We start from the raw sequence: 49856 nt of genomic DNA on the forward strand, positions 1-49856 counted from the left end.
CGGTGCGCGCCGCCGTGTCGGACATGGCGGGAACGGCGGCCCTGATCGGCGCGGGGCACCATGGGACGAGCCGGCTGGCCGCCGCGGGCGAGGCGGGGACCCAAACGGTGGAGACGGTGACGATCGACGCGTTCTGCGCCGCGCATGGCATCACCCCCACGCTGATCAAGATCGACGTGGAGGGCTTCGAGCTGGAGGCGCTGCGCGGCGCGCGCCAGACCATCGCCCGGGCAGGCGCGGGGCTGGCGCTGTTCGTGGAGATGCACCCCACCGTCTGGCGCGAGCGCGGCCTGTCCGCCGACGAGGTGAGGGCCGAACTCCGCCTGCAGGGGCTGCGGGCGGAGCCGCTGCGCGACGTGGACGATCCCTGGGCGCTGGAGGGCGAGTGCCTGCGCCTGGTGCGGGCGTGAGCGCCCGCCGGGCCGCGTAAGCGTGCGCATCCTTTTCGCGAACGACGGCATCGGCGACGCGGGCGGCGTTCAGGCCTACCTCGCGGCCGTGATGCCGGGGCTGGAGGCCCGCGGGCACGACGTCGCGTTCCTTCACCAGGATCGCCCCCGCCCCGACGCGCCATCGCCCGCACCGGCCGGGGCACCTCACTTCGGCATCGAGGAGCGGGGGATGGACGCCGCCCTGGCCGACGCGCTGGCGTGGGCGCCGGACGTGGCGTTCGTCCACAACATGCGCCCGCTGGAGGTGGACTGGCGGCTGGCGGATTCGGTGCCCGTCGTCAAGTTCATGCACGGCTACTTCGGCACCTGCGTCAGCGGGCAGAAGGCGCACCTGTGGCCGCGTCCGCAGACCTGCGGAAAGCCGCTGGGGCCCGGCTGCCTGGCCATCTACGGCCCCCGCCGCTGCGGCCGGCTGCGCCTGGGCTACGTGGCGCGCCAGTACCGCTGGGCCAACGAGCAGAACGAGCTCTTCAGCGAGTACGCCGCGGTGGTGACCGCCAGCCGCCACATGCGCGACGAATACGTGCGGAACGGCGCTCCCGCCGAGCGCGTGCACGCCCTTCCGCTCTTTCCCACGCTGGGGGGCTACTCGGTGGACCCGCCGGAGGGGTTTCGCGTTGCGTTCCTCGGGCGAATGACGCCGGTGAAGGGCGGCGACCTGCTCATCCGCGCCGCGGCGCAGGCGAAGGAGCAGACGGGAGCCGCCATCGCCCTGACGATGGCGGGCGACGGCCCGCGGCGCGCGGAGTGGGCGCGACTGGCCGCCTCGCTGGGCGTGGACGCCGACTTTCCGGGCTGGGTGGGAGAGGCGGACAAGGCGGAGCTGCTGCGGTCCGCGTCGCTGCTGGCCGTCCCCAGCGTCTGGCCGGAGCCGTTCGGGCTGGTGGGGCTGGAGGCCGGGGTGTTCGGCGTGCCCTCGATCGCCTTCGACGTGGGCGGGATCGGCGAGTGGCTATCCGATGGCGTGAACGGAATCCTGGTCTCCGGCGATCCACCCACGGCCGATTCCTTGGCTGCGGGGCTGGTGAGCGCGGTTCGCCACCCGGGCGCGTTACGAGGCATGCGTGCCGGCGCGCGCCTGGCCGCGGAACGCATGTCGCTCATCCGCCACCTGGACTCCGTGGAGCGCGTGCTGGCCGAGGCCGCCGGCCAGGGCGTGTTCGCCAGCCTGCCTCCCGGCACCTGACGCCTCCGTTTCGGCGCTGACCCCAATCCACCTTCGCGCGTGACTGAAAAGCCAGCCTGGCACCTGCTCACGGGCGAGTATCCGCCGGACCGAGGCGGCATCGGCGACTACACGCGCCTGCTTGCGCGGGCGCTGGCGGACCACGGGCGCCAGGTGCACGTGTGGACGCCATCCGCCGCATCCGCCGCATCCGCCGCATCCGCCGCGTCCGACAGCGAGGCCGACGGTGTCGCGGTGCACGCGATGGGCGGGGTGGGGGGGGACGCACTTCGGCGGCTGGGCGAGGCGCTGGACCGGCATCCCGCTCCCCGGCGGCTGTTGGTGCAGTACGCCCCGCAGGCGTGGGGGATGCGCGGAATGAACCTGCCGTTCACACGGTGGCTGCTCGCGCGCCGCCGCGCGGGCGACGACGTGCGGGTGATGTTTCACGAGCCGTACTTCCCCTTCGGCTGGCAGCGGCCGCAGCGCAACCTGCTGGCGGCTATCAATCGGCTGATGGCGAGGACGCTGCTCCGCGCCAGCACTCGCGCGTACGTCTCCACGCGCGTGTGGGAACCGCTGCTCGCGGCCCTGGCGCCCCCGGGGCTCACCTTCACGGTTCTCCCCATCCCATCCACGATTCCCGTCGTCGACGATCCCGAACGGGTTGCGCGCATCCGGCAGGAAGTGGGCGCTGGACGGCCGATTGTCGCGCACTTCGGCACCTATGGCGACCAGATCGGGCCTGCCCTGACGCGAGCGCTCCAGGCGCTGATCGGGTATCGTCCGGACGCCCGCATCCTGCTGCTGGGCAACCGCGGCCCCGACTTCGCCGCTCGGCTGCGTGCAATCGATGAACGGTTCCGCGACAACGTGGTCGCGCCCGGCTATCAATCCCCCGACGACGTTTCTGTTCATCTCCAGGCGGCTGGCGTCGCCATTCAGCCGTACCCGGACGGGGCCGACACGCGTCGGACGACGCTGATGGCGTGCCTGGCGAACGGGGTGCCGACGGTTACGACGCGCGGACCTGGCTGTGGCAGCATCATCTTTAGCCTGGCCGTGTCCCACGCGGCGCCCGGTGACGCGGAGGCACAGGGCGAGCGCGCCGCCAGCCTGCTGACATCCGCACACCTGCTCCTCGAAAGCGGCGACCTCGACGAATTGCGGGCCAACGTGCGCGCCTTCTACCAGCGGGAGTTTGGAATCGGGCGCACGGTGGAGCGCCTGCTGGCGGATGAAGACGGCGGGGCAGCGTGAAAATCCTTCTCGTCGGTGACTATCCGGCGGACCCGCTGCTGGGATCGGCCAAGGTCTACTACAAGCTGGGGGAGTCGTTTCGCGAGCTGGGGCACGAGTGCGACGTGCTCCTGCGCCCGGACATCGGCGACACGCCCGAGAATTGGCGGGTGCGGCAGGTCGTGTCCGCGCGGATGACGGAGCGGGCCATCCGCCGCGCGATCCGCGAGCGGGGGCCGTACGACGTGGTGGATGTGGCCAGCGGAGAAGGCTGGCTGTTCGCGCTGCGGCGGGAGAAGGGTGGCGGACCGGCCGTCATCAGCCGATCGCATGGGCTGGAGCACCTGAACTACCGGCGCACGCTGGACGACGCGGCAGACGGGCTGACCTCCAAGGGATGGACGCGGCGGATCTACTATCCCACGGTCCGCCTGCCGCAGGTAGCCGCCGCGGCCCGGCTGGCGGACGCGCTCATCGTGCTGAACGAGGGAGATCGGAACTTCGCCCTGGATCGCGGGTGGCAGCCCCGGGACCGCGTGCACGTGGTGGCGCATGGCGTGTCCGAGCGGTTCCTGGCCGACGCGCCGCCGCTGGACGCACCGCGAGGGCAGGGGGTGCTGTTCTGCGGATCGTGGGACGCGGTGAAGGGCGCCCCCTACCTGGCCCACGCAATGGCGATCCTCGCGGAAACGGGCGACGCGCCGCGGCTGACCATCCTGGGCCCCGGGCTTCCAGAATCCGCCGTGCTGGAGTCGTTTCCTGCCGCCGCGCGCCCATTCGTTCGCGTGATCCCGCGCGCCCCCGAGGACGAGGTGATGCGGCACTACCGCGAGCACGACCTGCTGGTGATGTGCTCCACGTACGAGGGCTTCGGGATGGTGGTGGTAGAGGCGATGAGCCAGGGACTCCCGGTGATTGCCACCCCGGTCGGCTGCGCGCCGATGGTGGTGCGCGATGGCGAGAACGGGATGATGGTCCCCGCGCGCGATCCTGCCGCCCTCGCCGCCGCCATCCGCCGGCTGATGGTGGATGCGTCCAGCCGCCGCCGCATGGCGGGCCACGCGGGCGCATCCGCGCGGCAATTCACCTGGCGCGCCACCGCCGAGCGCACGCTTGGAGTCTACCGGGAAAGCGTCGCTCTCCGCTCCCGCCGCTGACGGAAATGCCTCAGGCCTCGTTCAACTTGGACCACTCGCCCTTGAGCGTCTGGAACAGGTGGTTGGCCGGCGTGCCGGGGACGGCGTGAGCGGGTTTGTCTTCGATCAGGTGCTTGAGCAGCACGAAGCAGACGCTCGCCTCGCCCACATCCACCAGCGGCCGGAACTGGACGTTCTGATCGAACCAGAGGGTCGTCCCCATCTTTGCGGCCCGGTTCACGTTGTCCAGCAGCGCCGGGCGCGGCTTCAGCCACGGGTGAGCCCTGTACAGCTCGGACTGGTCGCAAGCGAGGACGTCAATGGCGTTCGCCATCCGCCTGCCCGTGTACTTTTCGTCGCTGTAGACGTGGTCGTACACCAGCTGCCGCACGCGCTGCATGAAGATGGACGAGGTGAGCTTCAGCAGTGAGCCCGCGCGCAGGCCGGCCATGGAGATGATCTCGGGAACCGTGAGCCGACGCAGGGCGGGCCATGCCTCCACGCCCACGCTGTCGTGGATCTTCTTTTCCGCCAGCCCCGCCATCTTCCGTCCCCACGCCAGCCCACCGGCAAGCACCAGCATCAGTACAGACACGAAGCCGTAGACCACCACGTCCAGCCCGGTCAGCTCGCCGGCCCTGTGCTCGGCCGCGGCGTGCATCCCCAACACCACCAGGGAGACGAGGGTCAGCAGGAACACCGCCCATCCCGCCAGCAGTAGCCTGTTCAGCGTCAGGAACCCGCGGCGCCGGGGCGCCGCGGGCACGTTGTAGATGTTGTCCTGGTCTACGCTGACGTCGGAGATCAGCAGGGTGGCCGCGGGGGTCTTGTCGTACACCTCCACGAGCGAATCGACGCCCTGGTTGTCGTAGATGCCGCCGTCCATCAGCGGCAGCCCGGGGGCGCCGAACTTCGGCCCGAGCGCCTGCAGCGCGTTCGGCAGAGGGAAGTCGGCGGGCCAGTGGAACTGCTGGGGGAAGACGAACGGCTCGAACCCGCCCGGAAAGCACGACGAGGCCGCGACGATGTCGGCGAGGCGGATGTGCCGTGCCACCTCGCTGCCCACGCGGTACTCGCCATTGCCAATGGGGGCGAGCGGGTCGGGACTGCGCCGGAACCGGAAATCCACCCCCGTGTGGAACTCGGTGGAGTTGAAGATGGCTTCCTGCAGCTGCAGCCTCTCCGGCGCCGCGTCGAGCACCTCGCCGAAGCGCCGCTCGCCGAACAGCGCCGGGTCGGCGTACACGTCCGCGGCCGAGCGGATCAGGCTGGGCATTTCGCCCTGGTGCTCCGCGCGCCGCGAGGTGAGGTCGTCCAGCGCCAGGCCGATCACGTTGGTGCGCTGCACGAAGTCCGAAAAGGACGCGTCGAACTTGTCGAACGGCACCCCGTCCAGCAGGCTGACCGTCCAGGCCATCCCCACGATGGACCCACCGGAGACGGTGGACAGACCCACGACATCCTTCAGCAGCCCCGCGCGGTTCAGCAGGCGCAGCGTTCCTAGGTGAAACGCCGCCGCACGGTATCCGCCACCAGAGAAGGAAATGGCGAGTGGCCCCAGCGGGCGCGCTTCGGGGTGCTGAACGGCCGACGGAGCGGGTTTCGCGGCGCTTGGGCGCGTGGTGGAGAGTTCGGTCATGGCGGGTTGGGAGCAGGGAGCGGTGTGGCGGAGGGCGGGGGAATGATCGGTCGCAAACGGCCACCGGTCAAGACGCGACGCCGTCCACGAGCACCAGCCGCCACCGGGAGTGCTGGTGCAAACCGCGCGCAAGTCCCAGATTTGCAGAAGACGCACCCATCGCGCTTCGCCTGGGATCGGCGGAGGCTGTGCATCCTTTTCGCGGAGATTGGTTCGAGTGCAGAAGACGACCGGGTCGCGGCGCGACCAGATGCTGCTGTTCGCCCGCAACTTCCTGAAGCATCCCCGGATGCTGGGAAGCGTGATCCCCAGCTCGCGGTTCCTCATCGACGGGCTGCTGAAGCACCTGGACTTCAACCGTGCCCGGGTGATCGTGGAATATGGGCCGGGCGTGGGCACCATCACTACGCACGTGCTGAAGCGCATGCATCCCGACGCGAAGCTGATCGTCATCGAGATGAACGACGACTTCGTGCGTTTCCTGCGCGAGAACGTGCCCGATCCCCGTCTTCACGTGGTGCACGGCTCCGCCGCCGACGTCGGTCCGGAGCTCAAGAAGCTGGGCCATGACCGGGCCGACTACGCCATCTCGGGGATTCCGTTCAGCACCATGCCGCCCGAAGTGCGCGCCGACATCCTGCAGAAGACCAACGCGGTACTGAACCCGCAGGGCGCCTTCTTGGTGTACCAGTTCTCGCCATCGATCGGAATGCACCTGGAGCGCGCGTTCGGCCAGGTGACGCGCACCTTCGAGCCGCTGAACATTCCCCCGGCGCAGCTGTACGTGGCGCGCCCGCGCGCGGTGGCGTAAGCGGGATCGAGTTGGCTGGGGCGATCGCTCCAGCCAGGAGATGGAAGCGTTGATGAATCCGCAGCGGCAACCGCTAAAAGCCTCACCCCCGAACGGCCAGCAACGCCGTTCAGGGTGAGGCTTCGGCTATGTGCCGGTTCGCTCGAGCGCCGCGAACCCCGTTGCGCGTCCCGTCCGGGTTCACCCACACGCGCACCGCACCTGCCGAAGCGCGATCGAATTCTCCCCTCTCCCGCTTGCGGGAGAGGGGCCGGGGGAGAGGGCAGCCGGGGCATGCGCCGGCTCACGTCGAAACGCCCGGACCCGTCAACCCAGCCCACTCACCAGAACCAACCTCACGCACGGCACTAGCTCCCTTCCCCCGTGCAGTTTGCGGGGAAGGGTTGGGGATGGGGGGCGCCCGCCCGCGCGCCGCACCTGCCGAAGCGGGATCGAGTTCTCTCGCTTTCCGCTGCACGGTACCGGCGAGGCCTTGCATTCCGCGCCGCTGCCGCGCCCAGGTTTGTTCGTGTTCCAAGCGAGATCCTTCGGCCCGCGGAGTGGGTGCTGCGGGCAAGCGGGGCGCGCTTGGGCCTCTGGATGACAGATTCCAGCTTTGAAGTGCTCCCCTCTCCCGGCGCAGTTTTCCAAGGGTCGGGGTCGGCGGAGGCGGCCCCTCGCATCCGCCCCGTGTCGGCTGGTGTTCCGCGTTGACACCCGCCCGCACCACGGGGTAACTTTCGCGGAATCCACACTCCGTCCCGGACCCCCTTCCCGGAACCCCGAAACGTATCGATGGCAGAGTCCCAGCGCCGCACGCTCATGGACGCCGCCGAGGTGGAGCGGGTCCTGGCGGGCATGGCCCAGGAGATCGTGCGCATCACCGGCGGGGGCGACCTGCTGCTGGTGGGCATCGAGCGCCGCGGCGTGCAGCTGGCCGACCGGATCGCCCACGCCATCTCCGCGGCCGGTGGCGAGGCCCCGGCCACCGGGTCGCTCGACATCACCCTGTACCGCGACGACCTGATGACCGTGGGCCCGCGCCCGGTCGTCGGGCAGACGCGGCTGCCCACCGGCGGCATCGACGGGCGGCACCTGGTGATCGTCGACGACGTGCTGTACACCGGCCGCACCGTACGCGCGGGGCTCGACGAGCTGGCCGACTTCGGCCGGCCGGCGCGCATTCTCCTGGCCGTCCTCATCGACCGCGGCGAGCGCGAGCTGCCCATCCAGGCCGACGTGGTGGGCCGGCGGGTGGAGGTGCCCCGGGGCGGACGGGTGGAGGTGCTGGTTCCCGAGGTGGACGGCAGCCTGGGCGTGGAACTGGTTTCGCCGGAGGCGGCCGGCTGATGGCGCATCCGACGGTGCCGTACCTGGGCAAGGACCTGCTGGGGCTGGAAGGGCTTTCCCGCGAGCAGATCACGGCCATCCTGGACACGGCCGACAACTTCAAGGAAATCTCGGAGCGGCCCATCAAGAAGGTGCCGGTGCTGCGCGGCAAGACCATCGTCAACGCCTTCTTCGAGAACAGCACCCGCACCCGCATCAGCTTCGAGTTCGCCGAAAAGCGCCTGGCCGCCGACACGGTGAACATCTCCAGCACCGGCTCGTCCGTCGCCAAGGGCGAAACGCTGGTCGACACGGCGCGCAACCTGGAGGCCATGCGCATCGACATGGTGGTCATCCGCCACGGCGCCTCGGGAAGCGCGCAGTTCCTGGGCGAGCGCATCGCCAGCAACGTCATCAACGCGGGCGACGGCAAGCACGAGCACCCCACGCAGGGGCTGCTGGACCTGCTGACCATCCGCGACCACCGCGGCCCGCTGGACCAGCTGAAGGTGTGCATCTGCGGCGACGTGCTTCACTCGCGCGTGGCGCGCTCCAACATCCACGGGCTGCGGAAGCTGGGCGCGCAGGTGGCCGTCTGCGGCCCCGCGACGCTGCTCCCGGCCTGTGTCGACGAGCTGGGCGTCACCGTGTTCCGGCGCATCGAAGAGGCGATCGAGTGGGCCGACGTGCTCAACGTCCTTCGCCTGCAGCTGGAGCGGATGAAGGGCGGCTTCATCCCCTCGCTGCGCGAGTACAACCGCGTCTTCGGCGTCACGCGCGAGCGGGTGGAGGCTGCCCCGCGCGACCTCCTGATCCTTCATCCCGGCCCCATGAACCGCGGCGTGGAAATCGACAGCGACGTGGCGGATGGCCCCCACAGCGTGATCCTTCAGCAGGTGACCAACGGCGTGGCGGTGCGGATGGCGGTGCTGTACCTCCTGGCCGGCAACGCGCCGGAGCAGTCCACCGCGGTGCGTTCCACGGGGAGCGCCGAATGAGGCCCCTGCTGATCCGGGGCGGCCGCGTGGTGGACCCCTCGCAGAAGCTGGACGCCGTCGGCGACGTGCTGCTGGCGGACGGGCGCGTCGCTGCAATCGGCGAACGGCTCGACGCGCCGGAGGGCGCCGAGACGCTGGACGCGTCCGGCCTCGTCGTCGCCCCCGGCCTGATCGACGTGCACGTGCACCTGCGCGAGCCGGGGCAGGAGCACAAGGAGACCATCCGCTCCGGCGCGCGCGCGGCCGCGGCGGGCGGGTTCACCGCCGTCGTGGCGATGCCCAACACCGATCCCCCCGTGGACGATCCCGCCGCGGTCGGCTTCGTCCGGGCGCAGGGGATGGCCGCCGGCGCCGCGCGCGTCTTCCCCACCGGGTGCATCACCGTGGGGCAGCTGGGCGAGCAGCTCACCGAGTTCGGCGAGATGATGGCGGCGGGCGCCGTGGCGGTGACGGACGACGGCAAGCCCGTGGTCAGCGGCGGGATGCTGCGGATGGCGCTGGAATACGCGCTCACGTTCGACCTGCCCGTGGCCGTCCACGAGGAAGATCCCACGCTGTCGCGGCACGGGTCGATGAACGAGGGGATCATCGCCAGCCGCCTGGGACTGACGGGCATTCCCAACGCGGCCGAGGACGTGATGATCGCCCGCGACCTGATGCTCGCCGAGCTCACCGGCGGGCGGCTCCACGTGCAGCACGTTTCCACCCGCCGCGGCGTGGAGCTGATCCGCGAGGCCAAGGCGCGCGGGGTCCGGGTGACGGCGGAAGGTACGCCCCACCACTTCACCCTGACGGACGCGGCGGTGGAGGCGTACCGCACCGACGCCAAGATGAACCCGCCCCTCCGCTCGGCCGCCGACCGCGACGCGGTGCGGCAGGGCGTGGCGGACGGAACGCTGTGCGTGATCGCCACGGACCACGCGCCCCACCACTACGACGAAAAGGAGCAGGCCTTCGAGGACGCTCCCAACGGCATCGTGGGGCTGGAGACGGCGCTGGGGCTGAGCTACACGGAGCTGGTGGAGACGGGGCTGATGGAACTGGCCACGCTGATCGAGCGGATGAGCTGCGCGCCCGCACGGTCGATGTCGCTGGCGGGGCTGGGATCGCTGGCCGTGGACAGCCTGGCGGACGTGACGATCCTGGACCCCCGCATCGAGTGGACGGTAGATCCGCGGACCTTTTTGTCCATGAGCCGCAACACGCCGTTCGGAGGGCGCCAGCTGCGCTGCCGGGCGGTGATGACCATCGTGGGTGGCAAAACCGCCTGGCAGCTGGAAGGGAAGCAGGGATGAGGGAAGTGGTGCCCAGGCCGTTCCTGCCGCCGCGCGTGGACCCGCGCGCGTTCTGCGGGCCGGCGTACCCGTGGCCGCGCGTGTGCGACCTTCGCGACGACGGCCGCGAGGTGATCGCGTGCTACGTGGTGCACGAGAAGAACCGGCGCGAGACCAAGGCCGGCAAGCCGTTCCTGGAGTTCGTCCTGGGCGACGCCTCCGGCAGCGTGGCCGCCATGATGTGGGACGACGCCGAGCGCTGCGACCGCCTCGTCGCGGCCGACGACGTGGTGGGCGTGCGCGCCCGCGTGGGCAGCTACCGCGAAAAGCTTCAGCTGACCATCAGCTTCATCGAGCCGCTGGAGGTATCGGACGACGACCTGGCGATGTTCCTCCCCGCGTCCCCGCGCGACCGCGGGCAGATGTGCCGGGAGCTGGACGCGCTGATCGCCACCGTCTCCGATCCTCCGCTGCGGACGCTGCTGGCGCGGTGCGTGGGGGGCAAGACGCCGCTGGGGCGCACCTTCCGCATCCACCCCGCCGCCAAGCGCAACCACCACGCGTACCTGGGCGGGCTGCTGGAGCACTCGCTGTCCGTCGCCAGGGCGGCGGACCGGATGTGCGCGCACTACCGCGAGCAGGGCGCCGTGTTGGACCGCGACCTGCTGGTGGCGGCCGCGCTGCTGCACGACGTCGGCAAGGTGAAGGAGCTGGCGGCGCGCCGCACCTTTTCGTATACGGACGAGGGGCAGCTGCTGGGGCACATTCTGCTGGGGCTGCAGATGGTGACGCGCGAGGCCGAGAGCATTCCCGGCTTCCGGCCCGACCAGCTGCTTCACCTGCAGCACCTGATCGCGAGCCACCAGGGCAAGCTGGAGTGGGCCAGCCCCAAGATTCCCATGACGCTCGAAGCCATCCTCCTTCACGCGGCCGACGAGCTGGACGCCAAGATGAACTCGGGGATGGCGATGGTGTCGGCGCTGGAGCCTGGCGCCTGGACGGGCTTCGACCGGCACCTGGAGCGCGCCCTGTACCGCCCGCCCGAGCCCCTGGGCGACGCGCCGCCCCCGGCGGTGCTGGAGCCCGTTTCGCCCCAGGCGTTCGTGAAGGACGTGATGCTCGACATGTTCCGCGGCTGACGCAACGGACGGAAACCACGAGATGAGCCAACAGAACCCCATCGCCGGTTCGCCGGTGCTGCAGCTGATCCAGCAGCGCGAGCAGCTGAACCAGTGGATTGCCCGCCTGGACGAGGTGGCGCCGCAGGCATCCAGCCGCGCCACCGAGCGCGTGCGCGCCGACTACGCCGACCGGCTGCGCCGCGTCAACGAAGACCTGGCCACGCACCGCGACGAGATCGAGGCCGACCTCCAGGCCCAGCGGGGCGCGCTGGACGCGGCCGAGCAGCAGCGCGCCCACGCGGCCGACATCATGGACGAGGTGCAGCTGCGGCACCTGATCGGCGAGCTCGACGAGGCCGCGTGGAACCGGCAGCGCCCGGAGCTGGAGCAGGCCGTGGCCCGCGCCGACCAGGCACTGGTGCACGCGCGGGGCGAGGTGGAGCGCCTGCAGGCCCTCGCCGCCGACATCGCAGGCGCCGCCACCCGCGCCTCCGCTCCGGCTCCAACCACGGCGGCCACCCCGGCCCTGCCCATTGCCGCCGCGCCCGCACCGGCGCCGGCCGCTCCCGCGCCGCCGGCGGCACCGCCCGCCGCCGCCGAGGTGGAGGACGACTGGGAGCCGTCGTTCCCCGACGCGGAGCCCGCGCCGGTTTCGCCGGAGTCGCTGGCCCCCGCGGACGAGCCGCTGGCCGCAAGTACCGGAGACACCGTCGCGGCGGCGGAGGCGGCGGGCGCGGACGACTGGGACCCCTTCGGCGCGGAGTTCGGCCCCCCGCAGGAGACGGCCGACGTGGACGAGGGGCTGCCCTGGCTGGAAGGGATCGACGAGGCCGCGAAGACGTGGACGCCTCCTCCCGCGGCCGCGGTGGAAGAGGATGCGGGGCTGGATTTCCTTCGCGACATCGAGGAGTCGGCCCGCACGCCCGAGCCCCCGACGGGCGACCTGGGCGCGGACGACCTGGCGTTCTTGGAAGAGCTGGACCGGGCCATCGCCGCCCCGCCGGCCTCCATCGGGGGAGCCGCGACCCCTGCACCTCCCGCTGCGACGCCCCCGCCCGCCGCCGCGCCGGGCACTGCAGGCCGCGCCGAGCCGCTGCTGTGCAAGGAGTGCGGGGCGATCAACGAGCCGCACTCATGGTACTGTGAGATCTGCGGGTCAGAGTTGTGAGTGCGTGAGTGCGGAAGTGCGGAAGTGCGGAAGTGCGAAAGTGAAGAAGCCCGCCGAGTTTGGCGGGCTTCTTTGCTCAAGCAGGGTCGCGCCGCAGACTTCAACTCACACCGCAGCAAGCCAGTCCACGAAGGTGGACTTCGTGTGGTTGTTGCAGCGAATTCATTCGCCCGTGCAGGCTGGGGCGCGCGCCTACAGTGGAATCCGAGTACCGGACTTTCGTGCCGCTGCCGCGCCCAAGTTCAGTGGTGGCTCAGGCTAGATCCTTCGGCCCGCATGGGACGGAGTACGGGCCGGTGCGGTGCGCTTGGGCCTCTGGATGACAGATTTTCGGTGTGGAGGAGAGGACGGCGGGGACGCGAAAACCCCGCCGACCTGTGAGTCGGCGGGGTATCGGTGCTCCGAAAGTGCGTGGATCAGGCCGCGATGGCGGCGATCCGGGCGCTCAGGCGGCTCTTGGCGCGCGCGGCCTTGTTCGGATGGATGATGCGCTTGCGGGCAGCGCGGTCCAGCAGCGAAGCGGCCTCGCGGAACGCGGGAGTCGCGTCATCGGCGCTCGTCGCGGAACGCACCTTCTTCAGCGCGGTGCGCAGACGCGAACGGAACTGACGGTTGCGCTCGGCGCGGACCTCGTTGGTCCGCATCCGCTTCTCGGCGGACTTGACGTTCGGCAAGGCTTCTCCTCCAACGGAATCGGCGCCGCCCGGCACCGAAAGGTTTCGTAGCTGTCCAGAAAACAGGAAGCCCCAACATTATGCCTTCACGCCCCGTCTGTCAACCCCGCCGCCGCGCCGTTTTGACAACTTCTCAGGCCACGCGTAGCTTGCGCGCATGCAATTCAACCTCGAAGCCGTTCTCCTTGCTCTTCCCATCCTGCTGCTGTCCCTGACCGCGCACGAATTCGCCCACGCCTGGGTGGCGCTGCGGCAGGGCGACGATACCGCGTACAAGCAGGGCCGGGTGACCATGAACCCGGCCGCGCACGTCGACATCATCGGCACGCTCGTCTTTCCCGCGCTGGCCATCGGCAGCGGAATGCCGCTGCTGGGGTGGGCCAAGCCGGTGCCCACCGATCCTCGGAACTACCGAAATTACAAGCGTGGCGACATCCTGGTGTCCATCGCCGGGGTGTGCGCCAACGCCATCCTGGCGGTCTTCTTCGCCATCCTCGCGTTCCTTCTGGTGCGTGTGGTGGGTCCGAATCTGCCCGACTCCGGCATAGAGACAGCCCAGATCGCACTTCAGATGTTGTGGTTCGGGGTGGTCGGCAACGTGGGCCTGATCATCTTCAACCTGCTGCCCATTCCGCCGCTGGACGGATCGCACGTGATGTATCATTTGCTGCCTCCCAAGGCCGCCGCGTCGTACCGCCAGCTCTATCCGTATGGCTTCATCATCCTGTGGGCGCTGGTGCTCACCCGTGCCCTGAGCGTGATCTGGCCGGTCATTCAGGGGATCTCCAGGGTGCTGCTGCTGCCGGCCGGTATCCCCGTCTGATGGAGGTGGTCGCGGCGCAGGACCCGTTCTCCATCGACGTGGAGCGGTTCCACGGGCCGCTGGACCTGCTGCTGCACCTGATCCGCAACCAGGACATCGACATCTTCGACATCCCCATCGCGAAGATCACCGAGCAGTTCCTGGCGGCCATCCGCGCGGTGGAGCACCTGGAGCTGGAACGGGCGGGGGAGTTCCTGGAGATGGCGGCCACGCTGGTGCGCATCAAGGCCCAGATGCTGTTTCCCCGCCGCGTGGACGACGAAGAGACCGAGGACCCGCGCGCCGACCTGGTGCGCCGCCTGCTGGAGTTCGAGCACTTTCGCGAGGCCGCCCAGCTGATGGAGCGCTCCGAGCGCGAGCGCGCCCGCCTGTTCGCCCGCGGCTTCGTGGAGGCGCGCCCCGCGCCGCGCCTGGCGGACCTGCCGCTGGATACGGAGTGGGACGAGGTGTGGGACGCGCTCGTTCGCCTGGGAGAGCGGCTGAACGCGCCCGAGATCGTGCACCACGTGCGCGGGCGCGAAGTGAAGATGGAAGACAAGATCCAGGAGATCATGGCGCTCCTGGAGCAGCTGCGGCGCGTGGAGTTCGCGCGGATCGTGGAGCCGTGGGGCACGCGCATCCACGCGGTGGCCTCGCTGCTGGCCTGCCTGGAGCTGGCCAAGCGCAGCGTGGTGCGCGTGCGGCAGGCCAGCCCCTTCACCCCGCTCTGGATCTTTCACGCCAGGGACGACGCGGCGTGATCCGCCCCAGCCGCGTGATCGAGGCGCTGCTGTTCGCCAGCGAGTCGCCGCTTTCTCCCGCGGACCTGGCCCGCGCCGACGAGGCGCTGGACGAGGAGCGCGTGGAAGCCGCCATCGCCGAGCTGCGGGCCGAGTACGACCGCGAGGGGCGCGCGTTCACCGTCTTCGAGGTGGGCGGCGGCTACCAGCTGCTCACGCGGCCGGAGTTCGCGCCGGTGCTGGAGCGCTTCGACTCCGTTCCAGGCGCGCAGCGGCTGTCGGGGCCGGCGCTGGAAACGCTGGCCATCATCTCCTACCGCCAGCCCGTGGGGCGCGCCGAGATCGAGGAGATCCGCGGGGTGGGCGCGGGCGGCGTTCTGAAGACCCTGCAGGAGCGGGGATTGATCGAGGTGGTGGGCCGCGGCGAGGGGCTGGGCCGCCCGCTGCTGTATGGCACCACGCCCTTTTTCTTGCAGCATTTCGGCTTCCGGAGCCTGGCAGACCTGCCACGCTCCGAGGAGCTTCCCGTCGTGCTGGCGCGGCGGGACGAACCGAGGGACACGAATGGCGAAGCAGCCGGGATTTCTTAAGCGCGGCGAGTCGCTGCGCCTGCAGGCATTTCTCTCCCGCTCCGGCCTGGCTTCGCGCCGCGCCGCCGAGGAGATGATCGAGCATGGCCGCGTAAAGGTGAACGGCGCCGAGGTCACCGCGCAGGGCACGCGCGTGGTGGCGGGTGTGGACCGCGTGGAGCTGGATGGCGTGGAGGTGAAGGTGGCGCCCACCACCTGGCTGGCGCTGCACAAGCCTACGGGCTACGTCACCACCCGCCAGGACCCGTTCGGCCGCCGGACCGTCTACGAGCTGATCCCGGACAAGTTCCACGGCCTGTTCCACGTGGGCCGGCTGGACCGCGACAGCGAGGGGCTGCTGCTGCTGACCAACGACGGCGACGTGGCCAACCGCTTTCTCCATCCCAGCTTCGGCATCACCAAGGAGTACGACGTCATCGCCAGCGGCAAGCCGACCGACGCGGCGCTGCGCCAGTTGGTGGAGGGGGTGGAACTGGAGGACGGCGTGGCCCAGGCGGAGTCGGCCCGGCTGATCGGGCCGGCGGGGAACGGGCAGTCGCGGCTGAAGCTGGTGCTGCGCGAGGGCAAGAAGCGCGAGGTGCGGCGGATGCTGGAGGCGGTGGGCCACCCCGTCCTGCGCCTCGTCCGCCGCCGCTTCGGGCCCATCGACCTGGGCGAGCTCCCCGAAGGCAAGTGGCGCGTGGTGCAGCCCGAGGAGCTGGTGCAGGTGCGCGACGCGCAGGCCAGCCCCAAGGGCGCCCGGCGTACCCCGGCGGCAGAGGCGGAGGCTCCCAAGGCCAAGCGCGTGCGCTCTGAGGCGGAGGATCGCCCGGCGCGCGGCAAGGCCGAGCGCCCGGGCCGCAAGGACGCGCCGCGGACCGCGCGTGGAAAGCCGGAACGCGAGGAAAAGCCGGCGCGCGGGCGTGGGCCGGAGCGGGGCTCGCCGCGAGGCCGCTCGTTCGAACGGGACGAGGCTGCTCCGGCGCCGCGCGAGCGGACGCCGATCACCATAGACTGGGACGCGGAGGAATGGGGCGACGCCAAGCCGCGCGGCGGCGATGCCCGGCCCAAGCGTGGTGCGTCCACCCCGACCCGCGGGGCGGATGAACGTCCGGCGGCACGCGGGCCCCGGACGGGTCCGGGACGCGCGGATCACTCCGCCGAGGACCGTCCCGCCGCACGTGGGCCCAGGACGGGCGCGGGACGTGGAGCGACGGATCGCCCCTATCTCCCGGGCGATCGCGACCGCCCCGCGCCCGGCCGTGGAGGCTCGGACCGGGAGGATCGCCCTCGTCGCGACTTCCAGGACCGCGACGACCGCCCGGCACGCGGGGGCTCGGATCGACCCGCCCGCGGTGGGACTGATCGCCCCGCGCGTGGTCCCGCCGATCGCCCGACGCGTGGTCCCTCCGATCGGCCGGCGGGCGGTGGAGCGGATCGTCCTCGCCGTGACTTCCAGGATCGGGACGACCGCCCGGCACGCGGCGGCTCCGATCGGCCCGCGCGCGGTGGGGCCGATCGCCCGACCCGTGGTCCTGCCGACCGGCCGAAGAAGGGACCGGTGGACTGGGGCACGCGGGCGCCGCGGCAGGATCGCGATCAGCCTGCGTCGCGTGGCCCTCGGCCGGGCCCGGGGCGCCGCCCCGTGGACGACGACGACGATTTCGTGACGGAGCGCCGTCCGCGTTCGGCGCCGGCGGGGCGGGGGGGAGCCGGTCCGCAGCTTGACGGCGCGGTGCACGCCGGCGATCGTCCGGCGGGTGCGCGCCCGGGCGGCAGGCCCGGCGGCGCGAAGCCGAGTGGGGGCAAGCCCGGCGGTCGCAAGCCGGGCGGAGCCAAGCCGGGTCGGCCCGGAGCCAAGCCGCAGGGCCCCGGCAGGCGTCCCGGCCAGGGTGGAGGCAAGAAGGGCCGCTGACGAGCCGCCCGGCAGCCGCGGTATCCACCGCGGCTGCCGGGCACCCGCCGAATCGCGGCTCTTGTGGAGCGTGCGCGTCGGCACCATCCTGCATGCCGTTGCACCGCCGTATCCATCCGGGCGGGCCGCCGGGACTTTCCGCTACGGAGACGAGAGCGCACCGAGCGCCGAGCACCCATGCCGCCGCCAAACACACCCTCGCGACAGCTCGTGGACCTCGCCAAGGCCTTTGCCCTGGGCGAGTTCTACCCGCTCACGCATCCCACGCTCACCCAGGCCCTGCTGAGCCTGGCGACCACGCTGCTCTCCACGGGCGAATACCTGGAAATCCGCCTCTCGCCCGCCGGGGTGTCGGTGAACGGGGGGCACGGCCCACGGTCGGGCCACGTGGACCGCTTCGTCCACCGCCTGGCGGAGCACGGCGTTTCGTCCATCGCCCTGCGCCACGACGTGGGGGCCGAGTCGCTGGGCCGCTTCCTGTCCGCAGCCGCGCTTCCGCCGCGGATCGCCAAGGCGGCCGGCGGGCTGGCCGGTGCGATGGCGGCCGCCGGGGCGGCGCGCGTTGCCCTGGACGGGCACTGGATCCAGCCGCCGCCCGTTGTGGTCAGCGCGTCCGCGGGAGGCGGAAGCAAGGTCGAGGGGCTGGAGCCGGGGATCGCGCTGTGGAGCGCGCACGACATGTACGAGCAGGTGCGCGACTCCGCGGTGCGCGTGGAGCACGAGAACACCGACGAGCTGCGCCGGATGATGCGCGAAACGGCGACGGAGTCCGAGCGGCTGGCGGTGCTCAACCGCCTGGAGTTCGTTGCGCAGTACTGCGTCTCGAAGGAGATGATGGATCGCGGCGTGGCGCTGATCCAGGACCTGCGCCACGATGCCGAGGAGCTGCGCGGCCGCAACCCCGCCGCCCGCGGGATGGTGATGCTGGCGATGCACCGGGTGGCCAACCGCGCGCTGATCGAGGAACTGGTGACGCGGCTGGGCAAAGCCCGCAGCGAGGACGAGCGCGCGAGCCTGCGCTCCACGCTGCTTCACATCGGCGCCGACACGGTGTCGCCGCTGGTGCGCTCGCTGGTCGCCGCGACGGACGTGTCGGCGCGGCGGGCCTATCGCGACGCGCTGGTGGCGCTGGACCAGGTGGGCGTGCCGCTGCTGGAAGACATGGTGGGCGACGAGCGCTGGTTCGTGGTCCGCAACATGGTGGGCATCCTGGGAGAGATTCGCAGCGCCGACGCCGTGGACCACTTCCGCCGCACCATCGAGCACTCCGACGCGCGGGTGCGCCGGGAGACGATCCTGGCGCTGTCCAAGATCGGCGGTGAAGAGGCGGTGCCGCTGCTGGCCAAGGGGCTGAACGACAAGGAGCCCAGCCTCCGCGCGGCGGCAGCGCTAGGGATGGGACTGACCAAGCTGGGGTTGGCTGTCACGCCACTGCTGGCGCGGCTGGCACAGGAAACGGACCAGGACACGCAGGTGGAGGTGATCCGTGCACTGGGGCGCGTGGGCGATGCGCGTGCGGTTCCGGTGCTGGCGGAGCGCGCCTCGGCGGGCGGATTCTTTCACCGCACACCGGCCGCGATTCGCGTGGAGGCGGTGCGCGCCCTGGCCGACGTGGGGGGCGAGCCGGCCCGCGCGGTGCTGCAGCGGCTGCTGAAGGACCGCAACGACCAGGTGCGCGAGGCGGTGTTCACGGCGCTCGCGAAGGAGTGACGCCGCGCCGCGGCACTGTTCTTTCTGGCACAACCGCCGCGGCCCTGCACCAGGCCGCGGCGGTTCGTCATCGTGGGGCCGGTGGATGTGGACCCGGACTGGCGCGGAGGCCGTGTCATCCTGAGGCCCAAGCGCGCCGGACTGGCCCGCACGCAAGACCATGCGGGCCGAAGGATCCAGCCGCGGACACGTACGAGTCAGGGCGCGGCAGCGGTCACGGATGCAGAAGCCTCGGCTGCCGTGGGGCCCTCACCCGTCCTCGCTTATGCTCGTCCACCCTCTCCCACAAACAGCGTGGGAGAGGGGGTACACTTCGGGATCGGGAGCGTCAGGGCAGAGTTCGGTGCACGGGCCGGCGCCCCCCATCCCCAACCCTTCCCCCGCAAACAGCGCGGGGGAAGGGAGCCAGTCGAGTGCGCGAGGCCGGCCAAGGCGCGATTCAGGTCTCCCCCTCCCCTGCGCAGCGGGGGACGGGGGCCGGGGGGAGGGGGCTCCCAAGGCGTGCGACGCCGCCCGTCGAACCACGACCGAAGTTCCCCCCTCTCCCGGCGCAGTTTGCCGGGGGAGGGGCCGGGGGAGGGGCCCGCCGCGGCATGCGATGCACCCTGTCGAACTGGGATGAGAGATGTCGGTCGGATCAGCGCGATAACACGGAAATCGAACCAGCACGCATGAAACAGCCGTCGCCGTACGCCCCGCCGGGCGCCCCTCCCCGGGCCGCGTTCCTGGACCGCATCATCCACGAGATGCACCGCCGCGTGGTGGGGCAGGACTACATGGTCGAGCGGCTGCTGATCGGCCTGCTCACCGGCGGCCACGTGCTCTTCGAGGGGCTGCCCGGCCTGGCCAAGACGCTCGCCGTGCGCACCCTGGCCGACACCTTCGACGCCACGTTCGCGCGCATCCAGTTCACGCCGGACCTGCTGCCCGCCGACGTGGTGGGCACCACCATCTACAACCAGCGCACGGGCGAGTTCGTCCCGCACCGCGGCCCCATCTTCGCCCACATCGTCCTGGCCGATGAGGTGAACCGCGCTCCCGCCAAGGTGCAGGCCGCGCTGCTCGAGGCCATGCAGGAAAAGCAGGTGACTATCGGTGGCGAAACGTACCCGCTGCCCACGCCGTTCCTGGTCCTCGCCACGCAGAACCCCATCGAGCAGGTGGGCACCTACCCGCTTCCCGAGGCGCAGGTAGACCGCTTCATGCTCAAGGTGCGCGTGGGCTATCCCACCCGCGAAGAGGAAAAGGAGATCCTGCGGCGGATGTCCACCGGCGCCGAGATCCCCGTCGAGCCCGTCGCCACCCCGGCGGACGTGCTGGCGGCGCGCGAGGCGATCGGCGGGCTGTACCTGGACGAGCGCATCGCCGACTACATCCTGGACCTGGTGGCCGCCACCCGCGAGCCCAAGCGCTTCGGCGCGGGCGAGCTGGCGCCGCTCATCGAGTACGGCGCGTCGCCCCGGGCCACGCTCGCGCTGGCCGCCTGCTCGCGCGCCCACGCTTACCTGCGCGGCCGCGGCTTCGTGACGCCGGAGGACGTAAAGGCCATCGCGCCCGACGTGCTGCGCCACCGCATCGTCACCACGTACGAGGCGGAGGCCGAAGAAGTCACCTCCGAGGACATCGTCCGGCGCGTGCTGCGGGCCGTGCGCGTCCCCTGACGCTCATGTCGCTGCTGTCCCGCTTTCGCCGGTCCCCCTCGCCCTCGCCGTCCCCCGACGACGCGCGGCCGCCCGCACTGGCGGACGTGATGCGCCAGGTTCGGCGCATCGACCTGCGGACGCGCGGGCTCGTGGCGTCGCAGTTCAGCGGCGAGTATCACTCGGTGTTCAAGGGGCAGGGGATCGAGTTCGTGGAAGTGCGCGAATACGTGCCGGGCGACGACGTACGGACCATCGACTGGAACGTCAGCGCCCGCACGGGAACCACGTACGTCAAGAAGTACGTGGAAGAGCGCGAGCTGACGGTGCTGCTGGCGGTGGACCTGTCCGGCTCGCAGCGGTTCGGCACGCGCGGCCGGTTCAAGAGCGAGATGGTGGCCGAGGTGGCCGCCACGCTCGCGATGTCGGCCATCCGCAACAACGACCGCGTGGGATTGATGGTGTTCACCGACCGGGTGGAGGCATTCGTTCCGCCACGGAAGGGACGCCGTCACGTGCTCCGCATCATCCGCGACCTGCTGGTGTTCCGCCCCGCGGGGCAGGGGACGGACCTGGCCGCCGCGCTGCGCCACGCGGTGCGGGTGATGCGCTCGCGCTCCATCGTCTTCCTGATCAGCGACTTTCAGCTGTCCGAGGCACGCGCCCGCTTCGAGACGGCCATCTCCCTCGCCGCCGCGCGCCACGACGTGGTGCCCGTGGTCCTGGGCGACCCGGCGGATGGCACCATTCCCGACGTCGGCGTGCTGAGGATGAGGGACCCGGAGACCGGCGAACTCGTCTCGGTGGATACGGGACGCGACACCGTGCGGGAGCGATTCACCGAGGATGTGCGCAACGAACGGGCGGCGTTGACGAAGATCTTCCGCCGCCTGGGCGTGGAGCCGATCGAACTGCGCACCGATCTGCCGGTGTCCACCGCCGTCCTCTCGTTCTTCCGCCGCCGCGAGCGCCGCCTCCGGCGATGAGCTTTCTGCGCGCCGCCGCCTGGGTGCCGCTGGCGCTCGCCTGCGCGACCCCCATCCACGCCCAGCCATCCGGCGTACAGGTCGGCGTCGATCCGGACACGGTGACCGTTGGCGACCGCTTCCGCGCCGCCGTGTTCGTCCCTCTCGCGGGCGGACAGGCGAGCGTCGACCTGCCGCCGGCGCCGGACGGCCGCTGGCAAGTCGTCGGCGAGGCGCAGCGGACGGACTCGGCCGGGATCGCGCGCATCGTCATCCCCATGGTCGCGTGGGTCCCGGGCCCCGGAGGAAGCGCGAACGGAGAGGTACGGCTCACCGCGCGCAGCGGGACCGTGAGCACCGTGCCGATCGCCATCCCGCTGCCTTTTGTCCGCGCGGTGCTTCCGGCGGATTCCACCCGCCCGCGCGGGCCGCGGGACGTGGTGGACGTGCCGGGGACGCCGCTGCCGTGGGCATGGATCCTGGCCGCGCTGTTCGCCCTGGCGCTGCTGGCGGGGTGGATGTGGATCCGTCGCAAGCGTGGCGGGACGCGTGTGGCGGCGGATGCGCGACAGCACGCCTTGGCGGAGCTGGACCGGGTGCGCGCGTCGGGACTGGCCGAGGCCGGTGAGCTGGAGGGCTTCTATGCGCAGACGAGCGCCGTGCTGCGCGAGTTCATGGCCTCCACCGATCCCAGGCTCGGGGTAGACCTCACCAGCCGCGAGCTGATGGACCGCCTGTCGCGCAACGGCTCGCGGCCGGCCGATCTGGAGCGGCTTGCGGACGTGCTCGCCGACGCCGACCTCGCCAAGTTCGCCCGCCGCGCCCCGTCCACCGACCGTGCGCTGGACGACTGGGGCGCGGCGCGGCGGTGGGTGGAGTCGTTCGGCCGCCACGCGACGGAGGGCGAGGAATGACGGTGCAGCTCGCGAATCCGTGGGCGCTGCTGCTCCTGCTGCTGGTTCCAGCGTGGCTCTGGTGGATTCGCCGGCGGCAGCCCGCCGCGCTCACCTTCGCCCGCGCCGGAACGCTGGGCGACGCCGCGGAAGGGCGAGGCTCGTTCCTGGGTATCCTGCCGGACGCCATGCGCGCGGGCGCCTTTGCCTGGCTGGTGATCGCGCTCGCCGGGCCGCGGACAGGCGCCGCGGTGGTGCAGGACGAGACGGAGGGAATCGCCATCGTGGTGGCGGTGGACGCGTCGGAGTCGATGCTGGCGGAAGACATGCGCCCCCGGAACCGGCTGGGCGCCGCCAAGCAGATCATCTCGCGCTTCATCCAGAGCCGCGAGCACGACCGCATCGCCCTGGTGGCGTTCGGCAGCGAGGCCATGACGCGCGTGCCGCTGACCCGCGACCACGCCGCGCTGCTGCAGTCGCTGACGGCCATCCGCGGCGCCGAGCTGGGGGTGGGCACGGCCATCGGCGATGCGCTGGCGGCCTCGGCCAACCGGCTGCGGCGCGCGCCCGAGAAGTCGAAGGTGGTGGTGCTGATGAGCGACGGCGTGAACAACAGCGGCGCCGTGGCCCCGATCGACGCCGCCCGCGCCGCGAGGGCGCTGGGCATCCGTGTGTACACCATCGGCGTGGGCACCGACACGGCGGGGCGGCGGCAGGCTGCGGAGGGAGGCGAGCGGGTGCGCTACGTCCTGCGCCAGGCCCGCATCGACGAGGGCACCATGGGCGACATCGCGCGGACGACGGGCGGCCGCTACTTCCGGGCGAGAGACACGGAGGCGCTGGGCCGCATCTACCGCGAGATCGACCGCATGGAGCGCACCCCGGTGGAGACGCGGCTCTACGTGCGGCACCGCGACTGGTACCTCCCCTTTCTGCTGGCCGGGGCGGTGCTGCTGATCCTGGAATGGCTCTTTCGCGCCACCCGCTGGGGGAGGGTGCCGTGATCCGCTGGGCCGACCCCTTTCTGCTTCACCTTATCCCGCTCTTCCCCGCGCTTGTGGCCGCCGCGCTGCTGCTCTGGTGGCGCAGGCGGCGCGACGTAGCCGAGGCGCTTGGAGACCCCGCGCTGGTGCGGCGGCTGGCGGGAACGGACCTGCGCGCCTTCCCGCGCCGCCGCGTCGCGCTGCTGATCCCCGCCGCCGCGTTCCTGGGCCTGGCCGCCGCTGGCCCGCGCTGGGGCGAGGTGCGGGTGGACGGCGTTCCGCGTGGAGACGTGGTGCTGGTGCTGGATGCGTCCAACTCCATGCTGGTGGAAGACGTGCGGCCCAACCGGCTGGAGCGGCAGCGCGAGATCGCCCGGACGCTCGTCCGCCGTCTGGAGGGCTCGCGCGTGGGCCTGGTGGCCTTCGCCGGCAGCGGCCACGTGCTGACGCCGCTGACCGACGACTTCAGCGCGCTCAACCTCTATCTAGACGCGCTGGGACCCGACATCGTGCACCAGAGCGGCTCGTCGCTCTACTCGGCGCTGGCGGAGGCGGTCAACCTGCTCGACGTCCCCGGCGCGGGGGAAAACCCGGGATCCATCGTGCTGATCACCGACGGCGAGGCGCTGGAGCCCTCGAGCATGGTCGGCCTGTCGCTGGAGCGCGCGGTGCGCCGCCGCGTGGCCATCCACACCGTGGGCCTGGGCACCGAGGCGGGAGGCCCCGTCCCCAACGTAGACCCCGAAACCGGGCGCCGCCGCGGCTTCAAGCGCGATCCCGAGACGCGCGAAACCGCCGTCTCGCGGCTGGAGCGGCCGCTGCTTTCCGCCATCGCCCGAACGACCGGAGGGACGGCGCAGGTGATGCCGAACGCGCAGGCCGTGGCGGCCCTGGCGAACGCCGCCGCGTCCGGCGAGCGCGGTCCGGGCGGGGGAGACTCGCATCCCGACAACCGCTACGAGTGGTTCCTGGCGCTGGCGCTCGCCCTGATCGCCGCGGACGCCCTCTCCGAGCACCGCCGTCCGCAGCCTCGCGCCGAGGGGCGCCAATGACGCCGCGCCTGCTGACGATCTTCGTCCTGCTCGCGATCGGCGGGGGAGCCGTGGCGGAGGGCAACCGCCACTACCGCGCGGGCGACTACCGCCGCGCGGCTGCGGCGTACTCCCGCGCGCTGGCGGAGGGAGATTCGTCTGCCGCCGTCCGCTACAACCTGGGTACGGCGCTGCTGCGGCTGGGGCGCCACGACCAGGCCCGCCCGCACCTGGAGGCCGCCAGCCGTGCACGCGACCCGCGCCCGCCTCTCCCTTTCCGGGCGGCCTTCAACGCCGGGAACGCGGATTTGGGCCCGGTCGCCGCCGGCCAGGTGCCGGACGAGGAGCGCGTCCCCCGGCTGACGCGAGCGGTCGGCGCCTACCGCCGCGCGCTGCTGGCGGACCCCGATGACGTGGACGCCAAGTGGAACCTGGAGCTGGCGCAGCGGCTGTTGGCGCGGGAGAGCGGGGGCGGGGCGAACGACGACGAGAACGACGATCCGCAGCCGCAGGGCGGGGGAGGAGGCGAGCAGCCCTCGCCCGCTGCGCCGACGCCGCAGCCGAGTCCGTCTGCGGGCGACGAGGGGCCCATGACGCCCCAGCAGGCCGAGCGCATTCTTTCCGGCGCCGAGCAGCGCGAGCAGGGGGTGCAGCGGCGGCAGCTGAAGAAGGAGCAGGAGCGGCTTCACGGGGTGAGGGACTGGTAGGCAGGGGGGAACCAGGGATCGGGGTGTTTCGATTTGATTTGGTGCGCGGGCGGGCGCCCCCCATCCCCAGCCCTTCCCCCGCAAACTGCGCGGGGGAAGGGAGCTAGTCTGGTGCTTGAGGTCGGTTCGGTGGGAGGGCTGGTACTGGAGAGAGGTCGGGGCGTTTCGACTTGGGCCGGTGCATGCCGCGGGTGGCCCCTCCCCGGCCCCTCCCCCGCATGCTGCGCATGCTGCGCATGCGGGGGAGGGGAGAATTCGATCGCGCTTCGGCAGGGGTGGCGCGCTGGACTTACCCGTGCAGTCCGCGCAGGCGGACTTCGTGATTTTCCAGCCGCGACTTCAGTCGCCCGTGACGAGGGCAGGGTAAGCGCGACGATCCTGATGGGGCTGTGAGGCGTTTCGACACGGGCTGGCGCATGCCGCGACCGCCCTCTCCCCCGGCCCCTCTCCCGCAAGCGGGAGAGGGGAGAATTCGATCGCGCTTCGGCGGGGGTGGCGCGCTGGACTGACCCGTGCAGTCCGCGCAGGCGGACTTCGGGCCCTTGTTGCCGCGAATTCATTCGCCCCAGCGCGGCCCGAGGCCCACACATCCACATGGCCAAAGCCCCGTAGCCGAGCCCCCGGTTGACAGCTCCCCACCCCCGGGGCTAGATTTCCCGATCGAATTGCAGGAAAGTGGGAACCGGCGGGTTCCCCACCTTTCGGCTCGGGCGCCACGGGCGCACGATGCTGCCAGGTCCGCAAAACGCGGAGCGACGGCCGCCTCCCCCCACGGGGAGGACGGCTTCGCTGGCGCGTGGACGGATCTGAAGGTTTCAGATCCGTCCTTTTTGTTTGTCCTCGATACCGGAGAGCGGCGTATCAACGAGAAGACGCGTGTGAACCGGCAGATCCGCATCAGCCCCGTCCGGGTGATCAGCCCCGAAGGTGAGCAGCTGGGGATTCTGTCGATCGAACGGGCGCTGGAGATCGCGGAAGATCAGGGGCTGGACCTGGTGGAAGTCGCGCCCATGGCCCGGCCGCCGGTCTGTCGCATCATGGACTACGGCAAGTTCAAGTACGAGGAGCAGCGTCAGGCGCGCGAGGCGCGCAAGAAGCAGCACCACGTGCAGATCAAGGAAGTCAAGATGCGCCCCGGGATCGAGGACCACGACTTCGACTTCAAGGTGCGCCACGCCCGGAAGTTCCTGGACGAGGGACACAAGGTGAAGCTCACCATGATGTTCCGCGGGCGGCAGATGGCCCATCCCGAGTACGGGCGGCAGGTGCTCGACCGCGTGTTCCAGCAGTTGCAGGACCTTTCGAAGGTGGAGTCGCACCCCATGCTCGAGGGACGCAGCATGGTGATGGTGCTGGCCCCCACCGCCAAGCCGCCGCAGGCCGCGCCCGCCCCCGCTTCGGCGGCGGCACCCGCGCAGCAGGCGGCCCCGGCCGCTCCGCCGGCTCCGCAGCCGGCGCAGCAGACCAGCTAATACTTCCCGCCTTCGGGCGGACCTGAAAAGGAAGTTCGATGCCGAAGATGAAGAGCCACCGGGGCGCCGCCAAGCGCTTCAAGGTAACGGCCAAGGGCCGCGTAAAGCGTGGCAGCGCGTTTCACAGCCACATCCTGACCAAGAAGTCGCCCAAGCGGAAGCGCAACCTGCGGGGCACCACCATGCTGGCCAAGGCCGACGAGAAGCGCGTAAAGCGCCTGCTCGCGTCCTGAGCCTGCCCGCATCCGCTTACACGACTTTTTCGTAACCCGGGAAGGATGAGGACATGCCTCGCGTAAAGACCAACGTGGCGCGCCTGCGCCGCAAGAACCAGATCCTGGAAGCAGCCAAGGGCTACTTCGGCCGCCGCAAGAACCTGTACAAGACGGCCAAGGAGGCCGTCGAGCGCGCGCGCAAGTACGCCTACCGCGACCGCAAGAACCGCAAGCGCGAGTTCCGCCGCCTGTGGATCATCCGCATCAACGCGGCTGCCCGCCAGAACGAGATCTCGTACTCGCGCCTGATGGACGGCCTGAACAAGGCCGGCATCGAGATCGACCGCAAGGTGCTGGCCGACATCGCCGTGCGCGATCCCAACGCGTTTACGCAGATCGCCAACGCCGCCAAGACGAGCCTGGCTGCCTGACGCAGCACGCTCGGACGGGACCAGCGGCGCCGGAGACACCCTCTCCGGCGCCGCTTTTCGTTGGGCTGGGGTAGCCAAACGGCCGCTCCGGGGTAAGTTTCGGGATGAGAGCCACGTGCGGGCGCCGGGCCCGCGGGCACACGGGAGTAACGGGGGACATGTCGACGACGACGACGGTGACCGACGAACTGATCGCGCAGCTTCGCGCGCTGGAGGCCCAGGGCGCCGAGGCCGTGGGCGCCGCCGGCGGGGCCGAGCCGCTGGAGGCGCTGCGCACGGAGTACCTGGGCCGCAAGGGCCGGCTCACGGGCATCCTCCGCCGCCTGGGCGAGCTTTCGGCCGAGGAGCGCCCCGTCGTGGGCGCCGAGGCCAACCGGGTCAAGGAGGCGCTGTCTGCCATGCTGGACGAGCGCCCCGCCTCGTTCGCCGCCGCGGCCGACGCGGGCCCCGGGATCGATCTGTCGCTCCCCGGCCGCGCGCGCTGGAAGGGCGGGGTGCACCCGGTGACGCTGGTGATCGACGAGATCTGCGAGATCTTCCGCGACCTGGGCTTCAACCGCATCGCCGGGCCGGAGCTGGAAACGCAGGAGTACAACTTCACCAAGTTGAACTTCCCGCCGAACCACCCGGCGACCGACATGCACGACACCTTCTACCTGACGGACGAGGTGCTGCTGCGCACCCACACCTCGCCCATGCAGGCGCGGGTGATGGAGCAGTTCGCGCCGCCGGTCCGCGTGGTCGTGCCCGGCACCGTGTACCGCCGCGACCCGTTCGACGCCAGCCACGCGCCGGCGTTCGAGCAGATCGAGGGGCTGGCCGTGGACGAGGGGATCACCTTCGCCGACTTCAAGGCCACCATCTCCACCTTCGTCCGCCGCTTCTTCGGGGCGGATGCCAAGACGCGATTCCGCCCGTCGTTCTTCCCCTTTACCGAGCCCTCGGCCGAGGTGGACGTGTCATGCCAGCTGTGCGGCGGCTCCGGCTGCAGCGCCTGCAAGGGCACGGGGTGGATGGAGATCATGGGGGCCGGCATGGTGCACCCCAACGTGTTCGCCGCCGCGGGCTACGATCCGGAGCGCTACACCGGCTACGCATTCGGCATGGGGCCTGGGCGCATCGCCATGCAGCGCTACGGCGTGCCCGACATCCGGCTGCTGTACGAAAGCGACGTGCGGTTCCTTGGGCAGTTCACGTAACGGACGACGGTCATGAACATCTCCTATCGCTGGCTCCGGTCCATCGCCCCGGGGCTTCAGGGAACGCCGCAGGAAGTGGCCGAGCGCCTGGCCATGCTGGGCGCGCCCGTGGACGAGATCGTATACCTGGGTGCGGACATCGGCGACGTGGTGATCGCGCGCGTCGAAGAGGTTCGCCAGCACCCCAACGCCGACCGCCTGCGCCTGTGCACCGTCAACGCGGGCGGCTCCGAGCGGCTGCAGGTGGTGTGCGGCGCGCCCAACGTGGAGGCGGGCGGGCTGTATCCGTTTGCGCCCATCGGCGCCACGCTGCCGGGCGGGCTGCAGATCAAGAAGGCCAAGCTGCGGGGCGAGGCGTCCGAGGGAATGCTCTGTTCCGCGCGCGAGCTGGGGCTGGGCCGCGACCACGCGGGGCTGATGACGCTGCACGACGAGTTCGCCCCGGGGACCGGCTTTCGCGACGCCCTGGAACTCGACGATCACCTCCTGGTGGTGGACGTGACGCCCAACCGGGGCGAGTTGCTTTCGCACCTGGGCGTGGCGCGCGAGCTGGCGCCCACGGGTGAGGACGGCGTGGAGCTTCCCGCTTTCCCGGAGCGCCGCGGGAGCTCCTTCGCCGTCCACGCCGGCCGCCGCGCGTGCGACGACCTTGGGCTGGACGTGGCGATCGAGGACGACGAGGGGTGCACGCGGTACATGGGCGCCATCGTCCGGGGCGTGCGCGTGGGGCCGTCTCCCGAGTGGCTGGCCACCCGCCTGCGCGCCATCGGGCAGCGGCCCATCAACAACGTGGTCGATGCCACCAACTACGTGCTGCACGAGCTGGGGCAGCCCGTACACGCCTTCGACGTGAACCTGCTGCGCGGCGGCCGCGTGGAGGTCCGCCCGGCCCGCGCGGGGGAGACGCTGACGACGCTGGACGGCGTGGAGCGCACGCTGGACTCCCAGGACGTGGTGATCGCCGACGGCGAGGGCGCCGTGGCCCTGGCCGGGGTGATGGGCGGCAGGGACAGCGAGGTAGGCGAGGGAACGACCGACCTGTTCATCGAGGTCGCCCTGTTCGATCCCCAGCGCGTCCGCCGTGCGGCGCGGCGCCAGGGGCTTTCGACCGACGCCTCGTACCGCTTCGAGCGTGGGGTGGACCCCGAGGGGCAGCCGGCCGCGCTCCGCCGCGTGGTGGAGCTGGTGCTGACCGTAGCCGGGGGCGAGGCCGTGGGCGCGGTGGACCTGGTGCCGCATCGCTACGAGCGGCGCGCCATCGGGCTGCGCGAGGAGCGCGTGCGCCAGGTGCTGGGCGTAGAGCTGGCGCCCGACGAGGTGCGCGACCTGCTGGAGCCCATCGGGTTCGAGGTGAACGTGCGCCCCCGGCCCATGCGCGTGCTGGTGCCCGGCTTTCGCCCCGACGTGGTGGAGGAGATCGACCTGATCGAGGAGCTGGCTCGCCGTCGCGGATACGGCAGCTTCCCGGAGGAGATCGCGCCGCACCGACCCAGCGTGGTGCCGGAGGACCCCAGCGTGGCGGTGGAGGCGCGCATCCGTTCGCTGTTCGTCCGCTGGGGCTTCCTGGAGGCGCGCACGGTGCCGTTCGCGCCCGAGTCCGCCGGGACCGTCGCCGTATTGAACTCGCTTTCGGCAGAGGAGTCGTTCCTGCGCGCGGCGCTGGTGCCCGGGCTGCTGCGCCGGGTGGAGCACAACCTTGCGCACGGTGTGCGGGACGTGCGGCTGTTCGAGATCGGCGCTGCTTTCCACGCGCCCATCGGTGGCGGGGCGGGGGAGGAGCGGCGCGTGGCCGCCGCCTTCACCGGGGCCAGCCGTCCGCCGCACTGGAGCGGCGCCGCGCCGGAGTGGGACCTGTGGGACGTGAAGGGGCTGCTGGAAGAGCTAGCGGGCGAGTACCCGGATGGTCGCGTGGATGCGGTCGACGGACGTCTCACGCTGTTCACCGGGGGTGACGAGATCGGCACGGCGCGGCAGGCGGAGGAGGGCGAGGTGGATGCGCCCGCCTGGGCCGGCCCCACGTTCGTGCTGGAGGTGCGGCTGCCGGCTGTGCCCGTGGAGCGCGGGAGCATCCAGTACCGCCCGCTCCCCGTGCATCCCGGCTCGGAGCGCGATCTGGCGCTTCTCGTCCCCACGGCGCTCGCGGCGGGCGAGGTGGGCCGGACCATCCACGAGTCGGCCGGCGAGCTGCTGGAGGACGTCTTTCCGTTCGACCTGTACGAGGGGAAGGGAATCGCGGAGGGGACGCGCAGCGTGGCGTTCCGCCTGCGGTTCCGCGCGGCGGACCGCACGCTGACGGACGCGGAGGTGGATTCCGCCGTGAGCCGCGTGCTGGCGGCGCTCGAGGAGCGGCATGGCGTCCGTCGACGCTGATCACCCCGTGATGACGTCCGCCGGGCCGGCCGCCCCCGCCGAGGTGGCGGGCTGGGACCGGCTGGAGCGCGCAGCCCGCGCCGCCGCCATCGCGTTGGACGAGTGGCGGCGGCGCGCGCAGGAGGCCGAGCAGGAGGTACAGCGGCTGCGAGGCGAGCTGCAGGACCTGACCTCTATGGGTTCGCTGCCGTCCATCGAGTCCGGCGACGAGCTGCGCCGGCTGCGGGCCGAGAACGCGGTGCTCACCAGCCGCGCCGCCGAGGCGCGGCAGCGCATCACGGGGCTGCTGGCGCGTCTGGCCATTTTGGAGAACCGCAAGTGAGCCCCCGCAAGCCACAGCCGTCGCGCCACACCGTTACGGTGGAGATCGCGGGCGAAAAGCACGTCCTGCGCTCCGACGTGCCGCCGGAGTACACCCGCGCCGTAGCGGAGCACCTGGACCAGATGATCCGGGCGCTGCCGTCCTATCCCACGCTGGAGCCGTTCCGCGCGGCGACGCTGGCGGCGCTTTCCATCACCGACGAGTTGTTCAAGGCCCGGGAAGAGATCGCCCGGCTGCGCGAGCTGATCGAGCGGGGGACCGGAGAGGTCGCGGAGCTGCTGGAGGAGGCCGTCAGCGGCACGGGCGAGCCGCGGGACTGATCACGCCGCAAGTCGGACGAGGGATCACGCGGAGGCGCGGAGAAACAGATGAGCCGCGGAGGGGGATCGGTACCCTCCGCGGCTCTTCTCTTTTCCTTCGCGGCTCCGCGTGGAATCAGCGAGGCCGGAGTCCGACTGCGGGCCGGGCCCGAAGTGCGATCAACGAAGCGCCACCCGCAGGTGTCCCCACTTCCCCTGCGTCCACCAGTGCACGACGATCTGGCTCGCGCGGGGGTGGTATCCGTCGATTTCGGAATAGGGGATGCTCACCTCGCTGCCCGGCTGCACCGCCGGCCACTCGGTGGCGGTGGGGTTCAGGTCTACGCGATGGCTCGTCTCTTCCTCGATGGCCACGTAGTGAACGGGGTGCGGCGATTCGTTTCGCAGGACGAGTGCGCTGCGCCCCGCAGTGGCGGAGAAGCCCTCTTCCGTGCGGTTCATGTTGGGCGTCAGCGGGCACCCGCAGACGCAACCCGACAGGGCGGCGCCCAGGAGCAATACGATCGCAATCCGAAGCATGGCAGGTGTCCTTTCGTCCGCGTCGGTGGTCTGCTGCGACAACGATCGAACCCGCCAATGAGTGACGGGCTAGCCACGCGGCGTGCAGCGGGCTCAGGCCAGGCGCAGGACGGCGGCGTGGATGCCCTGGACCACCATGGCCATCCGCGCGTAGTCCAGCGTGTCGGCCGTGTCGCGTGCGGTATGGTAGTGGGGATTTCGATAGAACGCCGTGTCCGTGATCATCACCGCCGCGTAGCCCTCGTCCCAGTAGCTGGCGTGGTCGGAAAAGTCCACGCCGGGAACCCACCGCGGCGCGTTGATGGAGTGCACCGGCAGCGGCGACGCCTTCCGCATCGCGCGCTTCACCCGCCGCACGGCCGACGCCTGCCCGAGCTTTCCGATCACGGTGATGAAGTTGCCCCGTGAGGGATAGAACGCCTTGAGGACGGCCAGGGGAAACTGCTGGCTTCCCTCCGCGTCGGTGAAGTAGCCGATCATCTCCAGCGACATCATCAGCCGCACTTTCACGCCCTGCGCCCGCAGGGACTTGGCGTGCACGGCGCTTCCCATGTGCCCCGTGCGGAAGAACGGCGGCTCCTCCAGCGGAAACGCCACCAGGTCCACCCGCGTCCGCAGCGATGCGGTGGACAGGAGCCGCGCCAGCTCCAGGAGCCCCGCGACGCCGCTGGCGTTGTCGTCGGCCGCGGGGTAGGGGCCCGCCGCATCGTAGTGGGCGCCCACCACGATCCGCTCGCCCTCGTCCGGCCCGAACGACGCCACCACGTTGCGGTACGTGGTGCCGCGCACGTCGAAGTCCTGCAGGGACACCCGTCCGCCGGCACGCTCCAGTTCGTCACGGATGTAGGCCGCGGCGCGGTTCAGGTTCTGGGGATGCGTGTAGTCGCGCGGAACGAACTCTTCCGAGAGCGCACGCACATGGGCTTCCAGCCGCTCGGCCGAGACCGCCGGGGCCGCGCTCATCGCCCGCCCTCCACCCATCGGCTGCACGACGTAGCAGGTGCCCGCCAGGGCGGCGGACGCCGGGAGTGCGACCGCGATGAACAGGCTCCTCGCACGCATTCCATCCCACGACAGGGTTGCCGATGATCCATGTAGTCTGAAGCAGGGCAAGCTCTGCTCCCACGGTCCAGCAGCCCGGGCGAACGTTCACGGCGTGGCGGGAGGTGCATGTTTTCTGCGGAAGCCGTATGATACAGCTCCGAGCGAGATCATCCCCCGGGACCGGTGCGCCCCCCTGGCGTGCCGTGCGCTACCTTTGCGCCGCAGCGTTCCCGGATCCTGAGGTTCGCCGCGGTCCCATCCACCCACCCCGAGGTGCACATGCACGCACGACAGTTCCGCTTCGCCCTGCTGGCCCTTCTTTCGGCCGCGGCGGGGTGCGCGGACGACCTGCCCACCCACCCCGACATCGCCGCGCCGGCGGGCGTGTCGCGGAACGCGCTGGAGCCGTACGCCGGAAAGATCCGCGTGGGCATCATCCCCGCCGCCACGTCGGTGAAGATCGGGGCCACGGTGGCGTACGACGTCCGTGAGAAGGGGACGAACGCATACCTCGTCTCCGGGCTGGCGGGCGAGCAGGCGACGGTGACGTGGAACCAGTCGGTCGGCGTCGCTACCAACAACCGGCGGCTGCAGGTGGTGTGCACCACCACGGCGGCGGACCGTGACCAGCGCGTGACGGCGGGAACCGCGGCGGGCTTTCCCTCCGCGTGGGAATACGTGTCCACGGCCAGCTGCTGGCGCGTGTACATCGGCGAGCGGCCGCTGCCCATGGACACCACGGCCGAGCGCATCTACAAGCAGAACGTGATCAACGCCGGCCTGGCGACCACGTCCGCGCTGTGGAAGACGGTGAACACCACGGTCTACGAGCCGCGCTACGTGACCACCAAGACGTCGGGAACGGCCGCCAGCTCGCGCGCACAGCCGCGCATCACCGTGGCATCCACCGCGCGCGTGACCATCGGCACGGCGCAGTACCGCGGGATCGCGGAGGTGATGAAGAACGCCGCGGGGACGCTGGCGGGCATCAACGAGGTAGGGATGGAGGAGTACCTCTACGGCGTGGTTCCGCGCGAGCTTGGGCCTTCGGTGTACCCGGAGATCGAGGCGCAGAAGGCGCAGGCCGTGGCGGCTCGCACCTACGCGCATTCCAGCCTTGGCAAGCACTGGAATAACGGCTACGACGTGCTGGCCACCGTGCAGGACCAGGTGTACGGCGGATCGGCGGCGGAGCATTCCATCAGCACCAGCGCCATCAATGCGACGGCCGGCATCGTCGCCACGTACAACGGCGCCATGATCAGCGCCCTGTTCTACGCCACCAGCGGCGGCAAGACGAGCAACGTGGAAGACGTGTTCAGCACCACCGCGTCCTACCTGCGCACGGTGTGGGACGCGCCGCCCGGCCAGGAGCTGCCGTCCGTCTCGGCGCTGCTCACCGACCTGCGGACGCCTACGTGGACCGGGGCGTACGGCGGCTTCCACAGCTACCACCGGTGGAACTACAGCTGGACGATGGCGCAGATGAGCTGCGTGGTAGGCGATTTCGCCAACAAGCCCGTGGGCAATGTGACGGGGATCAACATCCTGGCGCGCTCCAGCGCCAGCGGGCGGGTGACGCAGATCCAGTTCGTGACGGACCAGGGCACCTTCACCGAGACGGGGACGGCCATCCGCTCCGCGATGCCGTACATCAACAGCTCCGGCGTGCCCACGATGCTTCCGAGCACGCTGTTCGTGATCGAGCGGGTGACCAACTCGTCGGGCGCGCTCACCGGCTACCGCGCGTACGGCGGCGGCAACGGCCACGGCGCGGGGCTGGCGCAGACGGGCGCCGTAGGCATGGCGCGCGCGGGCCACACGTACGACCAGATCCTCAAGAAGTACTACACGGGGATCGCGCTGGAAACGAAGGTCGGCACGCGCCGCGACGGTACCTCGCCCACGAGCACCACCACCACCGACCCGTACGACTGCACGTCGGCGTGAGCCATCGGCGGTCTCATGCGGAGGTGCGGAGGTCCCGGAGAACTGCAGGAGAGTGGAAACACGACAGCCGGGGGAGCGATCCCCCGGCTGTCGCGCGTTTGGAACGGCTGATCGGCCTTACGAGGTGAGCCGGAGGTGGCGCTTCAGCCAGCGCAGCGTCTCTACCATCGCTTGGGTCCAGTGCTGCTCGGACATCAGGTGAACGGCGCCCGCGAGTTCCACGTAGCTGTGCACCGGCTCCGGGTCCAATGCGGCGAGCCGACGGTGAAGCTCGCGGGCGGCGGCGGGTGGCACGTTTTTGTCTCGTTCCGCCGTGATGGACAGCAGCGCGGGGTGCCGGAACCCGTCCAAATGCCGATGCGGGCTGTCCCCCTCCGGCCACTCCGGTGAGCCGAGGATGGCGACGGCGGCGCGGATGGAGGGCTCCACCAGCACCGCCCGATAGACGACGTACCCGCCCATCGATACGCCCACGATGCCGACCCGCTCCGCGTCCGCCAGGCCTTCATCCGCCAGCGCGCGCACGATCGACGGGACCTCGTCCGCCGTCTGCGCGGCGAGGCCGATCATGGTGCGCAACGCTTCTTCGTGTGGCGCGGCTTGGCGGGCATCCAGGTCGGGCAGGCGGCGGGCGCCGTGGCCCGCCGCGTCCACGCCCACCGCCAGGAACCCGGCCCGCGCCAGCTGCTCCAGTTCCTTCCGGTGCACCTCCTTGTCCACGCCGAACCCGTGGAACCAGAGCACCATCGGGTGCGGCGCATCTCCTGTCGATGGCAACGCGAGCAGGAGAGGAACGCCGCCGATGGTCCGCGATGCAAAGGCGATGGCGCGGTCCATCAATCGAAGTCGAAGATCTCGCCCAGGAAGCCGCCGCGCTTTTTCTTATGGCCGTATCCGCCGTGGTAGTCCTTGTCGTACTTCTTGTGCTGGCCGTATCCGGGCTGCTGGCCGTAGCCTGGCTGCTGCGGCGGGTACCCGGTCCGCGGCGGCTCAGGTGACGCCGCGGCGGGGGCCTGCGTGGCGGAGCGCTCGATGATCTTGTCGAGCTCGCCGCGGTCCAGCCACACGCCTCGGCACTGCGGGCAGTAGTCGATCTCGATTCCCTGGCGTTCCGACATCACCAGGTCGGGCTGCAGGCATACGGGACACTTCATCTTTCACCTCGAGTATGGGTTGAACGCAGGTGCTCCATCCGGCCGATGGCTATGCGCGAGTGTAGACCGATTCGACGGCCAGGTCTTCCTTTCCCTCGGGCCACACGTTGTAGTGCGTGATGCGCAGCGTGTCCTCGCCCGGAGCGACGTCGATGCGCCATCCCCAGTCCGGCCCGGGAGGCGCGGCGTACGAGCCGCGGACGGTGAGCGTGGAGTCCGCGCCGGGCGTTCCGGTGAACGCCATCGCCCCGTATCCCACGTGCCAGGTGTCGATCAGGTGCCCCGAAAGCGTGTTGGCCTTGGGATCGAAACCCACGAGCAGCGAGCCTTCCTGCGGCTTGCCCTGGTACGCCCACGTGTAGTCCATCCTCACGAAGCGCCCGCCCAGCACCGGCGTAACGGTGAGGGTGGACGCCGACTCTTCGGCGACGTTGTTCATGGGGTCCTGCAGCGTGCTGGGGCCGCTCCACGTTCCTGCGCAGGCGGCGAGCGCTTCGATCGGGTTCATGGGAGTGCGTGAGTGCGTGAGTGCGAAAGTGCCGAAGCGAGAGCTTCGGTGGTCTCTCCGTTCCTCTCTCTGCGGCTCTGCGCCTCTGCGTGAGGCCCTGCGGCGTCCGGGAATATGCTACGTCAGCGGTAGCGCTGCACCATCTCGCCCAGGCGCCGCACCCCTTCGGCCACGGCCGACTCCTCGGGGCCGAACGAGAAGCGCGCGTAGGTGCGGAACCGCGATGCACGGCCGCTGCGGCGCTTGCCCGGGTTGATGTCGAAGAACTCGCCCGGAACGCAGATCACCTTTTCCTCCAGCGCGGCCTGGAAGAAGTCCATCCCGTCGTTCAGCGGCTCGGGAAGGCCCGCCAGGTCTGCCCAGATGTAGAAGGTACCCTCGGGCTCCACGTCCAGCCGCATGCCGGCGTCGCGCAGCCCGTCGAGCAGGATGCGCCGCTTGCGCAGGAACGCGCCGCGGATGGCCGCCGTCTCGGCGCGCACCGCCGCGGGCTCCAGCAGTGCAACGGCGGCGCGCTGCAGGGGCCGGCTGCCGCCGCCGTCCAGGAACGAGCCCGCGCTGGTCACCGCCTCGATCACTGCCTTGGGGCCCACGACCCAGGTGGTCCGCCAGCCGGGGTAGCGCCAGTTCTTGGTCAGCCCGTCCATGATCACGACCGGGTCGTTGTCCACGTCGTCCACGTAGCGGGCGGCCGAGACGAGCCCGTCCTCGTCGGGCGAGGCGCACCAGGCGTAGTGCGAGTAGAACTCGTCCAGCAGCAGCGTGCACTCCAGCCGCCGCGCCGCCTCTACCCAGGATGCCAGCTCCAGCCCGCGGATGGTGCGCCCCGTGGGGTTCGACGGGTTGGAGAGCAGCAGCGCGGATAGGCCGCGGCCCATGATCTCGCGCTCCAGCCGTCCCATGTCGAAGCGGTAGCCGTCGGTGCCTTCCAGCAGGATGGGGATCGCCGTGAACATGCGGAATATGTTCAGCAGCTCCTCGTACGCCGTGTAGTCGGGAAGGAAGTGCCCCAGGTTGATCTCCCCCAGCGCCGCCACCGTGCGGGTGAGCCCCAGCCGGCCGCCGCCGCAGATGCAGACGTTGTCGGCGGTGTACTGCGACGCCTTGCCCTGCCGGTACAGGTGGTTGTACAGGTCGGCGACGGCGGTGCGCAGCTCGGGAATGCCGGCCACGGGCGCGTACTCCTGGTCCGCCGTGCTGATGGGTGCTTCCAGGATGCGCGGTGGCGCTCCGGGAAGGGGGCCGGTCTCGGGCATCCCCTGGCCCAGGTTGCACCAGTCGGGGTGGCCGTATGCGTAGCCGCGCTTGGAGGCCTCGGCCATCACGTAGATCACCCCGGTGAACGGAACGGCGCGGAAGCCGGGGATGTGGGGCGGCGCGATGTCGATACGTCTGCGGTCCATCAGGTCAGGCGATGTATGGATTCGGGGGGCGATCGTCGGAATCGGGTGCCGCACAGCAATGAACGATCCGTTCCGCGGCGGACCAATCCACCGCACCCTGTCATCCAGAGGCCCAGGCGCACCGTACCAGCACGCAGCACATCCCGTGCGGGCCGAAGGATCTGGCCTGGGGCGCGTACAGACTCGGGCGCGGCAGCGGTTACCGGAGCCGAGGCCTCGGCTGCCGTGGGGCCCTCACCCGTCCTCGCTTATGCTCGTCCACCCTCTCCCACAAACAGCGTGGGAGAGGGGGTACACTTCCGGGTGGGGTGCGTGGTTTCAGGTTTGGTGTTCGGGCAGGCGCCCCCCATCCCCAACCCTTCCCCCGCAAACTGCGCGGGGGAAGGGAGCCAGTCGAGTGCGCCAGTCCGGCCGAAGCGCGATTCACGTCTCCCCCTCCCCTGCGAAGCGGGGGAGGGGGCCGGGGGGAGGGGGCTCCCAGGGCATGCAAGGCAGCCTGTCGCCCCTCGATCGAAGTTCTCCCCTCTCCCGGCGCAGTTTGCCAGGGGAGGGGCGGGGGAGGGGCCCCCCGGCGGACGCGCCTCAAGTCTGGGTGCTCGCTGCCGCGCCCCGACCTGGAAGTGTCGCAGGCTAGATCCTTCGGCGCGCGTGGGATGCGGTACGGGCCGGTTCGGTGCGCCTGCGCCTCAGGATGACAACACGGTGTCTCCCCTCTCCGCACAGCAGTTCCGTGCGGGGAGGGGCCGGGGGGAGGGGGCTCCCAGGGCATGCGAGGCAGCCCGTCGCCCCCGATTGAAGTCTCCCCTCTCCCGCGCCGTTTGCGGGGGAGGGGCCGGGGGAGGGGGAACCTACTCCGCGGCGGCTCGCGGCTCGCGGGGGAGGGTGAAGAAGAAGGTGCTCCCCTTGCCCCACTCGCTCGCCACCCAGACGCGCCCCCCATGCTGCTGGACGATGCTGCGGCAGATGGCCAGCCCCAGCCCCGTACCGCCCTTGTCGCGGGCATCGGAGCTGTCTACCTGCCGGAAGCGCTCGAAGATGGCGTCGAGCTTGTCGGCGGGGATCCCCCGGCCGCGGTCGCGCACCTGGAACAGCGCCTGCTCGCCGCGGTTCTCGGCGACCACCTCCACCACGGCGCCAGGCGGGGAGAACTTGGCCGCGTTGGATAGCAGGTTCACCAGCACCTGCACCACCCGGTCCGGATCGGCCCAGACGTCCAGCCCCGGGTCGATCCTGGCCTCCAGCGTCACCTGCACGCCCGTCGCCGCCCCCTCGACGGCGTGCATCGACTGCTCCACCAGCCGGGCGACCTCCACCCGCGCCGGGTTCAGCTCCAGCCGTCCGGACTGCAGGCGATCGAGGTCCAGCATGTCGTTGATCAGCCGCACCAGCCGGTCGGAGTTCTGCGCCGCGATCTCCAGCATCCGCTGCGCCTGCGGCGTTCCGTTCAGCCGTCCGCTGGCCAGAAGCCCCAGGCTGCCGCGAATGGAGGTCAGCGGCGTGCGCAGCTCGTGCGCGACGATGGACACGAACTCGTCCTTGAGCCTGGCGATCTGGCGGCGTTCGGCCACGTCCAGCCGCAACTCCACCTCGGTGGTCACCGACGCCGCCAGGTCCGCGAGCAGCCGCACCTCGCGCTCCGTCCACTCGCGCGGCTCGAACCCGGCCACGCAGAGCGTTCCCAGCGCGTGGCCGTTGGAAAGGATCAGCGGAACGCCCAGGTAGCTGACCAGGTTCAGGTCGCGCAGGAACACGCTGTCGCGCACCCGCTCGTCCTTTCGCGCGTCGGAGATCACCACGGGCTCGCGCTCGATGATCGTCCACCGGCAGTACGACTCCTCCACGGGCGAGTTGGGGTCGTCGGGCCAGCCTGGCGGGGCGAAGCAGCTCTTGGCGAACTGCCGCTGGTCGTCCAGCAGGTTCACCAGCGCCAGCGGCGCGTCCAGGAACTCGGCCGCGATGCGGGTGAGCCGGTCGAAGGACTCCTCCGGCGCGCTGTCGAGCAGCGCCGTGGCGTGGAGCGCGGCCAGGCGGGCGGGATCGCGCAGCGGGTCGGCGCCAGGGTCCTGCGGCGGCTCGGAATCGCGGCTCATGCAGCTTCGCGTTGGTCGGTGGGGCGTGGGGGCCGGAATGGGCACCGCTCCGCCAGAATCCGCGTAATTTCGCGCACGCGGGCGATCCGGCAAGGGCCGGACGCACGATGGCCGTCTGGACGCGCGCCCTCCGCCGCGTAAGTTCACGCGTGGCGGCACGGCGACAGGCCGCTCCGGACGAACCACCACCTGGAAACATCCATGCAGAACGGCATCGACCCGGCTGTCACCTCCCCGGCGGAGTACCGGCAGCTGGCGCGCGACATTTTTTCCGAGCTGATCGCCATCGACACCACCGAGGCCAACGGCGACGTCACCGCGGCGGGGCAGGTGGTCGCGCGCCGCTTGCTGGCGGCGGGGCTCCCGGAGGACGACGTGACGCAGGCCGGCCCGCATCCCCGCAAGCTGAACCTGGTGGCGCGCCTTCGCGGCAGCGGCGCGCGCGGGCCGCTGCTCCTGCTGGCCCACCTGGACGTGGTGGATGCCGACCCGGCGGAGTGGTCCACCGATCCTTTCGAGCTGGTAGAGCAGGACGGCTTCTTCTACGGCCGCGGCACCAGCGACCAGAAGGCGATGGCCAGCATCTGGGCCGCCAACCTGGTGCGCCTGCTGAACGAGGGCGTGGTGCCGGACCGCGACATCATCCTGGCGCTGACGGCGGACGAGGAGGGCGGGCCGCAGAACGGCGCCAAGTGGCTGACGGAGAACCGCCGCGACCTGGTGGATGCGGAGATGGGGATCAACGAAGGGGGAATCGGGCGGATCAAGGAGGGGCGCCGCGTTTCCAACAACCTGCAGGCCAGCGAAAAGGTGTACGTCGACTTCGAACTGTGCGCCCGCGGCGCCTCCGGCCACAGCTCGCTGCCCACCCCCGACAACTCCATCTACCACCTGGCCGCCGCGCTGGGGCGCATCGCCCGGTTCACCTTTCCCGTGCAGCTGGGTGAGGTGGCGCGGGCCTTTTTCGAACGCATGTCGCGGATCGAGGCGGGGCCGATGGCAGACGACATGCGCGCGCTGCTGGACACGGGCGATGCGGACGCCGCGGCGCGGCTCAGCGAGGTGCCGCAGTACAACGGGATGATGCGCACCACCTGCGCGGCCACGCGGCTGGATGCGGGGCAGAGCAACAACACGATTCCGCAGTCCGCGCGCGCCATCCTCAACTGCCGGCTGCTTCCCGGGACCGATCCGGACGAGGTGGCGCGCCAACTGGTGGAGGTGATCGCGGACGAGCGCCTGGTGCTCACCCAGGTCAAGGCGGGCAAGCCCAGCGCGCCGTCGCCCCTGACGCCGGAGGTGGTGGGGGCGGTGGAGCGGATCACCGAAGAGATGTGGCCCGGAGTGCCGGTGGTGCCGGTAATGGGCATCGGCGCCACGGACAGCCTCTACTTCCGCGCCGCCGGCATCCCGATGTATGGCGTGTCGGGGATCTTCTTCGACGTGGACGACGTGCGCGTCCACGCGCCCAACGAGCGGATTTCGATCAGCTCCTACTTCGAGGGGCAGGAGTTCCTGTATCGGCTCGTCCGTGCGATGTCGGGCCAGGGCTGACGCAGCGGGGTCTCACACGGAGGGCACGGAGAACACGGAGGAGGGCTTCCGCGTCCCGCCGTGCCCTTCGTCAGCTGGCGAGAAGGCCGCACTTCGGCGTGGGGGACGATTCGTCGCCCGCCGAGAACAGCGCTCCGGTGGACGGGTTCTCTCTCGGAAGCCACGCGGCGGCGGCGGCGCCTGCGTCCGCGTCGATGCCCAGGGATCGCAGCTCCTGGCTCATGATCCCCCGCATCCGCGAGCGCGCGGCGCGATCGACCATCGCGCGGACGTCCCTTTCGCCGTCCGCCCCGAGCGAGAGGAACGGGTTCGCGCAGATCATGGCCTCGCGCTCGGCGAGCAGCTCGTCGCGCGTCTGCTGCACCCGGGCGATGCGCGCGCGGGCGGCGTCGGGAAAGGCTTCCAGGTCCGCCAGGCTGCGCCACTCGTCCACGCGCTCTGCAATCGGCCGCTGCCCGCCCGCGGCCGCCACTTCGGCCACCATGCCCAGCGGCCCCAGCGCCGGTCGGGGGCCCCACAGCCCCTCGAACTCGCTCTGCAGGGGGATGGGCAGCGGCGATGCTTCCATCATCAGCGGGCGGAAGACGTTCAGCACGCGGCCGCGCGCATCGGGAGGCACGGCGGTCCCGTGGCCGGCCAGCACCTCGTCCTGGTACGACGACAGGTAGCCGTTGCTGCGCCCGCGCGCGGCCAGCGTCGCCGTCACGTAGCCATCCAGCAGCCGCGCGAACGTCTCCGCGGGGCGTGTCTCGTAGTCCCATCCGCCGCTGCGGCCGGCGCTTCGCCCGGCGACGGGCGCTGTGGGCAGGCTTCGCACGGCGGCGGCGAACTCGTCCGTTCCGCTCGTCCGCAGCGCCACGTCGGTTCCGTAGGCGCCCTGGCCGCGGTAGCGCCTGCGCGCCACCTGCCAGTCCAGGTCGTGCGCGATTTCGTGCATCAGCGTGCCTGGGCCCGTGGCGGGCGGAACGTGGATGCGGCGGCCGTACGGATCGTGGATGGCGAGCGCCGAGCGTTCCTTGCCCGTCCGGCCGAACTGGATCGACAGCCCGCGAACGTCCATTCCGGGCAGGATGGCCTCCATCTCCGCCAGCGCGCTCCCCAGCATGCGCCGGTAGTACGGGCGCCACGCCATCGGCACATCCGCGTCGAAGTCCACCGCCTTGAGCCCGTAGCACCGCTTGAGGTCCGCCGTGGACGGGGCGGGAAAGCCCGGGTGCCACACCGCTTCCTGCGCGTAGGTGCGCATAGCGACGGCGGATTCCAGCGCGGCCTCGGCGAGCGGGGCGGCCGGGTGCGAGGCGCGGATGCGGGTGTACGCGGCGGCAAAGTGCTCCTCGTCGCGCGCGGATTCCACGAACCGGCGCCCGTTCGCGCGTCCCGTCTCCGTCGGTCCCAAGGCCTGCTGGATCGCCCGGCTGTAGCGCTCCAGCGAGACGGCGATCGGTGCCACCGGGGGCGGCTCGTGGCGGTCGGCCAGTTCCATCAGCCGGCGCGCCGCCCTGCGGGAGAGCAGCGGGGCGGGCGCGGGCGCGGAGCCTTCGACCGCGGCACGCGCGGGGACCGTTGCGATGGCGCCCGCGAGAGGGATGGCGGCGGCGCCGGACGCGGCCTCGCGCGACTCGCTCCGCCACGCACCCGCGGGGGATTCCACCGAGAAGCGCCGGGCCGCCCGCCACTCGCGCAGCAGTGCCAGCGGGTGGCGGTGGGTGAGCGCCGCCTCGTCCAGCAGGGCGCGAGCATCGTCGCGCGCCATCCGCCGGTCTGCCGCGAGCGCCGCCGCCCGCGCAACGAGCGGGGGCGAATGCGCGGGGACGGTGCCCTCGGCGGCGGCCAGCGCGTAGGCCGCACGAACCGTCAGCTCGCCGCCGCGCGGGTCCGCCGCGGTGGCGACGGCCTGCTCGACGATGTCCAGGTGCAGGCGCGCGGCCCGCATCCGCTCTTCGAGCGAGCCGTGCGACACGGTCGACAACGCGAGCGGGTCCAGCACGTATCCACGCGCTGCCGCCGTGACCGACAGGAGCGCGGCGCCGGCCCTACGGCGGGAGGCGGGCGTCAGCCGGGGGTCCTGCAGCGCCAGGTCCGTCAGCCGGAACGGGCTGCCGAGCCCCAGCCGCAGCCGCTCCAGGTATCCCAGCACGATGACGTCCTCGTCCGTCAGCGCCACGGCGCGGGTGCCCGCGAGGCGGACGATGGAATCGGCGTATGCGTCCGCCCGCACCAGCTCGACGTCAACCGCGGACAGCGGCTGCTCGCGCCGCTCTCCGCAGCCCGCGAGCATCGGCAACAGCAGCGCGAAGAGGGCCGCGCTGGCGGCTCTCCATCGTGCGGTGCGTCGGGTGTTCGTGGTCGCGTTCATGGCCGCTCCGGGTCGGGCGTATCGGCGGCGGCGACCGGGCCTGGTGTCGCCCCGCCCATCACCGTACGGCGGAAATGCCCTCGGTGTTCCGTCGTAAGTTGCTGCGGCACAACATCAAACGAGCGGAAGGCGCGGAGAATCGTCTCCGCGCCTCCTGTTTTGAGCGCCCCCGAGCCTGGTCGGGCGAATGAATTCGCGGCAACAACCACACGATGTCCACCTTCGTGGACTGCCTGCCGCGGTGTTCGTTATCGCTTGTGGCGCGACCTTGGTGTCGTCCGCCCGCCGCTTTCGATTGGTCAGTCCGTCGCTGTGGCCGACGCGGGCATGGAGGCGTGGAAGTCCTCGCGGACGCGGTGCATGTACGAGCCGAGCAGTTCCGCGACACGGTCCGGGCTGGGTGAGGCCAGGATCATCCCCACATGGTGGCGCTTGTTCATCCGCCACACGATCTCCGGATCGTCGTACGCCGACGTGTCCGGCCACTCCTGCCGGGCCAGCGACACCAGCAGCCCCGCGTAGTCCTCCCTCGTCGCCGGCAGTGTGTAGGCATCGCCTCGTGCATCCGCCACCTCAATCCGCGCCCATTCGCGCCACAGGTTGATGCCCGTGGCGGCTTCCACCATCTCTACGATGTTCGCGCCGCCCACCCGCGCCGCCGTTTCCAGGAAGTAGAACTCGCCGTCCTCGTCGCCGCGGATGAACTCGGTGTGCAGCGCGCCCCGCACGATGCCCAGCGCCTCCCGCACCCGTGCATCCTCCTGCTTGAGGGCGCGCGCCTCGTCCGAGTCGCGGGGCAGGGTGCGCGTGCTGAACAGCCCGCCGCCGTGGTACACCTCGAACGGCGGGCTCACGTAGCCGTTGGCATCCGAGAACACGATCTCCCGATCCCACACCAGCGAATCGACGTGGTACACCGACCCGCGGACGAAGCGCTCCAGCAGGTGAAAGCTCCGCTTGTCGCCCAGCGACTCGATGGTCCGCCACACCTGGTCGGGATCATCCAGCTTGTGGATGCCGATGGCCGACGCCGAAAAGCGTGGCTTGAGCACCCACGGCGCGGGCACCGTCTGCAGAAAGTGGTTGATGTGGTCGTTGTGCAGCACGGGCGCGAAGTCCGGGACGCGGATGCCGGCTTCGCGCGCCCGCATGCGCATCGCCAGCTTGTCGCGATAGTGGCGGACGGTGGTTTCGCCCATGCCCGGCACGCGCAGGTGCTCGCGCAGCGCCGATGCGATCTCCAGGTCGAACTCGTCCAGCGGCACGATGCGGTCGATGTGCTCCGTGCGCGCCAGCCAGCTGATGCCGTTGATCACGTCGTCCCGCTTGAACAGGTCCGGCATGTACAGCATTTCGTCGATGGCGTCGCGCGGCCACTCGGCCTCGCGCAGCTTTTCGACGGTGATCAGCAGCACGCGGCAGCCCTGCCGCTTGCACTCGCGGAGGAATTCCTCGCCCTTGAGGAAGCTCGAAAGGCAGACGATGGTGACGGGTCGGTCGGTCACGGGCCGATGTCCGGTTCAGGTGCGGGAAATTGCTCGCTTTTCGCCACGTCACATCCTGTGCCCCGGATGCGTGCGGGGCAAGGCCCGCGGCTGGCCTCATATCACGAGGGTGCGCCAATTCTGTCATCCACAGGCCCAAGCGCGGTACAAAGCCGGGAGCCGCGCGAGGCCCCCCTCTGTCATCAGAGGCCAGGTGCACTGCTCATCCTTGGCCGCACGCCCATGCCTGTCATCCAGAGGCCCAAGAGCACCACACTTGCCCGTACGCCGACCTGTGCGGGCCGAAGGATCTTGCCTGAACCACGAACAAGCCTGGGCGCGGCAGCGGCACGGATCCCTGAGCCGCGGATCCCCGCACCGTCGGGTGCAGAACCTGGGTTCAAGCCGACCCTTAGCCTGCACGGGCGAATGAATTCGCAGCAACGACCACACGAAGTCCGCCTTCGCGGACTGGCTTGTCCTGGTGTGGGTTACACCGTGTGGCGCGCCCTGGCGAGAGTGGTCTCGGTTGGCGCCGAGTCGCTTACCTCACGCCGGAGGCAGGTGCCACTTGATCCGCGTGTAGGCGATGCGGAAGCCCTGGCGCTCGGCGTTGCGCTGCGACGCGCTTCCGGGCTCCGCACCCATCATCGCCAGGTCGCATCCGTGCTCCGCCGCGTATCGAAGCCGCGCCTGCAGCAGAGCGCGCTGCGCTCCCTGCTTCCGCGCCGCGGGGACGGTGCTCGCCCCCGCCAGCAGCGCCACGTCGCCGTGCATCGCCAGGGCTCCCGTGGCGACCGGCTCCCCATCGATCTCTGCGAGGAACGGCACCGTGCCCTCGGCGCGCGCGGTGATCGTTCCGAAGGCACGCATGAACTCCGCGACTTCCGGCGTTTCGCCCCAGCCGCGGGCCGCCGTGTCTGCCCACAGGTCCACCTCTCCGGGCTCGATCCGCCGCACGCGTACCTGTGATTCGGCGCCGGGGACGGCGATCGTCGTGGGCCGGTGCATCACGCTGGTCAGTTCGACGGGCCAGTAGCCGCGCGCCGGCAGCAGTAGCAGGAGGGACGAATCGGCCAGCGGACTCACTTCATGGTACACGTGCGCGCCGCGTTCCTCCATGAATGCCTCTATCTCGCCCAGGGTACCGTCATCGGCGGTGCCCAGGGTGCCGAGTCCGAACGTCTGCGTGAGGGGCGATCCCACGCCGTCGAACATCACCAGTGTTCCGGCGACTTCCTTCCACGTGGCCCCCACCTCCGGCTGCAGCCGGGCGCGACTGGAGACGAACGCGGCGTTCGCGCGCCCCTCCGCGGCCTCCAGGCGACGCGCGAGGGCCAGGTCGGAAAGCGGGTACTCGGGATCGGAACGGGTCATGGGACGATAGGCCGGGTGCAGATGGATCGAACGGATGCACTAAAGTGTGCGCATCGGCCGATCCGCGCACGGGTCAGGTGACCCGCGCGGGTACCCAAGCAGGGTCGGGTGCGCGACGAGGAGAGCCGGTGCGTGCCGCGGGCGCCCCCCATCCCCAGCCCTTCCCCCGCAAACCGCGCGGGGGAAGGGAGCCAGTGTCGTTCGCGTCGGCGGGTTGGGTGCTCGGGCTGGCAGCCCTGGCGGAGTCGGGTGCGTGGCGACGCGGGGCCGGCGCATGCTCGGCCGGCTGCCTTCTCACCCGGCCCCTCTCCCGCAAGCGCCCGCAAGCGGGAGAGGGGAGAATTCGATCGCGCTCCGGCGGGCTTCGGTGTGCATCACCGCCGATGCGCGCCAACGTCGCACGCAAGGTCGCGCCCCAGGCCCCAACCCACACCCGAGCAAGCCAGTCCGCGAAGGCGGACTTCGTGTGGTCGTTGCAGCGAATTCATTCGCCCGTGCAGGGTTTGGGTCCGGCTTGACCCCGGGGTTCTGCACCCGACTTCGGTGCGGAGATCCGCGACTCGGAAATCCGTGTCGCTGCCGCGCCCAAGCTGGTTCGTGGTTCAGGCAAGATCCTTCGGCCCGCATGGGATGATGTACGGGCGAGTTCGGCGCGCTCGGGCCTCTGGATGACAGACTGCGGGCGCCAGCGGGAGCCGCGGCCCACGCACGGACCCCTGTTCCAACCGCCCTCGGGCGACTATCGTGTACGTGCTGCTAATTTAGCATCCGTAAAATCACCAGATCCCCGCAAGGAGTCCTCATGCTGCGTCGTTCCGTGCGCACCCTCCTGCTGCTCGCGCCGTGGCTGGCCGCCGTGCCCGCCGCCGCGCAGACCGCGCGCGACCTGCCGCCGCCGCCCGTGGCGCGCGTGATCCCCAAGACCGACACGCTGCACGGCGACGTGCGCGTCGACAACTACTTCTGGCTGCGTGACAAGCAGAACCCGGAGGTGATCAGCTACCTGGAAGCCGAGAACCGCTACGCCGATTCCGCCATGGCGGGGACGAAGGCGCTCCAGGAAACGCTCTACCAGGAGATCCTGGGCCGCATCCGCCAGACGGACCTGTCGGTGCCGGACCGCATGGGCCCGTACTACTACTATTCGCGCACCGAAGAGGGAAAGCAGTACTCCGTCCTGGCCCGCAAGCGCGGAAGCCTGGACGCCCGCGAGGAAGTGATCCTGGACCTGAACCAGATGGCGGAGGGCAAGCGCTACTTCAGCCTGGGCGCCTACTCCATCAGCCCCGATCACCGGCTGGTGGCGTTTTCAGTGGATACCACCGGGGCCGAGCACTTCACCATCATGGTGAAGAACCTGGAAACCGGCGAGATCCTTCCCGACCGCATCGAGGACGTGTCGTTCGGCGCCACGTGGGCCGCCGACAACCGCACCCTGTTCTACACCAAGACCGACGAGGCGCAGCGCCCCGACCGCGTGTTCCGCCACACGCTGGGCACCGCTCCCGCCACGGACGTGCTCGTGTATCACGAGCCCGACGTGCTGTTCCGCGTGGGGATCAGCCGCACCAAGGACAACCGCTACATGGTGCTGTCCACCGGCAGCTACACCAGCAGCGAGGTGCGCGTGGCGCCGGCGGACCGCCCCACGGAGTTCCGGCTGGTGGCGGCTCGTGAACGGGACCACATCTATTCCGTCAGCCACCAGAACGGCCGCTTCCTGATCCGCACCAACACCGGCGGCGCCAACAACTTCAAGCTGATGGAAGCGCCGGAGTCCAACCCGTCGCGGTCCAGCTGGCGCGAGGTGGTGCCTCACCGCGAAACGGTGCTGCTGGACGGCTTCGACGTGTTCCGCGACCACCTGGTGCTCTTCGAGCGCACCAACGCGCTGCGGCAGATCCGCGTCCGCAACATCCGCAACGGGCAGGAGCACACCATCGAGTTCGCCGAGCCGGTGTACACGGCCTCGCCGGGGAGCAACCCCGAGTACGACACCGGCACCCTTCGCTTCGGGTTCACCTCGCTGGTCACGCCCTCGTCGGTGTACGACTACGACATGAACACCCGCCAGCGCACGCTGAAGAAGCAGACCGACGTGCTGGGCGGATACGACCCCTCGCAGTACGCCAGCGAGCGCACCTGGGCCCGCGCCCAGGACGGCACCATGGTTCCGGTGTCGCTCGTGTACAAGAAGCCGCTGGTGCGCGACGGCTCGCGTCCCATGCTGCTGTACGCGTACGGCAGCTACGGCAGCAGCACCGACCCGGCGTTCAGCACCGCCAACCTGAGCCTGCTGGATCGCGGCGTGGTGTACGCCATCGCGCACATCCGCGGCGGCCAGGAGATGGGCCGGTCCTGGTACGACCAGGGCAAGATGATGAACAAGCGCAACACGTTCACCGACTTCATCGCGGTGGCCGAGCACCTGGTGAACGAGCGCTTCACTTCGCGCGAGCGGCTGGGCATCCGCGGCGGCAGCGCGGGCGGGCTGCTGATGGGCGCCGTGGCCAACATGCGGCCGGACCTGTTCAAGGTGGTGATCGCCGACGTGCCCTTCGTCGACGTCATCAACACCATGCTCGACGCGTCCATTCCCCTCACGGCGGGCGAGTGGGAGCAGTGGGGCAACCCCACCAACGAAGAGCACTATCGCTACATGCTGTCGTACTCGCCGTACGACAACGTCGAGGCCAAGGCCTACCCCACCATGCTGGTGACGACGGGGCTGAACGACCCGCGCGTGGCGTACTGGGAGCCGGCCAAGTGGGTCGCGCGGCTGCGCGCCACCAAGACCGACGACAACCTGCTGCTGCTGCGCACCAACATGGGCGCCGGCCACGGGGGCTCGTCGGGCCGCTACGACGCCCTGCGCGAGACGGCGTTCCGGTACGCGTTCCTGCTGCATCACCTAGGCGTGGCGCACTAGGCGGGAGATGAGCCCCAAGAGGCGGGCCTGGGCGGAAGCTCGGGCCCGCCTCTTCGTTTGAGCCCCGGCCCTCGCCGAGCCTGCACGGGCGAATGAATTCGTTCCCATCCGGAAACGTGGAGACGGAGTCGGAGAGCCGGAAAAGCGGACGAATAAAACAGGCGCACCCGGGTGTGTTGAATCTCGCGCGAAAGGAGTAGGTTTGGCTTTGCCGAACAC

The 49856-nt window shown here is 70.7% G+C and carries 43 protein-coding genes (1 of these 43 cut by a window edge); 31 read left to right on the forward strand and 12 right to left on the reverse strand.

Features of this window, described 5'->3' with window-relative positions; translation table 11 throughout:
• The 4 genes in view from VF632_RS26125 to VF632_RS26140 are tightly spaced (at most 39 nt apart) and all read left to right on the forward strand, a layout consistent with a single transcriptional unit that may run on beyond the window.
• Positions 1-410, forward strand: the end of a protein-coding gene (locus tag VF632_RS26125; protein WP_331025891.1) for an FkbM family methyltransferase. Its footprint begins 427 nt before the window's first position; the window shows 410 of its 837 coding nt (coding positions 428-837); its start codon lies off the left edge, out of view; the stop codon is at positions 408-410.
• A 22-nt stretch (positions 411-432) separates the two neighbouring features.
• Positions 433-1638, forward strand: a complete 1206-nt coding sequence (locus tag VF632_RS26130) for a glycosyltransferase family 4 protein (RefSeq protein WP_331025892.1) — start codon at positions 433-435, stop codon at positions 1636-1638.
• Between the two features lie 39 nt (positions 1639-1677).
• Positions 1678-2877 carry a glycosyltransferase family 4 protein gene (locus tag VF632_RS26135; RefSeq protein WP_331025893.1) on the forward strand — a complete coding sequence of 400 codons (1200 nt, stop codon included), beginning with the start codon at positions 1678-1680 and terminating at the stop codon, positions 2875-2877.
• Positions 2874-4013, forward strand: coding sequence for a glycosyltransferase family 4 protein (locus VF632_RS26140; RefSeq protein WP_331025894.1), 1140 nt, complete (start codon positions 2874-2876; stop codon positions 4011-4013). Before VF632_RS26135 ends, VF632_RS26140 begins: the two co-directional genes overlap by 4 nt.
• 10 nt (positions 4014-4023) lie before the next feature.
• Here VF632_RS26140 and VF632_RS26145 read toward each other — a convergent pair whose 3' ends face one another.
• Entirely contained in the window at positions 4024-5631 is a 1608-nt protein-coding gene (locus VF632_RS26145) for a patatin-like phospholipase family protein (RefSeq protein ID WP_331025895.1), read from the reverse strand.
• Between the two features lie 217 nt (positions 5632-5848).
• Between VF632_RS26145 and VF632_RS26150 the strand changes: the two genes are divergently transcribed.
• The 6 genes from VF632_RS26150 to VF632_RS26175 all read left to right on the forward strand — a co-directional run bounded on the left by VF632_RS26150 (position 5849) and on the right by VF632_RS26175 (position 12311).
• On the forward strand, positions 5849-6442 hold the full coding sequence (locus VF632_RS26150; RefSeq protein WP_331025896.1) for a class I SAM-dependent methyltransferase: 594 nt from the start codon (positions 5849-5851) through the stop codon (positions 6440-6442).
• A 774-nt stretch (positions 6443-7216) separates the two neighbouring features.
• Positions 7217-7771: a bifunctional pyr operon transcriptional regulator/uracil phosphoribosyltransferase PyrR gene (gene pyrR, locus VF632_RS26155; protein WP_331025897.1), complete on the forward strand. Its 555-nt coding sequence runs from the start codon at positions 7217-7219 to the stop codon at positions 7769-7771.
• A complete protein-coding gene (locus VF632_RS26160; protein WP_331025898.1) occupies positions 7771-8748 on the forward strand; it encodes an aspartate carbamoyltransferase catalytic subunit in 978 nt (325 codons plus the stop codon). The genes pyrR and VF632_RS26160 overlap by 1 nt, the downstream gene beginning before the upstream one ends.
• Positions 8745-10043, forward strand: coding sequence for a dihydroorotase (locus VF632_RS26165; protein ID WP_331025899.1), 1299 nt, complete (start codon positions 8745-8747; stop codon positions 10041-10043). The genes VF632_RS26160 and VF632_RS26165 overlap by 4 nt, the downstream gene beginning before the upstream one ends.
• Entirely contained in the window at positions 10040-11161 is a 1122-nt protein-coding gene (locus VF632_RS26170) for a 3'-5' exoribonuclease YhaM family protein (protein WP_331025900.1), read from the forward strand. Before VF632_RS26165 ends, VF632_RS26170 begins: the two co-directional genes overlap by 4 nt.
• Positions 11162-11183: 22 nt before the next feature.
• Positions 11184-12311: a Ran-binding zinc finger domain-containing protein gene (locus VF632_RS26175; protein ID WP_331025901.1), complete on the forward strand. Its 1128-nt coding sequence runs from the start codon at positions 11184-11186 to the stop codon at positions 12309-12311.
• Positions 12312-12727: 416 nt separating this feature from the next.
• Here VF632_RS26175 and rpsT read toward each other — a convergent pair whose 3' ends face one another.
• Positions 12728-12985 (reverse strand): 30S ribosomal protein S20, encoded by a 258-nt coding sequence (rpsT, locus tag VF632_RS26180; RefSeq protein ID WP_331025902.1) that lies wholly within the window; start codon positions 12983-12985, stop codon positions 12728-12730.
• Positions 12986-13142: 157 nt separating this feature from the next.
• Between rpsT and VF632_RS26185 the strand changes: the two genes are divergently transcribed.
• From VF632_RS26185 to VF632_RS26270, 18 genes are all read left to right on the forward strand, one after another.
• On the forward strand, positions 13143-13808 hold the full coding sequence (locus VF632_RS26185; RefSeq protein ID WP_331025903.1) for a site-2 protease family protein: 666 nt from the start codon (positions 13143-13145) through the stop codon (positions 13806-13808).
• Positions 13808-14548 carry a segregation and condensation protein A gene (locus VF632_RS26190; RefSeq protein ID WP_331025904.1) on the forward strand — a complete coding sequence of 247 codons (741 nt, stop codon included), beginning with the start codon at positions 13808-13810 and terminating at the stop codon, positions 14546-14548. Before VF632_RS26185 ends, VF632_RS26190 begins: the two co-directional genes overlap by 1 nt.
• A complete protein-coding gene (gene scpB / locus VF632_RS26195; RefSeq protein WP_331025905.1) occupies positions 14545-15117 on the forward strand; it encodes an SMC-Scp complex subunit ScpB in 573 nt (190 codons plus the stop codon). The genes VF632_RS26190 and scpB overlap by 4 nt, the downstream gene beginning before the upstream one ends.
• Positions 15092-17011 carry a pseudouridine synthase gene (locus tag VF632_RS26200; RefSeq protein ID WP_331025906.1) on the forward strand — a complete coding sequence of 640 codons (1920 nt, stop codon included), beginning with the start codon at positions 15092-15094 and terminating at the stop codon, positions 17009-17011. The genes scpB and VF632_RS26200 overlap by 26 nt, the downstream gene beginning before the upstream one ends.
• 177 nt (positions 17012-17188) lie before the next feature.
• Positions 17189-18721, forward strand: a complete 1533-nt coding sequence (locus VF632_RS26205) for a HEAT repeat domain-containing protein (RefSeq protein ID WP_331025907.1) — start codon at positions 17189-17191, stop codon at positions 18719-18721.
• Between the two features lie 671 nt (positions 18722-19392).
• Complete coding sequence (locus VF632_RS26210; RefSeq protein WP_331025908.1) at positions 19393-20382, forward strand: MoxR family ATPase; 990 nt, start codon at positions 19393-19395, stop codon at positions 20380-20382.
• A gap of 5 nt (positions 20383-20387) precedes the next feature.
• Positions 20388-21347, forward strand: coding sequence for a DUF58 domain-containing protein (locus VF632_RS26215; RefSeq protein ID WP_331025909.1), 960 nt, complete (start codon positions 20388-20390; stop codon positions 21345-21347).
• Positions 21344-22240 (forward strand): DUF4381 family protein, encoded by an 897-nt coding sequence (locus tag VF632_RS26220; RefSeq protein ID WP_331025910.1) that lies wholly within the window; start codon positions 21344-21346, stop codon positions 22238-22240. Before VF632_RS26215 ends, VF632_RS26220 begins: the two co-directional genes overlap by 4 nt.
• Positions 22237-23223 (forward strand): VWA domain-containing protein, encoded by a 987-nt coding sequence (locus tag VF632_RS26225; protein WP_331025911.1) that lies wholly within the window; start codon positions 22237-22239, stop codon positions 23221-23223. The genes VF632_RS26220 and VF632_RS26225 overlap by 4 nt, the downstream gene beginning before the upstream one ends.
• The gene (locus VF632_RS26230; protein ID WP_331025912.1) at positions 23184-24254 is read left to right on the forward strand and encodes a vWA domain-containing protein; all 1071 of its coding nucleotides are present in this window, start codon (positions 23184-23186) and stop codon (positions 24252-24254) included. The genes VF632_RS26225 and VF632_RS26230 overlap by 40 nt, the downstream gene beginning before the upstream one ends.
• Positions 24251-24940: a tetratricopeptide repeat protein gene (locus VF632_RS26235; RefSeq protein ID WP_331025913.1), complete on the forward strand. Its 690-nt coding sequence runs from the start codon at positions 24251-24253 to the stop codon at positions 24938-24940. Before VF632_RS26230 ends, VF632_RS26235 begins: the two co-directional genes overlap by 4 nt.
• An 878-nt stretch (positions 24941-25818) precedes the next feature.
• Positions 25819-26412 (forward strand): translation initiation factor IF-3, encoded by a 594-nt coding sequence (gene infC / locus VF632_RS26240; protein WP_331025914.1) that lies wholly within the window; start codon positions 25819-25821, stop codon positions 26410-26412.
• 38 nt (positions 26413-26450) lie between these two features.
• Positions 26451-26645 carry a 50S ribosomal protein L35 gene (rpmI, locus tag VF632_RS26245; RefSeq protein WP_331025915.1) on the forward strand — a complete coding sequence of 65 codons (195 nt, stop codon included), beginning with the start codon at positions 26451-26453 and terminating at the stop codon, positions 26643-26645.
• A gap of 53 nt (positions 26646-26698) precedes the next feature.
• A complete protein-coding gene (gene rplT / locus VF632_RS26250) occupies positions 26699-27058 on the forward strand; it encodes a 50S ribosomal protein L20 (protein WP_331025916.1) in 360 nt (119 codons plus the stop codon).
• A gap of 158 nt (positions 27059-27216) precedes the next feature.
• Positions 27217-28257, forward strand: a complete 1041-nt coding sequence (pheS, locus tag VF632_RS26255) for a phenylalanine--tRNA ligase subunit alpha (protein ID WP_331025917.1) — start codon at positions 27217-27219, stop codon at positions 28255-28257.
• Between the two features lie 12 nt (positions 28258-28269).
• Positions 28270-30627, forward strand: a complete 2358-nt coding sequence (gene pheT / locus VF632_RS26260; protein ID WP_331025918.1) for a phenylalanine--tRNA ligase subunit beta — start codon at positions 28270-28272, stop codon at positions 30625-30627.
• A gap of 7 nt (positions 30628-30634) precedes the next feature.
• Positions 30635-30949, forward strand: coding sequence for a hypothetical protein (locus VF632_RS26265; RefSeq protein ID WP_331025919.1), 315 nt, complete (start codon positions 30635-30637; stop codon positions 30947-30949).
• Positions 30946-31269, forward strand: a complete 324-nt coding sequence (locus tag VF632_RS26270) for a cell division protein ZapA (protein WP_331025920.1) — start codon at positions 30946-30948, stop codon at positions 31267-31269. The genes VF632_RS26265 and VF632_RS26270 overlap by 4 nt, the downstream gene beginning before the upstream one ends.
• Before the next feature lie 159 nt (positions 31270-31428).
• Here the strand turns inward: VF632_RS26270 and VF632_RS26275 are convergent, their stop codons facing one another.
• Positions 31429-31788 carry a hypothetical protein gene (locus VF632_RS26275; RefSeq protein ID WP_331025921.1) on the reverse strand — a complete coding sequence of 120 codons (360 nt, stop codon included), beginning with the start codon at positions 31786-31788 and terminating at the stop codon, positions 31429-31431.
• Positions 31789-31881: 93 nt separating this feature from the next.
• A complete protein-coding gene (locus tag VF632_RS26280; RefSeq protein ID WP_331025922.1) occupies positions 31882-32850 on the reverse strand; it encodes a M28 family peptidase in 969 nt (322 codons plus the stop codon).
• 261 nt (positions 32851-33111) lie between these two features.
• On the opposite strand from VF632_RS26280, the gene VF632_RS26285 reads away from it, so the two are divergent.
• The gene (locus tag VF632_RS26285) at positions 33112-34782 is read left to right on the forward strand and encodes a SpoIID/LytB domain-containing protein (protein WP_331025923.1); all 1671 of its coding nucleotides are present in this window, start codon (positions 33112-33114) and stop codon (positions 34780-34782) included.
• A 117-nt stretch (positions 34783-34899) separates the two neighbouring features.
• On the opposite strand, the gene VF632_RS26290 is transcribed toward VF632_RS26285, so the two are convergent.
• The 5 genes from VF632_RS26290 to VF632_RS26310 all read right to left on the reverse strand — a co-directional run bounded on the left by VF632_RS26290 (position 34900) and on the right by VF632_RS26310 (position 39937).
• Positions 34900-35619, reverse strand: a complete 720-nt coding sequence (locus VF632_RS26290) for an alpha/beta hydrolase family protein (protein ID WP_331025924.1) — start codon at positions 35617-35619, stop codon at positions 34900-34902.
• Positions 35619-35936 carry a zf-TFIIB domain-containing protein gene (locus VF632_RS26295; RefSeq protein ID WP_331025925.1) on the reverse strand — a complete coding sequence of 106 codons (318 nt, stop codon included), beginning with the start codon at positions 35934-35936 and terminating at the stop codon, positions 35619-35621. The genes VF632_RS26290 and VF632_RS26295 overlap by 1 nt, the downstream gene beginning before the upstream one ends.
• Positions 35937-35985: 49 nt before the next feature.
• Entirely contained in the window at positions 35986-36444 is a 459-nt protein-coding gene (locus VF632_RS26300) for a DUF1579 family protein (RefSeq protein WP_331025926.1), read from the reverse strand.
• Positions 36445-36566: 122 nt separating this feature from the next.
• On the reverse strand, positions 36567-37847 hold the full coding sequence (locus VF632_RS26305; RefSeq protein WP_331025927.1) for a pyridoxal phosphate-dependent aminotransferase: 1281 nt from the start codon (positions 37845-37847) through the stop codon (positions 36567-36569).
• Positions 37848-38695: 848 nt separating this feature from the next.
• Positions 38696-39937: a sensor histidine kinase gene (locus tag VF632_RS26310; RefSeq protein WP_331025928.1), complete on the reverse strand. Its 1242-nt coding sequence runs from the start codon at positions 39935-39937 to the stop codon at positions 38696-38698.
• 201 nt (positions 39938-40138) lie between these two features.
• On the opposite strand from VF632_RS26310, the gene VF632_RS26315 reads away from it, so the two are divergent.
• Positions 40139-41491 (forward strand): M20/M25/M40 family metallo-hydrolase, encoded by a 1353-nt coding sequence (locus VF632_RS26315; RefSeq protein ID WP_331025929.1) that lies wholly within the window; start codon positions 40139-40141, stop codon positions 41489-41491.
• Positions 41492-41561: 70 nt separating this feature from the next.
• Here VF632_RS26315 and VF632_RS26320 read toward each other — a convergent pair whose 3' ends face one another.
• The 3 genes from VF632_RS26320 to VF632_RS26330 all read right to left on the reverse strand — a co-directional run bounded on the left by VF632_RS26320 (position 41562) and on the right by VF632_RS26330 (position 46708).
• Positions 41562-43847: a hypothetical protein gene (locus tag VF632_RS26320; protein WP_331025930.1), complete on the reverse strand. Its 2286-nt coding sequence runs from the start codon at positions 43845-43847 to the stop codon at positions 41562-41564.
• Positions 43848-44146: 299 nt separating this feature from the next.
• A complete protein-coding gene (locus VF632_RS26325) occupies positions 44147-45352 on the reverse strand; it encodes a hypothetical protein (RefSeq protein WP_331025931.1) in 1206 nt (401 codons plus the stop codon).
• Between the two features lie 528 nt (positions 45353-45880).
• Positions 45881-46708, reverse strand: a complete 828-nt coding sequence (locus VF632_RS26330; RefSeq protein WP_331025932.1) for a GNAT family N-acetyltransferase — start codon at positions 46706-46708, stop codon at positions 45881-45883.
• Positions 46709-47510: 802 nt separating this feature from the next.
• Between VF632_RS26330 and VF632_RS26335 the strand changes: the two genes are divergently transcribed.
• On the forward strand, positions 47511-49637 hold the full coding sequence (locus VF632_RS26335) for a S9 family peptidase (protein ID WP_331025933.1): 2127 nt from the start codon (positions 47511-47513) through the stop codon (positions 49635-49637).
• The last annotated feature ends 219 nt before the right edge of the window (positions 49638-49856 follow it).

Source organism: Longimicrobium sp., from assembly GCF_036388275.1.
Classification (GTDB): Bacteria; Gemmatimonadota; Gemmatimonadetes; order Longimicrobiales; family Longimicrobiaceae; genus Longimicrobium.

What these genes read in the sequence shown, in the direction of transcription:
- VF632_RS26185 (WP_331025903.1), top strand. Translation starts at nt 13,143, where the DNA reads ATGCAATTCAACCTCGAAGCCGTTCTCCTTGCTCTTCCCATCCTGCTG.
- VF632_RS26230 (WP_331025912.1), top strand. Translation starts at nt 23,184, where the DNA reads ATGGCTCTTTCGCGCCACCCGCTGGGGGAGGGTGCCGTGATCCGCTGG.
- pheT (WP_331025918.1), top strand. Translation starts at nt 28,270, where the DNA reads ATGAACATCTCCTATCGCTGGCTCCGGTCCATCGCCCCGGGGCTTCAG.
- VF632_RS26145 (WP_331025895.1), bottom strand. Translation starts at nt 5,631, where the DNA reads ATGACCGAACTCTCCACCACGCGCCCAAGCGCCGCGAAACCCGCTCCG.
- VF632_RS26215 (WP_331025909.1), top strand. Translation starts at nt 20,388, where the DNA reads ATGTCGCTGCTGTCCCGCTTTCGCCGGTCCCCCTCGCCCTCGCCGTCC.
- rpmI (WP_331025915.1), top strand. Translation starts at nt 26,451, where the DNA reads ATGCCGAAGATGAAGAGCCACCGGGGCGCCGCCAAGCGCTTCAAGGTA.
- VF632_RS26310 (WP_331025928.1), bottom strand. Translation starts at nt 39,937, where the DNA reads ATGAGCCGCGATTCCGAGCCGCCGCAGGACCCTGGCGCCGACCCGCTG.
- VF632_RS26295 (WP_331025925.1), bottom strand. Translation starts at nt 35,936, where the DNA reads ATGAAGTGTCCCGTATGCCTGCAGCCCGACCTGGTGATGTCGGAACGC.
- VF632_RS26320 (WP_331025930.1), bottom strand. Translation starts at nt 43,847, where the DNA reads ATGAACGCGACCACGAACACCCGACGCACCGCACGATGGAGAGCCGCC.
- pyrR (WP_331025897.1), top strand. Translation starts at nt 7,217, where the DNA reads ATGGCAGAGTCCCAGCGCCGCACGCTCATGGACGCCGCCGAGGTGGAG.
- VF632_RS26205 (WP_331025907.1), top strand. Translation starts at nt 17,189, where the DNA reads ATGCCGCCGCCAAACACACCCTCGCGACAGCTCGTGGACCTCGCCAAG.
- VF632_RS26330 (WP_331025932.1), bottom strand. Translation starts at nt 46,708, where the DNA reads ATGACCCGTTCCGATCCCGAGTACCCGCTTTCCGACCTGGCCCTCGCG.
- VF632_RS26285 (WP_331025923.1), top strand. Translation starts at nt 33,112, where the DNA reads ATGCACGCACGACAGTTCCGCTTCGCCCTGCTGGCCCTTCTTTCGGCC.
- VF632_RS26300 (WP_331025926.1), bottom strand. Translation starts at nt 36,444, where the DNA reads ATGAACCCGATCGAAGCGCTCGCCGCCTGCGCAGGAACGTGGAGCGGC.
- rplT (WP_331025916.1), top strand. Translation starts at nt 26,699, where the DNA reads ATGCCTCGCGTAAAGACCAACGTGGCGCGCCTGCGCCGCAAGAACCAG.
- VF632_RS26165 (WP_331025899.1), top strand. Translation starts at nt 8,745, where the DNA reads ATGAGGCCCCTGCTGATCCGGGGCGGCCGCGTGGTGGACCCCTCGCAG.
- VF632_RS26200 (WP_331025906.1), top strand. Translation starts at nt 15,092, where the DNA reads ATGGCGAAGCAGCCGGGATTTCTTAAGCGCGGCGAGTCGCTGCGCCTG.
- VF632_RS26305 (WP_331025927.1), bottom strand. Translation starts at nt 37,847, where the DNA reads ATGGACCGCAGACGTATCGACATCGCGCCGCCCCACATCCCCGGCTTC.
- VF632_RS26160 (WP_331025898.1), top strand. Translation starts at nt 7,771, where the DNA reads ATGGCGCATCCGACGGTGCCGTACCTGGGCAAGGACCTGCTGGGGCTG.
- VF632_RS26315 (WP_331025929.1), top strand. Translation starts at nt 40,139, where the DNA reads ATGCAGAACGGCATCGACCCGGCTGTCACCTCCCCGGCGGAGTACCGG.
- VF632_RS26290 (WP_331025924.1), bottom strand. Translation starts at nt 35,619, where the DNA reads ATGGACCGCGCCATCGCCTTTGCATCGCGGACCATCGGCGGCGTTCCT.
- VF632_RS26335 (WP_331025933.1), top strand. Translation starts at nt 47,511, where the DNA reads ATGCTGCGTCGTTCCGTGCGCACCCTCCTGCTGCTCGCGCCGTGGCTG.
- VF632_RS26220 (WP_331025910.1), top strand. Translation starts at nt 21,344, where the DNA reads ATGAGCTTTCTGCGCGCCGCCGCCTGGGTGCCGCTGGCGCTCGCCTGC.
- VF632_RS26235 (WP_331025913.1), top strand. Translation starts at nt 24,251, where the DNA reads ATGACGCCGCGCCTGCTGACGATCTTCGTCCTGCTCGCGATCGGCGGG.
- VF632_RS26190 (WP_331025904.1), top strand. Translation starts at nt 13,808, where the DNA reads ATGGAGGTGGTCGCGGCGCAGGACCCGTTCTCCATCGACGTGGAGCGG.
- VF632_RS26280 (WP_331025922.1), bottom strand. Translation starts at nt 32,850, where the DNA reads ATGCGTGCGAGGAGCCTGTTCATCGCGGTCGCACTCCCGGCGTCCGCC.
- VF632_RS26175 (WP_331025901.1), top strand. Translation starts at nt 11,184, where the DNA reads ATGAGCCAACAGAACCCCATCGCCGGTTCGCCGGTGCTGCAGCTGATC.
- VF632_RS26275 (WP_331025921.1), bottom strand. Translation starts at nt 31,788, where the DNA reads ATGCTTCGGATTGCGATCGTATTGCTCCTGGGCGCCGCCCTGTCGGGT.
- VF632_RS26225 (WP_331025911.1), top strand. Translation starts at nt 22,237, where the DNA reads ATGACGGTGCAGCTCGCGAATCCGTGGGCGCTGCTGCTCCTGCTGCTG.
- VF632_RS26210 (WP_331025908.1), top strand. Translation starts at nt 19,393, where the DNA reads ATGAAACAGCCGTCGCCGTACGCCCCGCCGGGCGCCCCTCCCCGGGCC.
- pheS (WP_331025917.1), top strand. Translation starts at nt 27,217, where the DNA reads ATGTCGACGACGACGACGGTGACCGACGAACTGATCGCGCAGCTTCGC.
- VF632_RS26170 (WP_331025900.1), top strand. Translation starts at nt 10,040, where the DNA reads ATGAGGGAAGTGGTGCCCAGGCCGTTCCTGCCGCCGCGCGTGGACCCG.